Annotated in this window: 43 protein-coding genes and 2 pseudogenes (1 of these 45 only partly in view); 25 read left to right on the forward strand and 20 right to left on the reverse strand. The window is 37.6% G+C overall.

Annotated features, from left to right (window positions below):
• Positions 1 to 224 carry the 5' end (the start) of a GNAT family N-acetyltransferase gene (locus tag F6K40_RS05455; RefSeq protein WP_293132476.1) on the reverse strand. Its footprint begins 328 nt before the window's first position, so only the first 224 of its 552 coding nucleotides appear in the window; it begins with the start codon at positions 222 to 224; its stop codon lies beyond the left edge, outside the window.
• Positions 225 to 297: 73 nt separating this feature from the next.
• On the opposite strand from F6K40_RS05455, the gene F6K40_RS05460 reads away from it, so the two are divergent.
• From F6K40_RS05460 to F6K40_RS05475, 5 genes and pseudogenes are all read left to right on the forward strand, one after another.
• On the forward strand, positions 298 to 1023 hold the full coding sequence (locus F6K40_RS05460) for a hypothetical protein (protein WP_293132478.1): 726 nt from the start codon (positions 298 to 300) through the stop codon (positions 1021 to 1023).
• Between the two features lie 909 nt (positions 1024 to 1932).
• A complete protein-coding gene (locus F6K40_RS05465) occupies positions 1933 to 2781 on the forward strand; it encodes an alpha/beta fold hydrolase (protein WP_293132480.1) in 849 nt (282 codons plus the stop codon).
• Between the two features lie 1126 nt (positions 2782 to 3907).
• A pseudogene (locus F6K40_RS40655) lies at positions 3908 to 4015 on the forward strand (hypothetical protein); the annotation flags it as partial.
• Positions 4016 to 4260: 245 nt separating this feature from the next.
• Positions 4261 to 5037, forward strand: a complete 777-nt coding sequence (locus F6K40_RS05470; protein ID WP_293132483.1) for an RNA-guided endonuclease InsQ/TnpB family protein — start codon at positions 4261 to 4263, stop codon at positions 5035 to 5037.
• Positions 4979 to 5326 carry a zinc ribbon domain-containing protein gene (locus F6K40_RS05475; RefSeq protein ID WP_293132486.1) on the forward strand — a complete coding sequence of 116 codons (348 nt, stop codon included), beginning with the start codon at positions 4979 to 4981 and terminating at the stop codon, positions 5324 to 5326. Before F6K40_RS05470 ends, F6K40_RS05475 begins: the two co-directional genes overlap by 59 nt.
• A gap of 358 nt (positions 5327 to 5684) precedes the next feature.
• On the opposite strand, the gene F6K40_RS05480 is transcribed toward F6K40_RS05475, so the two are convergent.
• Positions 5685 to 6185 (reverse strand): GNAT family N-acetyltransferase, encoded by a 501-nt coding sequence (locus tag F6K40_RS05480; protein ID WP_293132489.1) that lies wholly within the window; start codon positions 6183 to 6185, stop codon positions 5685 to 5687.
• Between the two features lie 284 nt (positions 6186 to 6469).
• Positions 6470 to 7537: a tRNA (adenosine(37)-N6)-threonylcarbamoyltransferase complex transferase subunit TsaD gene (gene tsaD / locus F6K40_RS05485; protein ID WP_293132492.1), complete on the reverse strand. Its 1068-nt coding sequence runs from the start codon at positions 7535 to 7537 to the stop codon at positions 6470 to 6472.
• A gap of 344 nt (positions 7538 to 7881) precedes the next feature.
• Between tsaD and F6K40_RS05490 the strand changes: the two genes are divergently transcribed.
• The 7 genes from F6K40_RS05490 to F6K40_RS05520 all read left to right on the forward strand — a co-directional run bounded on the left by F6K40_RS05490 (position 7882) and on the right by F6K40_RS05520 (position 25027).
• Positions 7882 to 8370 (forward strand): Photosystem I reaction center subunit III, encoded by a 489-nt coding sequence (locus F6K40_RS05490; protein ID WP_293132495.1) that lies wholly within the window; start codon positions 7882 to 7884, stop codon positions 8368 to 8370.
• A gap of 283 nt (positions 8371 to 8653) precedes the next feature.
• Positions 8654 to 8779 carry a photosystem I reaction center subunit IX gene (gene psaJ / locus F6K40_RS05495; RefSeq protein ID WP_293102293.1) on the forward strand — a complete coding sequence of 42 codons (126 nt, stop codon included), beginning with the start codon at positions 8654 to 8656 and terminating at the stop codon, positions 8777 to 8779.
• Between the two features lie 358 nt (positions 8780 to 9137).
• The gene (locus F6K40_RS05500; RefSeq protein WP_293132498.1) at positions 9138 to 9950 is read left to right on the forward strand and encodes a carbon-nitrogen hydrolase family protein; all 813 of its coding nucleotides are present in this window, start codon (positions 9138 to 9140) and stop codon (positions 9948 to 9950) included.
• A 105-nt stretch (positions 9951 to 10055) separates the two neighbouring features.
• Positions 10056 to 10205 (forward strand): hypothetical protein, encoded by a 150-nt coding sequence (locus F6K40_RS05505; RefSeq protein WP_293132500.1) that lies wholly within the window; start codon positions 10056 to 10058, stop codon positions 10203 to 10205.
• 278 nt (positions 10206 to 10483) lie between these two features.
• A complete protein-coding gene (locus F6K40_RS05510) occupies positions 10484 to 11896 on the forward strand; it encodes a cation:proton antiporter (RefSeq protein ID WP_293132503.1) in 1413 nt (470 codons plus the stop codon).
• A 600-nt stretch (positions 11897 to 12496) separates the two neighbouring features.
• Positions 12497 to 14224, forward strand: coding sequence for a two-component system response regulator (locus tag F6K40_RS05515; protein ID WP_293132506.1), 1728 nt, complete (start codon positions 12497 to 12499; stop codon positions 14222 to 14224).
• A gap of 1035 nt (positions 14225 to 15259) precedes the next feature.
• Positions 15260 to 25027, forward strand: a complete 9768-nt coding sequence (locus tag F6K40_RS05520) for a PAS domain S-box protein (protein WP_293132508.1) — start codon at positions 15260 to 15262, stop codon at positions 25025 to 25027.
• A gap of 78 nt (positions 25028 to 25105) precedes the next feature.
• On the opposite strand, the gene F6K40_RS05525 is transcribed toward F6K40_RS05520, so the two are convergent.
• Complete coding sequence (locus tag F6K40_RS05525; protein WP_293132510.1) at positions 25106 to 25300, reverse strand: hypothetical protein; 195 nt, start codon at positions 25298 to 25300, stop codon at positions 25106 to 25108.
• 271 nt (positions 25301 to 25571) lie between these two features.
• Here F6K40_RS05525 and F6K40_RS05530 point away from each other — a divergent pair, with 271 nt between their 5' ends.
• The 3 genes from F6K40_RS05530 to F6K40_RS05540 all read left to right on the forward strand — a co-directional run bounded on the left by F6K40_RS05530 (position 25572) and on the right by F6K40_RS05540 (position 28066).
• Positions 25572 to 26102 carry a phospholipid carrier-dependent glycosyltransferase gene (locus tag F6K40_RS05530; protein ID WP_365670265.1) on the forward strand — a complete coding sequence of 177 codons (531 nt, stop codon included), beginning with the start codon at positions 25572 to 25574 and terminating at the stop codon, positions 26100 to 26102.
• Positions 26103 to 26303: 201 nt separating this feature from the next.
• Positions 26304 to 27218 carry a tRNA pseudouridine(55) synthase TruB gene (truB, locus tag F6K40_RS05535; protein WP_293132512.1) on the forward strand — a complete coding sequence of 305 codons (915 nt, stop codon included), beginning with the start codon at positions 26304 to 26306 and terminating at the stop codon, positions 27216 to 27218.
• Positions 27219 to 27811: 593 nt separating this feature from the next.
• Positions 27812 to 28066 (forward strand): hypothetical protein, encoded by a 255-nt coding sequence (locus F6K40_RS05540; protein WP_293132514.1) that lies wholly within the window; start codon positions 27812 to 27814, stop codon positions 28064 to 28066.
• 781 nt (positions 28067 to 28847) lie between these two features.
• Here the strand turns inward: F6K40_RS05540 and F6K40_RS05545 are convergent.
• Positions 28848 to 30800 (reverse strand): CHRD domain-containing protein, encoded by a 1953-nt coding sequence (locus tag F6K40_RS05545; RefSeq protein ID WP_293132517.1) that lies wholly within the window; start codon positions 30798 to 30800, stop codon positions 28848 to 28850.
• A gap of 883 nt (positions 30801 to 31683) precedes the next feature.
• On the opposite strand from F6K40_RS05545, the gene F6K40_RS05550 reads away from it, so the two are divergent.
• The 6 genes from F6K40_RS05550 to F6K40_RS05575 all read left to right on the forward strand — a co-directional run bounded on the left by F6K40_RS05550 (position 31684) and on the right by F6K40_RS05575 (position 40390).
• Positions 31684 to 33096: a (Fe-S)-binding protein gene (locus F6K40_RS05550; RefSeq protein ID WP_293132520.1), complete on the forward strand. Its 1413-nt coding sequence runs from the start codon at positions 31684 to 31686 to the stop codon at positions 33094 to 33096.
• Between the two features lie 1022 nt (positions 33097 to 34118).
• Positions 34119 to 35177, forward strand: a complete 1059-nt coding sequence (locus F6K40_RS05555; RefSeq protein WP_293132523.1) for a WG repeat-containing protein — start codon at positions 34119 to 34121, stop codon at positions 35175 to 35177.
• A 644-nt stretch (positions 35178 to 35821) separates the two neighbouring features.
• Complete coding sequence (locus tag F6K40_RS05560; protein WP_293132526.1) at positions 35822 to 36799, forward strand: caspase family protein; 978 nt, start codon at positions 35822 to 35824, stop codon at positions 36797 to 36799.
• 122 nt (positions 36800 to 36921) lie between these two features.
• Positions 36922 to 37077, forward strand: a complete 156-nt coding sequence (locus F6K40_RS05565; RefSeq protein WP_293132529.1) for a hypothetical protein — start codon at positions 36922 to 36924, stop codon at positions 37075 to 37077.
• Positions 37078 to 38440: 1363 nt separating this feature from the next.
• A complete protein-coding gene (locus F6K40_RS05570) occupies positions 38441 to 38815 on the forward strand; it encodes a hypothetical protein (RefSeq protein ID WP_293132532.1) in 375 nt (124 codons plus the stop codon).
• A gap of 12 nt (positions 38816 to 38827) precedes the next feature.
• Positions 38828 to 40390, forward strand: coding sequence for a caspase, EACC1-associated type (locus tag F6K40_RS05575; protein WP_293132535.1), 1563 nt, complete (start codon positions 38828 to 38830; stop codon positions 40388 to 40390).
• Between the two features lie 197 nt (positions 40391 to 40587).
• On the opposite strand, the pseudogene F6K40_RS05580 reads toward F6K40_RS05575, so the two are convergent.
• Positions 40588 to 40731, reverse strand: a pseudogene (locus F6K40_RS05580) (type II toxin-antitoxin system HicB family antitoxin); the annotation flags it as partial.
• 571 nt (positions 40732 to 41302) lie between these two features.
• Between F6K40_RS05580 and F6K40_RS05585 the strand changes: the two are divergent.
• Positions 41303 to 41671, forward strand: coding sequence for a DUF2442 domain-containing protein (locus F6K40_RS05585; protein WP_293132538.1), 369 nt, complete (start codon positions 41303 to 41305; stop codon positions 41669 to 41671).
• A 430-nt stretch (positions 41672 to 42101) separates the two neighbouring features.
• Here the strand turns inward: F6K40_RS05585 and fumC are convergent, their stop codons facing one another.
• The 14 genes from fumC to glmS all read right to left on the reverse strand — a co-directional run bounded on the left by fumC (position 42102) and on the right by glmS (position 54543).
• Positions 42102 to 43511 (reverse strand): class II fumarate hydratase, encoded by a 1410-nt coding sequence (fumC, locus tag F6K40_RS05590; protein ID WP_293132541.1) that lies wholly within the window; start codon positions 43509 to 43511, stop codon positions 42102 to 42104.
• A gap of 982 nt (positions 43512 to 44493) precedes the next feature.
• A complete protein-coding gene (locus tag F6K40_RS05595) occupies positions 44494 to 45693 on the reverse strand; it encodes a response regulator (protein ID WP_293132544.1) in 1200 nt (399 codons plus the stop codon).
• Positions 45694 to 46851: 1158 nt separating this feature from the next.
• A complete protein-coding gene (locus tag F6K40_RS05600; protein ID WP_293132546.1) occupies positions 46852 to 48054 on the reverse strand; it encodes a response regulator in 1203 nt (400 codons plus the stop codon).
• Between the two features lie 403 nt (positions 48055 to 48457).
• Entirely contained in the window at positions 48458 to 48739 is a 282-nt protein-coding gene (locus tag F6K40_RS05605) for a type II toxin-antitoxin system Phd/YefM family antitoxin (protein WP_293132549.1), read from the reverse strand.
• Between the two features lie 42 nt (positions 48740 to 48781).
• Positions 48782 to 49186: a putative toxin-antitoxin system toxin component, PIN family gene (locus F6K40_RS05610; protein WP_293132552.1), complete on the reverse strand. Its 405-nt coding sequence runs from the start codon at positions 49184 to 49186 to the stop codon at positions 48782 to 48784.
• Positions 49183 to 49551 carry a hypothetical protein gene (locus tag F6K40_RS05615; RefSeq protein WP_293132555.1) on the reverse strand — a complete coding sequence of 123 codons (369 nt, stop codon included), beginning with the start codon at positions 49549 to 49551 and terminating at the stop codon, positions 49183 to 49185. Before F6K40_RS05615 ends, F6K40_RS05610 begins: the two co-directional genes overlap by 4 nt.
• A gap of 46 nt (positions 49552 to 49597) precedes the next feature.
• Positions 49598 to 49843 (reverse strand): putative toxin-antitoxin system toxin component, PIN family, encoded by a 246-nt coding sequence (locus tag F6K40_RS05620; protein WP_365670305.1) that lies wholly within the window; start codon positions 49841 to 49843, stop codon positions 49598 to 49600.
• Positions 49836 to 49976 carry a PIN domain-containing protein gene (locus F6K40_RS05625; protein ID WP_293132558.1) on the reverse strand — a complete coding sequence of 47 codons (141 nt, stop codon included), beginning with the start codon at positions 49974 to 49976 and terminating at the stop codon, positions 49836 to 49838. Before F6K40_RS05625 ends, F6K40_RS05620 begins: the two co-directional genes overlap by 8 nt.
• A gap of 146 nt (positions 49977 to 50122) precedes the next feature.
• On the reverse strand, positions 50123 to 50341 hold the full coding sequence (locus F6K40_RS05630) for a hypothetical protein (RefSeq protein ID WP_293132561.1): 219 nt from the start codon (positions 50339 to 50341) through the stop codon (positions 50123 to 50125).
• A 125-nt stretch (positions 50342 to 50466) separates the two neighbouring features.
• A complete protein-coding gene (locus F6K40_RS05635) occupies positions 50467 to 50895 on the reverse strand; it encodes an Imm30 family immunity protein (protein ID WP_293132563.1) in 429 nt (142 codons plus the stop codon).
• Complete coding sequence (locus tag F6K40_RS05640; protein ID WP_293132565.1) at positions 50892 to 51236, reverse strand: hypothetical protein; 345 nt, start codon at positions 51234 to 51236, stop codon at positions 50892 to 50894. The genes F6K40_RS05635 and F6K40_RS05640 overlap by 4 nt, the downstream gene beginning before the upstream one ends.
• A 195-nt stretch (positions 51237 to 51431) precedes the next feature.
• On the reverse strand, positions 51432 to 51815 hold the full coding sequence (locus tag F6K40_RS05645) for a DUF5615 family PIN-like protein (RefSeq protein WP_293132568.1): 384 nt from the start codon (positions 51813 to 51815) through the stop codon (positions 51432 to 51434).
• A 434-nt stretch (positions 51816 to 52249) separates the two neighbouring features.
• Positions 52250 to 52513 (reverse strand): DUF433 domain-containing protein, encoded by a 264-nt coding sequence (locus F6K40_RS05650; RefSeq protein ID WP_293132571.1) that lies wholly within the window; start codon positions 52511 to 52513, stop codon positions 52250 to 52252.
• A 128-nt stretch (positions 52514 to 52641) separates the two neighbouring features.
• Positions 52642 to 54543, reverse strand: a complete 1902-nt coding sequence (glmS, locus tag F6K40_RS05655; RefSeq protein ID WP_293132574.1) for a glutamine--fructose-6-phosphate transaminase (isomerizing) — start codon at positions 54541 to 54543, stop codon at positions 52642 to 52644.
• Positions 54544 to 55206: 663 nt separating this feature from the next.
• Between glmS and F6K40_RS05660 the strand changes: the two genes are divergently transcribed.
• The 3 genes from F6K40_RS05660 to F6K40_RS05670 all read left to right on the forward strand — a co-directional run bounded on the left by F6K40_RS05660 (position 55207) and on the right by F6K40_RS05670 (position 57586).
• Positions 55207 to 55461: a hypothetical protein gene (locus F6K40_RS05660; RefSeq protein ID WP_293132577.1), complete on the forward strand. Its 255-nt coding sequence runs from the start codon at positions 55207 to 55209 to the stop codon at positions 55459 to 55461.
• 238 nt (positions 55462 to 55699) lie between these two features.
• Positions 55700 to 56386 carry a 2OG-Fe(II) oxygenase gene (locus tag F6K40_RS05665; RefSeq protein WP_293132580.1) on the forward strand — a complete coding sequence of 229 codons (687 nt, stop codon included), beginning with the start codon at positions 55700 to 55702 and terminating at the stop codon, positions 56384 to 56386.
• A 531-nt stretch (positions 56387 to 56917) separates the two neighbouring features.
• Positions 56918 to 57586 (forward strand): 2OG-Fe(II) oxygenase, encoded by a 669-nt coding sequence (locus F6K40_RS05670; RefSeq protein WP_293132583.1) that lies wholly within the window; start codon positions 56918 to 56920, stop codon positions 57584 to 57586.
• The last annotated feature ends 85 nt before the right edge of the window (positions 57587 to 57671 follow it).

Below are 57671 nucleotides of genomic sequence, written 5' to 3' on the forward strand. Positions count from 1 at the left end.
AATGGACGACGAGACCAACCAACAGCATTGCAAAGATCTTCGAGTTCATAGATATCTATATCTCGATCGGTACTAAAAAAGATACGTCCATTACCTCTATTAGGTGAACTAACAGCTTGAGAAGAAGCATCTTGTCCCCCAATAGTTGTGTATCTTTCATAATCTAAATTTTGAGACTGAGATGTTGGCTCAGAACCGGTAAACAAATTTTTCCAGAAACCCATGCAGGTGTGGTTAAGTTAGTAGAAGTTGGATGACATTATTAGATAGTATATATCCCGTTCCCTCTCTTCGATTATGGCTCCGGGTTTAAAATCATCGACATTAGAACTGCTAAAGCGCTTCAACCGAGCGTTTCCACAGTTTTATGAACAATTTGTCAGTAGTGATATTCAACTGCAAAATTTGAAACTAGCATATCAACTCTATAAAAGCAAACAAGCTGTAATAGAGCTAAAACCAGAAAGCAACAAAAGTGCCCTGCACTTTACCTACCGAAATCAATCGTTCTTACTCAGTGATATTTTTGGAGTATTAGCTGCTTATGGACTAACTATTCATAGTCTTAGTCTTTATGGACAAATTTACCCACCGATGTTGGTCTTTATCAAATTAGTAATATCTCGGGGGGGCAAAGCATTAACAGAGAAAACCTCGGAAAATGTTTGTCGCGCCATCCGTGAATCACTAGCAGGCCACTTCGAGGTGGAAGAAATGTTGGCAGTAGAATTTAATCTAGATAGTGGTTTAGAGGAGGTAGAAACAGAATTTTATGTCGATCCTGTATTTCATCTACCAGCACTATTAATTGAGGCCGATAATCAACCAGGTCTATTCTACAAAGTTATGTATGCTATCTGGCAGGAAGATTTGTTGGTAGTTAATGCCAATTTGTTAGTTTGGCGTGGACGAACTCGCCTCATTCTTTATCTCCTGGGGCCAAATGAAAGTTTGATTCCAGAATACCTAGGCCAGAAAATTGCTGAAGGTGTGCGACAAAGATTGATGGGAGAAAGGTACTAAATTAATTAATAATTAATAATTAATAATTAATAATTAATCCCCAGAGGTTTTTAGCCTCTCCTTATTAATGAGAAAAAAGTGCGAGGAGATTTCCATACTTGATTCAATCCTCTAGGTTTTTACCAAAGGTACTAAATTAATTAATAATTAATAATTAATAATTAATCCCCAGAGGTTTTTAGCCTCTCCTTATTAAGGAGAAAAAAGTGCGAGGAGATTTCCATACTTGATTCAATCCTCTCGGTTTTTACCAAAGGTACTAAATTAATTAATAATTAATAATTAATAATTAATAATTAATCCCCAGAGGTTTTTAGCCTCTCCTTATTAATGAGAAAAAAGTGCGAGGAGATTTCCATACTTGATTCAATCCTCTCGGTTTTTACCAAAGGTACTAAATTAATTAATAATTAATAATTAATAATTAATAATTAATCCCCAGAGGTTTTTAGCCTCTCCTTATTAATGAGAAAAAAGTGCGAGGAGATTTCCATACTTGATTCAATCCTCTCGGTTTTTACCAAAGGTAATTATTACTCTGGTGATTAAATCTAAACATTGACAGATCAAAATTTTAGGCTTTAAGGAGCGAAAAAAAGTGCAACTTTATTCAGCAAAACCTAATTATTCATTAATGAATCTTACCGAATAATTATTAATTATTAATTATTCACCTTTATTATTCTCCCCTGAAAAGCGGAAAATAATAAATTTTTTCCTTCTTGCTCAATCCTCTCCCTTTTAGGGAGAGGTAATTATCAATTATCCACAATTATCCATTAATGAACAAATTCCCATTTCTTCTGTAGGGGCGATTCGCGTTTGCGCAGGATTCCGCAGGAAATCTCCCCTACGACTCCTACCCTCACCCATAAGACTTTTTCAGCAAGTCCTACTTAAAATAAAAATATGCCAACTATAGATATTCGAGGGGTCTCACACGCCTATGAATTGACTAACCCCACTCAATCTCCTCATGTACTTGTATTTATACATGGCTGGCTTTTAAGTCGTCACTACTGGCAACCTTTGATACAAAGACTATCAGTAGATTACCAGTGTTTATCTTACGACTTGCGGGGATTCGGTGATTCTCAAATCTATTCAACCCAACAAAAATCAATCTCTAGCTATAGTCCAACTGATTATGTTGAAGACCTAGCAATACTATTACAGAAACTCAATATATCTAGTGCCTGGCTAATAGGCCATTCTCTGGGAGGGACTATTGCCTTATTCGGAGCTGATAAAATTCCCGACATTATCAAAGCAGTAGTCTGTATTAACTCTGGTGGTGGGGTTTATCTCAAGGAAGAATTTGAGCGATTTAGATATGCAGGGACACAAATAATTAAATTTCGCCCTAGTTGGTTACCTTATTTACCTTTTATTGAACAAATATATACTGGGACTCAAGTGGCTACTCCCCTCTCTCGTAAATGGGGACAACAACTATTATTCGACTTCGTGGCAGCATCTTATGAAGCTGCTCTTGGATCGTTATTATACTCTACTACAGAATCAGAGGTTAATCGACTCCCACAAGTAGTATCAGAATTAAAACAACCTGTTTACTTTATTGCCGGAGCAAAAGATACAATCATGGAGCCTAAATATGTACGACATTTAGCTAGTTTTCACTGGATGTTTCAAGGCGACTGTAAAAATGTCCTAGAAATTCCTGAATGTGGTCATTTATCTATCTTAGAAAAAACCGATATTGTGGCTACCCATATTCAAAGTCTCTTGAATAAATAAATCTTGTATTAGTTAGTGGCATCCTAAATGATTTATCAAAAAAAACTGTAGAGGTTTGGAGAGCAAACTGAAGCGAAAAAGGGATTTGCAAACCAAACCCCTACGATAGAATATTACAAGAAATTTAGGATTGCTATAGCTCTAATTATCTACTTGAAAATCAACTTTAAGTATCAAAACATTGTTAAATATCTATTGCCAGTATGAGAGTCATATATCAGAGCTAGTTAGGACTTTACTGATTAACTCTTAAAGCTTTATAGCAATCAGGAATCAGATGTGAAAATTGAGGTGTTCTTTAAAAGTAGAGAATATATAGTAATCCGCGCTTATGTTGCGGGTAATCAAAAAGTAGAAATAAACTCCTAAACTCTTACCCATTGCCCATTGCCCCCAAAGCTCCATACCAAAAAGTAGCAAGATTTGTGACACGAATATGCGGAGGATTGTTATAGTAGTTATCTTATTGATATATATTTTTTTTCTTCTTCTATGTTCCCTGTTCCCTAAAAATATCCAATATCTCACAACTTAAATCTTATGGCTATATCTGTGAATGATTTAGCTTTTTGAGAGCGAAAAAAGTACGAGCTTTTCAGTCCCTAGAGCTGCAAAAAATTAGCATTTTTAGCAGATAAGGGTGAAAAAAATAAAAGGACGGTAGTCGTGTACAAGTAGTAATTTTTGCATTTTTATCCCTTACTTTGAAAGGATTTTACTCATAAATATCACTACATCTACAAGGCTACCCAAAGGACAATTATTCAATTTACCAAAAAATCAGGTCTAAAGCTTCCCCTTTTAAGGGAAAAAAAATATTTGGTTCATTATTTCAATCCCAATGGTTCACGCTTGAGGTACTGATAACTGATAACTGAAATGACCTCCTATATAATTCCCCTAACCCTTAACTCCTGACTCCTGATTTATCTAATGTTGGCTTTTATACCCGCGCTCTCCCGTAGGGGAACGCCGGGATGAATGCCAACCCATCCTAAAATAAAGTCACTTAATATTAGTAACAGGCCCAAAACATTGAAGTCCAGATACAAGTACCGTATCTATCCAAATCAGATCTAAATAACATTCATTAAATCAACTATTTGGTTGTTGTAGATATGTTTGGAATAGCACATTAGCACATTGTAACCAACTATATTCTAACGGCCAAAAGAAACCAGGCTATGTGGACTTGAACTTTACAATTCATAACTCAAGCATCCGCAAAAATTAGTTTGGTTAAAAGAAGTTGCATCTACTCCATTACAACAGTCTCTCAAAGATTTAGACCGTAGGGGCGAAAGGCCTTTCGCCCCTACAAAAATTTCTTTAATAGTTGCAAGGTTAAAGGTAAAGGAATTAAGGTTAAACCTCCGAAATTCAAATCCAGAAAATCTAGACAATCTGCAAGATTTGTTGGAGGCAATTACAAAATTGCTCAAGATAAAATCTATCTACCAAAGGTAGGCAAAATTAAAATTGTTTGGTAAGCGAGATTTGTCTAGCGAGCCTAGTTCTCTAACAATAATCAAAGATTCAGCCAATCGTTACTTTGCTAGTTTTGTAGTAGAAATAAACCCTGAACCATTGCTTAAAACTAACAGCTCAACAGGAATTGATTTAGGCATTTCGACTTTTGTAACTTTGAGCAATGGAGAGAAAATTAATACTCCAAAACCTCTCAAACAAAACCTGAAAAAGTTAGCTAAATTCCAGCGTCAATTTGGGAAAACAGAGATAGGCAGTAAGCGCCGTGAAAAAGCCAGGAAAAGAATTGCCAAACTACACACAAAAGTGGTGGTGGTGCTGAGGAATGGTAGAGAGAGTGTGGGAGGTGTGGGAGGTGTGGGAAGTCTGGGAAGTTGGTTCGTGTGGGAAGTCTGGGAAGTTGGTTCGTGTGGGAAGTCTGGGAAGTCTGGGAAGTTGGTTCGTGTGGGAAGAAATTACAAAACTTATGTATCTTCGCCATTCCTCAGCAGGACTACCACAAAAGTTAAAGACATTCGCACAGATTTTTTGCACAAGTTATCAACTGATTTAGTCAAAAAATATGACACAATTGTGGTAGAAGATTTTAATATTTCTGGGTTGGTTAAAAACCGGAAATTAGCTAAAGCAATTAGTGATTTAGGATGGAGACAATTTAGAACTTGTACCGACGTTTCGCGAAACGTCGCTTCTGCCAAATGCGAGAAATATGGTAAAGAATTTAGAACTGTTTCTAGATGGGAGCCTACTTCACATCCATTGTTCTAATTGTGGTTTTAAAGGAGGCAAAAAAGAACTAAATGTCAGGGAATGGACTTGTTTGAATTGCGGTACATTCCATGATAGAGATGTTAATGCTGCTGTAAATATTCTGAATGTAATTCAACTAAAAACCAAGGTTGAAATATTTGAAGAAAAAGTAGTAGAAACGCCGGTCCTACTATCACTTTTCAATGAAGTCGCCGTTCGCGTAGCGTCCCGGAGGGAAGGGTCAACGGTCGATTTTTATCGGACACGGAGGAAGCTTGGCTACTGGCAAGCCAGCATTTTTCAGTGATGTGTCAACCCGCCCTGAGTCATTCGAGTAGGGGCGATTCGCTTGCTCGCCCCTACAGTCTGTTCGAGTGATGGATGGGAATCCCGCGCTGTCTCGCAATCGCCGCGTCGGGAGGATGTCAAAACTCTTACTCTCACTCATGCATACTTTTTCAGCAAACCCTAGCCATTTATAAAAGGGCTATTTCGTTTTAGAATAAAGTGACAATTTTACTAGCTTTTAGAGATTGGTTGATATAAACTTCAATCCTTGAAAAGGCTTATGTTCCTGGTTGGCACAAAAAGTCAGAAATTAGAAGGAAATAGCCCTATATAAAACCACTTTAATAAAAGAGGAATTGTTTATTAGTTTCCTTCATTTATTTTTCTTCATTAATATGAAGCCCTACAATTACTAAATCTTGCTTAGTACCATCTAAATCAGCTACTTTTGGTAAATAACCCCAACGTTGAAAACCAAATTTATCAAATAAACTTAAGCTAGGAATATTATGAGCAAAAATAAAGCCGAGCAAAGTCTTAATTCCTAACTGAGGACTACGATCAATTGCCTCTGAAAGTAATTTTTTTCCTATGCCTTGACCTTTATATTCAGGAGCAACATATATACTTATTTCTACAGTAGCTTTGTAGGCTGGCCTACCATAAAAAGACTGAAAACTTAGCCATCCTATAACTTTATTATCTATTTCTACAACTAAAATAGGACGACTATCTCGTGAGTGTTCTTGATACCAAGAAATACGACTATCAACCGATATAAGTTCCAAATCTCCAGTAGCAATACGACTAGGAATTGAAGCATTATAAATTTCTACAATTACAGCTAAGTCTTTGGCTTCGGCATTTCTAATTTTCATTACTAATATAGCAGTCTATAGTAGGGAACAGGGAATAGGGAACAGTTGGAAAAACATTTCCTAATCTGAGATTCATCATCAGTAATTGTCAAGAGCAAATTCTTTCTTGGCTATAGTTTGAAAAAGTTAAGTAAAAGTATGGGTCATTTCAGTTATCAGTTATCAGTTATCAGTTATCAGTTTCTGTAATAGAAGGATTGGTTAAAAGGAATTTTTTTCTCCTTGAAAGGGGAGGCTTTAGACCTGATTTTTTGTAATAGAAATTGATATATTTTTCCCGACTTTTAAACTAAAGGAAATTTGTATAATTCCATCACATCTTGAATACCCATTCGAGAACTAGCTCCTAAGTTAAGAGATGAAATATGGCCTCGACTCAGATGGTCAACTGCTGCACAACCAATCATGGCTGCATTATCTGTACATAATTTGAGTGGCGGAAATAGTACCTGCAAATTATGACTTTCTGCTGCTCTACTTAAGTGCCATCGTAAACCACTATTAGCTGCTACACCTCCACCAATAGCAATTGTATTTAGGCCATAATCTAAGGCACAGGCGATCGCTCTTTTTGTTAGTCCCTTTGCTACGGTTTCTTGAAAGCTGGCTGCAATGTCCCTGGTTACTGAAGATTCAGATAATAATTCACTACCCTCTTTTTCTAATTTCTGAACTAATCTTAATACGGCTGTTTTTAGTCCACTGAAACTAAAATCATAAGGATGATAACCTCCTCCTGGCAAAGAAATTTTCCCTTCAGGAAGAGCAAAGGCTAATTTATTGCCTTCTGCTGCTAATTTATCAATTATTGGACCTCCCGGATAACTAAGCTTTAATAATCTAGCTACTTTATCAAAAGCTTCTCCTGCTGCATCATCTCTTGTTTGGCCTAAAGTTTCATATTCTCCACAGTCTTTGACATAAATCAAACTTGTATGGCCTCCAGAAACCAGTAAGCACAAAAAAGGTGGTTTTAATTCTGGTTGACTCAGATAAGTTGCATAAATATGACCTTCTAAATGATGGACTCCCACAAATGGTTTGTTATGGACAATGGCTAGAGTTTTTGCTGCTGTTAGGCCCACTAATAGAGCGCCAACTAAACCAGGGGCACAAGTAGCTGCTATACCATCAATATTTGGCCAATCTAAATCTGCTTCTATCAAAGCTTGGGCGATCGCCTGATTAATTGTTTCTAAATGTTGTCGTGAAGCTACTTCTGGAACTACACCTCCATAAAAGCTATGGATATTAATTTGTGACTTTACAATATTACTTAAAACTTGACGATTCTTAACAATTGCCACAGATGTTTCATCACAACTTGTTTCTATAGCTAAAACCCTTGTCATTGCTTGATAAATTGATATTAATATTGTTCAGAATATTAGCACTAAATAAATTTAGTGTTGAGATGATTAAATTATTGTAAAATCAGACAAACAAGAAATACCTGCGGTGAAGCACATCGTGGTAAAAATACCTGTGGAGATGATGCAGAGAGGCTTAGACAAATATTGGCCTAACTAGCATTCATTGAAGTAGAAAATCTGGATCGTGAGGTCAAGAATACCAGTTCCAAACTATTGGCTTTGGAGTTGGGAAAATCTTAATCAGAAAATCCTTACTTTTAGCTTAATTTAGCAACAAAAGTATGGATAATTGTCAACACTTTGTAATAAAAGGAAACAATTCTATGAAACGATTATTGGCTTTAGTTTTAGCCATTAGTCTTTGGGTAACTTGTGTACCTACAGCATCAGCATATAATTTAGTACCTTGTTCAGAATCACCTGCTTTTCAGGCACTAGCTGAAAATGCTCGCCCTACTACCGACGATCCCGAATCTGGTAAAAAGCGATTTGAACGTTATTCTCAACAACTTTGTGGAGAAGATGGTCTACCTCATTTAATAGTAGATGGAAGTTGGAATCACGCAGGGGACTTTACTATTCCCGGCCTTTTATTCTTGTATATTACAGGTTGGATTGGTTGGGTAGGTCGGTCCTATCTTCAAGCAATTAAATCCGAGAAAAATACAGAGGAAAAAGAGATTGTTATTGACGTGCCTTTAGCAATCCAAAAAATGCTAGGTGGATTTTTATGGCCTTTAGCGGCATTCGGGGAATATACCTCTGGCAAAATGTTTGCTAAAGACAACGAAATTACTGTTTCCCCTCGCTAGATTGAGTGACCAACGGAGCAGTTAAATAATGGTAATTTTAGTCAGTATAAAAATACTAATTAATAATTACCAGCTGGATCTAAAACAATGTTTTTAAAGAAGCAGTCAGCAATTAGTAATCAGTAATCAGCAGGATTATTTTTTTGAGATAAGCGGATTTTAATCCAGTCAAAGCTGATAGCTGTTTGTGAAGTATTCCGGTACGGAAATGCTAAAAGCTGATAGCTAATTAACATTGGGTAAACAATACCTGATTTAAAAATCAGTTTCAGGAGAAATATTTATGCAAGACTTACTTAAGTATCTGTCCACAGCCCCTGTTTTGGCAGCAATTTGGATGACTGTAACAGCAGGAATTTTAATCGAATTTAATCGCTTTTTCCCAGACCTGCTTTTCCATCCAATGTAAAAGCTAAAAAAGTTAACTTGAAAAGTTAATTAAAGTTTTGATGTGAATTGTCTGAAATATTCAGATTAAATTGGATAGTCTGAAACAAGATTTAGATAGAATTTAGCATCAATAAATACGAAAAATAGTGGTTAATTCAGAAATCAATATTCTCAATAAATACAACATTTGTTTGAAAATTTGATTTCTGAAAAAACCCTAGATAAAGTGGCGATAGTATTAATGAAGTGCAGTGTTTTTTCTATTCCCTATTTATTTGGTAAAATCTAAAAATTGTGTATCTCAGCAAGAGTGAGAAACGCTATACAATAAAAGTAAAATCAAAAAAAACTTCTAAGACCTCTGAAAAACTGAGTTAATGAAATCTTATATCACTGCAGCAATATCAATGACAAGCGTGCCTGACTTGTCAAAAAATTTATCACAGGCAGAAGAATTAATAGATTTAGCTATCCGTCAAGGTGCAGAATTAGTTACCTTGCCCGAAAATTTTCCCTTCCTAGGTGAAGAGGAAGAAAAAATGTCTCAAGCAGAAGCGATCGCTACAGCAAGTGAAAAATTTCTCAAAACAATTGCTCAAAAATACCAAATCACCATTTTAGGAGGTGGGTATCCAGTACCGACAACAGATGGCAAAGTCTACAATGTTGCATCTTTAATTGATCCTACTGGCCTAGAAGTAGTCAGGTATGAAAAAGCGCATTTATTTGACGTTAACATACCCGATGGTAATACCTACCGAGAATCAAAGACAGTGATGGCAGGTACTCAGTTACCATCAGTTTATTCATCCAAAGATTATGGTAATTTAGGTATATCAGTATGCTATGATGTAAGGTTCCCAGAACTATACCGACATCTCTCAAGTAAAGGAGCAGAAGTTTTATTTGTACCAGCAGCTTTCACCGCATTTACAGGAAAAGACCACTGGCAAGTATTACTCCAAGCGCGGGCCATAGAAAATACCTGTTATGTCATCGCTCCAGCTCAAACAGGTAATCACTACGGCAGAAGACAAACTCATGGCCATGCAATGATAGTAGACCCCTGGGGTGTGATTTTGGCAGATACTGGTGATGAACCAGGAGTGGCGATCGCAGAAATTGACCCTATTCACTTGGAACAAGTTCGTAGACAAATGCCATCCCTCCAACATAGAGTCTTTAAATAATTAATAATTAATAATTAATAATTACCTCTTCTTAAAAAGAAGAGGATTGATTAAAAGGAAATTTTTTTCTTTTTTTTTATCCCTGAAACGAAGAGGCTTTATATTTTGTCCCCTGTCTTGTCTCCAGCGATCGTTTCCAAATTAACAGAACAGATACATCAAGCCCACCAATTCCTAGTCAAACCAGGTAAAACCGTTCATAGCAGTGTGACAGCAGAACCATCAACACTGGCGGTATCTCCCAATGTGCCGTGAAGAATATCCCCAAAGCGCTATTTTTTGACTGATTTATGGCCAACTGACATGAGTATTTATGTTGCGCTTTCTTTTTCTTGACTTGGCAACCATTAGGGATGACTCAAAGTCGGGAGCAAGATAACGCGATACTAATCAGTTTTCACTCATTTTTGATTTTGAATCGTAACACTATTTTCAAGAAATTGCCAGGAATTCTCAAATCTAGTAATGCACCACTGCTCAAAGTCCTGTTACATTAAATCAGGATGATTTAGAAAAACTTAATGTTTAGTTCAATGGCAGGGTCCAATTTTTTTAGTGAAATTTTCTTATTTCCTTTATCAGGGAAAATCACACCAATACTAGCTACGGCCACAGAAGGGGGAGCCGAACCAGCAATGGTAGTAGCAGGAGTGCTGCTGAGTTTAGTGGCCATTTATATAGCGAGTAAAGCAGGGGGTGAATTTTTTAACTGGTTAGGTTTTCCACCTGTATTAGGAGAATTGGTGGGGGGTGTAATTATAGGTATTTCTGCCCTAAATTTAGTAATTTTTCCAGAAAGTGGAGTTGATAGTTCTTCGTCAGTAATTATTAACATCTTACAAGCAACAGCAGGTCTAAGTCCTGACGCTGCCGAAGCTACATTTGAAGCACAAAGTGAGGTACTAGAAGTTCTAGCAGAACTGGGTGTCATTATTTTGTTGTTTGAAATTGGTCTAGAATCTAACATTAGAGAATTAAAACAAGTTGGTATTCAGGCCATAGTTGTAGCAACTGTTGGAGTAGTATTGCCATTCGTTGCAGGTACAGCAGGAATGATTACCATATTCCATGTCTCAGCAGTACCAGCAATTTTTGCCGGGGCAGCACTTACAGCGACGAGTATTGGTATTACTTCTAGGGTACTAGCAGAAATTAACCGTCTCAATACAAAAGAAGGTCAAATTATTCTTGGTGCTGCAGTTATAGATGATGTCATGGGTATTATTATCCTGGCAGTGGTAGCAAGTTTAGCTAAAACTGGCGAAATAGATATCGTCAACGTTGTCTATCTAATTGTTAGTGCCACGGTATTTTTGGTGGGCGCAATATTGCTAGGTCGTCAGTTCAATAGCGTTTTCGTTTTCTTTGCTGAAAAATTTAAAACTCGTGGCAGGGCAGTTATTCCAGCTTTGACAATTGCATTATTTATGTCTTACATTGGTGCTGCTATCCATTTGGAAGCAATATTGGGAGCTTTTGCTGCTGGATTAGTTTTAGATAATTTAGATGAAACAGAAGTTGGACGGGAATTGGAAAAACTAATTCTTCCTATTTCTGATGTGATCGTTCCTATTTTCTTTGTGACTGTGGGAACAAAGACTAATTTGGCTGTTCTCAACCCTGCTGTTCCTACTAACCGGGAAGGTTTAGTGATTGCAATCTTTTTAATAGTGGTTGCTATTGTCGGTAAGGTTGCCTGCGGTTTTAGTGTCTTTGGTTTGGGTCCAGTTAACCGTTTAGCTGTTGGTGTTGGTATGGTGCCACGGGGTGAAGTTGGTTTGGTTTTTGCTGCAGTTGGTTCTGCTAGTGGTGCTTTATCTCCTGCTTTGAATGTGGCAATTATTCTGATGGTGATTCTCACAACATTCTTAGCCCCTCCCCTACTGAAAGTAGTGTTTGGAGAAGCAGAAGCAGAAGCAGAAGAAGTGTCGGAAACTTCAGGGTAGTGGACTGATACAGCTAATGGGTGTGCATTAGGTCAGGTGTACTTGATTGTATGTTATCTCATCCGGTTTAATAGTCATAATTACAGCAATTTCGGAGGCGCGTGAGGTACAAAATTTGGTCTAGTAATTTTGGTAACACAGCCTTCTAGACTGTAACAAGCAGGATGCTTGAACTGCAAATTCAACTGTACCCCACCTTCCTCATGCATTGCTGTAAAGCTTGTAGTAGGGCTTTAGTCCGAACATATAGATCGGGACTTACGCACAACCACCATATCTAGTTAAAGGTCGTTAACCCCTAAATATTTTGTATAATTTGATATGCGTGCGCAAGTCCTGTAGATATTGTTCAAACCCTACTACGAACAAAAACTTTTTTATCTCTCATTATTCGGACATCATAATAAAATCTCTAGCTATGCTCTCAACTGGTACAATTTTTGTTTGCGAATTCCGAAGCAAAGGAAAGAAGCTAATATCATGTTCGGATAATCAGTTATAAAAAAATCTTTTTCCTTTGAACCTTTCTTTTCCTTCTGCCATCTGCCTTCTGCTTTTCTGTAAATGTCTAATGACTAACTAAACAATTCTTGTTAATACATGAAAACACCGATTATTCTTGTCGTGGATGATGAGCCAAATAACTTTGATGTGATTGAAGCCCTGTTGGCAGCAAACGATTATGAATTACATTATGCCAAGAGTGGAGAGGCAGGAATTAATTTCCTGAAATCAATTCAACCCGATCTTATTCTCCTAGATGTAGCGATGCCTGGGATGGATGGCATGGAAGTTTGTAAGAAGTTAAAAGCAATGCCCCAGTGGCAATTTATTCCGATCATTATGGTGACAGCTCTGACAGGCAAGGTGTTTCTATCTAGATGTTTAGAAGCTGGCGCAGATGATTTCATTAGTAAGCCAATCAGCCGTTTAGAACTTAACGCTCGCGTGCGTTCAATGTTGCGCATTAGCCAACAACATCAGCAATTATCCACCTTTAATGCCCAGTTGGAAGCAACCGTACAGGAACGAACAGAGCAGTTGCAAACCATTATTGCTCAAGATAGCCTGACGAAACTGCCTAGTCGCACCTATCTCCTGGAGCAATTAACAGACTGTCTAGCTAGAAAAGATTCAGCTTTAGCTGTTCTTATTCTCGACTGCGATCAGTTCCACTTAGTGAATGGTTCTTTTGGTCACTTGTTTGGGGATAAACTTCTGTTTGCGATAGCTAAACGATTACTGCAACTGACTCGCCCTAATGATATCCTGGCACGCCTTGGTGAAGATGCGTTTTGCTTGGTAATCAATCCTATTGCTGAGGGAGATACCACTGCTATTGATTCAGTCATTCAAATGATTAGAAACAGTTTTCATCAGCCTTTTCTAGTGAAAGGGTGTGAAATTTATATGACTGTCAGTATGGGAATTGCCTTTAGTGAGGAAAGCTCTCAAACAGCAGCGGAACTCCTTCATGCTGCTGACACAGCTATGTATCAAGCGAAGCTTAAAGGTAAGGGAAGTGTTCAAATATTCTCCCCACAGATGCATATTCAAATTCACGATCGCTTGACTCTAGAAGCGGATCTCCAACGAGCGTTAAATAATCAGGAATTTACGGCATTTTATCAGCCTATTATTGACCTTGAAACTTTAAAGATAATCGGTTTTGAAGCATTAATTCGTTGGCAACATCCTGATAAAGGTATTATCTCACCAGGTGTCTTTATCCCTTCCATGGAAACCTCGGGTTTGATTGAACCTGTCGGAGTTTTAATCTTTCAAAAAGCCTGTCAGCAGTTACAAGTCTGGCATCAAAAGGGATGGCCAGAGTTAACAATGAGCATCAATGTATCACCTAGGCAATTTAACTCTCCAAGCTTATTAGATGACATTGAGCGAGTGTTGAATGAAACCAAGGTGAATCCAGCATGCCTTAGCCTTGAAATTACCGAAAGTGCTATCATGGGCAGTATTGAGAAAGCGATCGCTATGACGAAAGAGTTACAAGCTCGACAGATTCAACTGAGTATTGACGACTTTGGTACGGGTTATTCATCTTTGAAATATTTAAACAGCTTTTCAGTCAATAATCTTAAAATAGATCGTTCTTTCATCAAAGAGTTTACCTCAGAAGACAATCATTATCCAATTGTGAACACAATTGTAGCGCTTGCTCAAGAATTAGGATTATCGATTGTGGCAGAGGGAATTGAAACACAACAACAGCTTTTATGGCTCCAAAACCTAAAGTGTGACTTTGGACAGGGCTATTTTTTCTCGAAACCGCTCCCAGCAGATGAGATAGAAAGAAAATATTTGAGTTAGTAATATCATATCATGTCCGGTTGAATACTTAGGGTTTGCTGAAAAAGTATACAATAGTAAGGGTAGGAGACAGGAGGAGTAAGGAGTAAGGAGTAAGGAGTAAGGAGTAAGGAGTAAGAAAGGAAATGAAAATGCATAAATTTTTAAATTCGTATTCATGCTTAACATTTGTAAGTTGAGGAAGTAATGAGCGCGATTATTGTATAACCGGACATGATATCATCCCAAATTTGTAAATTCTCAATTCTAAATTCTAATTAGGGCTTGCTAATTAATTATCAAAGTGTTGAAATATAAAGGCTTCAGTCTTTTTTAAGCGAAAAAGGTGCCAGCTTTTCAGTAGAAAAAGCTCAAAAAGCTAGTATTTTGGGATGATTATGGCAGAAAAATTGAGGGACAAGTCTTACTTCTACCTCCTCTATAATTCCCATTTCTCCTGACTCCTGACTCCTGATTCCTGATTCCTATCTAAATTCTAATTAGGGCTTGCTAATTAATTATCAAAGTGTTGAAATATAAAGGCTTCAGTCTTTTTTAAGCGAAAAAGGTGCCAGCTTTTCAGTAGAAAAAGCTCAAAAAGCTAGTATTTTGGGATGATTATGGCAGAAAAATTGAGGGACAAGTCTTACTTCTACCTCCTCTATAATTCCCATTTCTCCTGACTCCTGACTCCTGACTCCTGACTCCTATCTAAATTCTAATTAGGGTTTGCTAATTAATTATCAAAGTATTGAAATATAAAGGCTTCAGTCTTTTTTAAGCGAAAAAGGTGCCAGCTTTTCAGTAGAAAAAGCTCAAAAAGCTAGTATTTTGGAATGATTATGGCAGAAAAATTGAGGGACAAGTCTTACTTCTACCTCCTCTATAATTCCCATTTCTCCTGACTCCTGACTCCTGACTCCTGACTCCTACCCTTACCCTTGTATACTTTTTCAGCAAACCCTAATTATGACTTAGATTATATACACAAACGATGCTACCGAACATGATATCATCCCAAATTTCTGAATTCTAAATTGTAATCAAAGCTCGCCTATGTCAGATTATCTCTTACCATCTATCCCAGGTTACACTCTAACTGCACAACTCTATGCAGGGAGTTCCTCCGCTGTTTATCGGGCTATTAGCGATCGCCATGGAGAATCGGTGGTGATTAAGATATTGATATCGCCCTACCCAAACTTCACAAAGTTAGTCCGCTTTCGCAATCAGTACATCATTGCTAAAAATCTGGATATTCCCAGTCTTGTCAAACCCTTGGCCTTCCTTGCTTGGGACTGTCACTATGCCCTGGTGATGGAAGATGTGGAAGCTATCGATCTACAGCACTATGTAGAGGCCCACGATCGCCTGACTGTAGAGAAAGTTTTGGCCATTGCACTGCAACTGGCGGATAGCCTCCATCACCTGGGTCAGCATCGGGTATTGCACAAGGACATCAAGCCGACTAATATCCTGATTCATCCCAACACCCACCAAATCTGGCTGATTGACTTTAGCCTGGCCTCGCTATTGCCCAAGGAAAGCCTGAAACTGCAGAGTCCCAGTGCTTTAGAAGGCACCCTGGCTTATATTGCCCCAGAGCAAACTGGACGTATGAACCGGGGCATTGACTACCGAGCTGATTTTTATAGTCTTGGAGTCACCTTATACGAATTGCTGACCGGGGAGCGACCCTTCCAGAGCGATGACCCCATGGAGCTAATCCATAGTCACATTGCCAAGATGCCTGTGCCTCCATGGGAGTTCAGCATTTATTCTTCAACTTCCACCCTTACTTACCCTATTCCCAAATCCCTCTCCGATATTGTTCTCAAGCTGATGGCCAAAAATGCTGAGGATCGCTACCAGAGTGCGTTGGGTCTAAAGCATGATTTGCAACGGTGTCTGGAGCTATGGACTGAGAGAGGGACGGTTGTTGAGTTTGAGCTGGGGCAGGAGGATAGGTGCGATCGCTTCCTCATTCCTGACAAGCTTTACGGACGCGAGACAGAGGTTCAAACCTTGTTAGATGCTTTTGAGCGGGTAGCATCTCCCCCAACCCCGAATCCCCCCCCATCCTCAATCCCCCCCAACCCCCCTTTGAAAGGGGGGGGAAGAGCAGAACTGATCTTGGTGGCAGGTTTTTCTGGTGTAGGTAAAACCGCCGTTGTGAATGAAGTTCATAAACCTATTACCAGGCAAAAGGGCTATTTTATCAAAGGTAAATTTGACCAGTTTAACCGCAACATTCCCTTTTCGGCTTTTGTGCAGGCACTCCGTAGCTTAATTAGGCAGCTACTGAGCGAATCGGATGTCGCGTTAGCAAACTGGAAAGTTAAAATCCTGGCAGCGGTTGCTGGGCAAGGTCAAGTCCTGATTGAGGTGATACCAGAGCTAGCATTGATTATTGGCTCCCAACCTGCGGTGTCCGAATTGTCAGGGATAGCTGCTCAGAATCGTTTTAATCTCCTATTTGGTAAGTTTATTCAGATATTTACTACCCAAGACCATCCCTTAGCGATCTTTTTAGATGACCTGCAGTGGGCTGACTCAGCCTCATTGAATCTGCTCAAGCTATTAATAAGTGGGGCAGAGACGGGGCATCTGTTGGTGTTGGGAGCCTATCGAGACAATGAGGTGTCTCCCATTCATCCCTTGATACTAACGCTGGATGAGCTGCGGCAACACTTAACAAAGTTCGATACCCTTACCCTGGCTTCCTTAAAACAGAACGACATCCACCAGTTAGTGGCGGATAGTCTGCACTGCTCGGTGGAGATTGCTACTCCGTTAGCCGAACTGGTGTACCAAAAAACCCAGGGGAACCCATTTTTTGCAACTCAGTTTTTACACAGCCTCCAAGCGGACGGCTGGATTACATTTAATGCTGATGTGGGCTACTGGCAATGCGATTTTAGCCAGATCCGCCTGTTAGCCCTGACGGATGATGTGGTAGAATTTATGGTCAGACGATTGCAGCAATGGCCTGAAACAACCCAGAATGCTTTAGCGATCGCAGCCTGTTTGGGAAATGAGTTTAAGCTTGACACCCTGGGAGTGGTTTGTGAACAATCCTCAGAAGAGCTGGCTTCTGAATTGTGGCCAGCTCTCCAGGCTGGACTTATCGTTCCTGAAAACGAAAACTATAAATTTTTTCAGGGAATAGATGATCTGCCAACAACAACTCAACTAACAACACTCCATGATGTTACCGTTACCTATCGGTTTTTACACGATCGAGTCCAACAAGCAGCCTATACTTTCATTCCGGAACAGCAGAGACAACAAACTCACTATCAAATTGGCAGATTTTTATTAGACCAGATTCCCCAAGAAAAACAGGAAGAGCATATTTTTGACATCGTTAATCAGCTCAATATTGGTCGAGATATCATCTCTAGTGCTGCCGAACAACACCAGTTAAGAGTGCTAAATTGGCGGGCAGGCATCAAGGCTAAGTCAGCAACCGCCTATGCTGCTGCGTTAAAATATTTTGATATTGCCATCGAAACCCTGTCAGAAGCAGGCTGGCAACAATACTATCCCCTGGCGTTAAATATCCACGAAAATGCGGCTGAGGCTGCCTATCTTGCTGGCAACAGTATCCGTATGGAAGCCATAGTCCAAACCGTGACTACACAAGCTCAAACCTGCCTGGATACTGTCAAAACCCTACAGGTCAAAATGCAATTCTGTTTGGGGCAAAATCAACCCCTAGCCAGCATTGAAATTGCCCGCAATCTGCTCAAGGAATTGGGTGTTGTCTTGCCAGAATCTCCCAGCATGGAGGATGTTAAACAGGAGTTAGAAACCTTTAAGCAGTTTTCAGCCCGATTCAGTTTTGATGAGATTGTTGCACTACCTGTACTCACTGACCCAGAAAAATTGGCTATCGTTAGTACCTTGATATTGGTGGTGACACCAATCATGATTGTAGATCCCAATTTATTTTTTCTGGTTGTTCTGATTACAACTCGATTTTCTTTGGAATATGGCAATCCTCCCTCTGCTCCCTATGGATACGCACTTTACGCAATTCTTATCAAGAACTTAGAACAGAATATAGACACAGCCTATGAATGGGGAAGTCTGGCTATAAGGCTACTTCAAACTGCTAATCCTAAGATTTTAGAAAATAGGGCTTACCACGCGATTAGTGCGTTTATCACCCACGAAAAATCGCATATCGAAGAAACTTTGAATGTTTTTCAGCAGGCTTACAACAACGGCCTGGAAAATGGAGATTTTGAATTTGCCAGCTATAGCATCTATATCAGATGTTATAGCCTCTATTTTCTTGGCTGGGAGTTGTCAGCTGTCAAGCAAGCGATCGTCAAAACAACTGAAGCTTTGTCCTCAATTGGGCAAAACCTGCCTATTTCCTGGAGTGAGTGCCTTTATCAAACGGTAATAGAATTATTGGGTACCGAAGATGATTCCCATCAAGTAGCAGGAAATGCCTTTGATGTCGATACCTATGTTCAATCTAAACAAGAACAAGGCGATATATTTGGTCTTTGTTATTTTTATTTGAATCAGGCTACCTTATTGTATGTATTGGGGGATTATCCTCAAGCTTTAGACGCTTCAGAATCAGCAGAACAATATCTGGCAGGACCGGCAGGAATGCTCGTGGAAGTGGTTTTCTACTTCTATGATTCTTTAATTCGTCTAGCTTGCGCTCATGGGCTAGATAATGCAAATTGGCTCGCTAAGGTAAGTAAAAATCAAGAAAAAATGAAGCGTTGGGCTGATAACGCTCCGATGAATTTCCAACATAAATACGATCTGGTTTGTGCGGAGGAGCAACGACTATTGGGCGATCGCTTGGCTGCCATGGACTACTATGATCTCGCTATTGCTGGAGCTAAAGAAAACAAATACCTCCAGGAAGAAGCGTTAGCAAATGAATTGGCAGCCAGGTTCTATCTGGACTGGGGGAAAGAAAAGATTGCTGCTGTCTATCTGCAAGAGGCTTATCTCTGTTATAACCGCTGGGGTGCGAAGGCTAAAACTGATAACATGGAAGCCTGCTACTCAGATTTGCTCCAGCCCATTCTCCAACAGACAAACGCTATCGATCCCGTGGCAACATTGCACAGTATTGCCCCGTTGCATCTGTCTATCCATTCATCTGGCAGTAGCGCCCAAACTTCTACCGGTAGCATAAATACAGCCTTTGATCTGACAACGATCTTTAAATCTGCTCAGGCTCTTTCTGAAAGTATCGATCTGAGTGAATTGCTAGAAAAACTGACTCCAATGATGCTCCAGACATCCGGGGCAGAAAGGTTAGTGCTGCTGTTGCCCGATGCCGACAACACCTGGCAGGTGAGGGTGACGGCAACTGCTGAAACTACAGAGCTAATCTCAGTACCGCTGAAGGAAAATATACACCTGCCAATACAGCTAATTCAGTACGTCCAACGGACTGAAGAAATTTTGGCAATCGATGGGCTAGATCAGTCGCTACCCATTGTCGATCCCTACCTGCAACAAAATCCACACCGCAGTGTGTTGTGTTTGCCTCTAGTGCATCAGACAAAACTTATAGGGTTGCTGTATCTAGAACATCACTCGGTGGCTGGGGTCTTTAGTCACGATCGTATCACCATCCTCAATTTTCTCTGTAACCAAGCTGCGATTTCCCTGGAGAATGCCCTGCTTAATCAAGCTCTAGGGCAGAAATTGGAAATCCAAACCGCAAAACGCCAAGAAAGTGAAGCTCACTTTCGTAACATGGTCAACAATGTTCCAGGTGTTGTTTACCAAGGTCGCTTTAATGCGGATGGAACTTTTTCATTCCTCTACGTCAGTCCTGATTGCTATGACCTTTATGAGATATCGGCAGAGGCTATTATCAGTGGTCAATATAGTTTCCGGGATTTTGAACACAGTGAAGATCGCCCTCTCATTGACCAGATGCTGGCTGAAATTAGTCAAACATTACAGCCGTTCAATTATGAATTTCGGATTTTTACGGCTTCAGGTAAACTAAAGTGGGTTCACGCAATTAGTCACTGCCGTAATCCCATGTCCGATGGATCGATCCTCTGGGATGGGATTGTGATGGATGTGAGCGAGCGCAAAGAAGCAGAAATTGCTCTCCAAGAGGCTCAAGCACGATTCTGCCGGATGACAGAAAATGTCCCAGGGATGATTTATCGTTATATCCTGCATGGGGATGGCAGTGATGAGCTGACCTATGTGAGTTCCCAAGTTCAGGATATATTTGAACTTGAACCTGAAATCGCACTCCAAGACATGGCTCAAGTGTGGGCAAGACTCCACCCCGATGATATCCCCCGGTTAGGAGAAGCAATTCAGGAGTCAGCCCAAACCCTACAATCTTTTACCAGTAACTATCGCCTGATTTTGCCTAATAAGGGCATCCGCTGGGTACAGAATATGACCAGTGTAGATCGCATGGACAACGGCGATGTGGTTTGGAACGGAATTGTTGTTGATATTAGCGAGCGCAAACAAGCAGAAGATCAATTAAAAGTCTTATCACAACGCCTCGAACTGGTTTTGGAAAGTGCAGAAATTGGCATCTGGGAATGGAACAAAACAGACAATCACTTGATTTGGGATAAGCGGATGTTTTGCCTGTATGGCGTCGCCCCCGAAGACTTTTCTGGCAGATACGAAGACTGGGTTCAAAGACTACACCCTGATGATCTTGAGCGGATGCTCCAACAAGAGGCGCAAATGCTCCATGAGCAGGTTTCTCTCACAACAGAGTTTAAAATTATTCGACCCGATAATCAGGTGCGACATATTTATTCCAATGTCATCAGTCAGCGCAATCAACAGGGTGACTTGGTGAAAATGATTGGGCTAAACATAGATCTTACAGATCGTAAAACCGCAGAACTTGCCCTGGAAGGAAGCAAACGACGCTACGCCAGCTTGGCAGCAGCAGCTCCGGTTGTTATTTATCGCTTAGATAAACCACTGCATATTTCCTATATCAACGAGCGCTGGAGTGAGATGACGGGTAGACAACCTGAAGCAGCACTCGGGTATGGTTGGATGGATGCATTGCACCCAGATGATCGTGAACAATTCGTCGCTAATTGGTCGAAAGTATATTCTTTAGAAGGTCTCCCCGATCAATTTTTTATGCACGGATCAGAGGGGCGATATCTCCGCCTAGACGGTAGTGTAAATTGGTTCTATTCTCGATTAGCGCGGGAGTTCGATGATGATGGCAATGTTGTTGGCTATATCGGCACCCTAACTGATATTACTGAACGCAAAAAGGCAGAACTGGCTCTGCAAGATGCTCAAGCGCGATTTCGCCGGATGACAGAAAATGTGCCGGGAATGATTTTTCGCTACATTCGCTATGCCGATGGCCATGATGAGCTGACCTATGTGAGTTCTCAGGTACGGGAGCTTTTTGAAGTAGAACCTGAAATCGCTCTGCAAAATACTCTATGGAATAGAATTCATCCTGATGATGTGCCTATAATGAGTCAGGAAACTCAGGTTGCAGCAGAAACCCTGGAAGCGTCTACAATTCCCTATCGCCTGATTTTGCCTAAAAAAGGAATCCGCTGGGTACAAAATATGAGCAGTGTAGAGCGCCTAGACAACGGGGATGTAGTTTGGGATGGCATTGTTGTTGATATTACCGATCGCAAACAAGCCGAAGAGCAATTAAAAGCTTTATCAACACGCCTCGAACTGGCTTTGAAAAGTGCGGAAATTGGCATCTGGGAATGGAATTTCCAAGACAGTCGTTTGTCCTGGGATGACCGGATGTTTGAAATATATGGCATATCACCCGATATGTTTGAGGGAACTTACCAGGACTGGGAAAAGTATGTTCATCCGGATGACTTAGAACAGGCTAAAATGTGGAAAGAGGATGAAAATCCTGTTTTCAGAGAGTTTAGAGTTATCCGAGCGGATGGCTTGATTCGGTATGTTGCCTCCACAGTCTTAAGGCAATATGACGATCGGGGGCAACCAATACGGGCAGTGGGAACTAATATTGATATCACCCCTCACAAAGCTACAGAACTGGCTTTTGCAGAAAGCGAAAGACGCTATGCTAGTTTAGCTGCTGCTGCTCCAGTTGCCATCTTCCGCATGGATCAACCAATGAACTGCACTTATGTGAACGATCGCTGGGGGGAGATGACAGGGCGACCCCTGGAAGCAGCTATGGGGAGAGGATGGATGGATACGTTACATCCCGACGATCTGGAAAATAGGATTGCCGCATGGACTGAAATCTATCCCAATTTGCCTCCCGGTTCGCCAGTTTTGCCGGGGGCAGAAGGGAGATGTCTCCGTCCCGATGGCACAATCCGCTGGTATTACGTTCAGATCGCCCAGGAGTGGGATTATAATGGCAATGTTGTGGGCTATGTCGGCACCTTGACTGATATTACGGAACGCAAAAAGGCTGAACTTGCCCTACAAGATGCCCAAGCACGATTCCGTCGCATGACGGAAAATGTGCCAGGAATGATTTTTCGCTATGTTATTCATCCTAATGGCAGCGACAAACTGACCTATGTGAGTTCCCAGGTGCGAGATATTTTTGAACTTGAGCCAGAAACTCTTCTTAAAGATACCACTCAATTGTGGGCAAGAATTCATCCGGACGATATTCCCTGGTTACAAGATTCAATCCAGAGTTCGGCAGAGACGCTGCAACCTTTTCAGGTCGAGAATCGCTTGATTTTGCCGGAAAAGGGACTCCGATGGGTGCAAATTATATCTCGCCCAGAACGCCTGGAGAATGGTGACACGCTGTGGGACGGTGTTGTGATTGATATTAGCGATCGCAAAACTGCTGAAAAGTCTTTAAAACTAACCCAGTTTGCAGTAGACAAAACTGGGCTAGGTATTTTTTGGATTCGGGAGGATGGTCTGATTTTGGAAGTCAATGAAGCAGCTTGTTCCGATCTTGGCTACAGCTATGAGGAGTTGAAAGGAAGTCATGTTTGGGATTTTAATCCTGAGTTCACCCCCCAGGAATGGATCATTCATTGGGAAAAAATCCGTCAGAGTTCATTTCTCAGATTTGAAGTGAAACATCAACACAAAGATGGTCATATCTTCCCCGTTGAAATTGTGAGTAATTATATCGAATATGACGGCCAGGGTTTTCTATATGCTCAGGTGCAAGATATTAGCGATCGTAAACAAGCCGAACTTGCTCTAGAACAAGAGGTGCTTCGGCGTAACACGATTTTCAATACCTCATCAGATGGCATCCATATCTTAGACATTGAAGGAAATCTCATTGAAGGCAATGCTAGCTTTTACCGGATGTTAGGTTATACCCAAGAAGAAGCTAGACATCTAAACGTTGGCGACTGGGATGCTAAGTTCCCGCTCAAACAAATCCAAGCGGACTTTAAGAGGCATTTCTTGAATAATACTCAAGTCAGGACGGTAGAAACTCTGCATCGGCGCAAAGATGGATCGGTTTTTCCAGTGCAGATTACTATATGTTCGATGACATGGGATGGGAAAGTTTCCTTCGTCTGCATTGCCCGCGATATTTCGGAATGGAAACAAGCTGAAGCCCAACTCCAACGCACCAATGAAGAACTGGTCCGCGCCACTCGTTTGAAAGATGAGTTTCTGGCTAACATGAGCCACGAACTTCGTACCCCTCTCAATACAATTTTGGGATTATCTGAAGCCTTGCAAGACACAGTTTTTGGTCCATTGACTGAAAAGCAAATCAAATATCTGAAAACAATTCAAAAAAGCGGTACCCATTTGCTAGAACTTATTAATGATATTTTGGATGTCTCCAAAATTGAGTCGGGACAACTAGAGCTAGATTTAAAGGCTACCAATATTAGGAGTTTGTGTGAATCTAGCATGACATTCGTGAAACAACAAGCGCTCAAAAAACAGATTTCCCTCAAGACGAATCTGCCTCCCGATTCACTATCCCTGGTTATTGATGAGCGTCGCATACTTCAGAGCTTGGTGAACTTACTCAATAACGCGGTCAAATTCACCCCAGAAGGTGGATATGTTGCTCTGGAAGTTAGTTGTGATCACCAGGACGAAAATTGGAAAACATTAGACTCCCAAGAGCAATCTGAGGAAGTCGAGAATCCAAATAAATTGGTGTGGCAATCTGGTGCATTAATGGCGAGAAACTACATCAAAATCAGTGTGAGTGATACTGGAATTGGCATTTCTCCAGAACACATCACTAAATTGTTTAAACCCTTTTCCCAAATAGATACTGCTCTTAATCGAAAATATAACGGAACGGGTTTAGGGTTAGTTCTTGTTAAACAAATGACTGAGCTTCATGGGGGAACGGTTAGTTTAACGAGCGAAGTCGGTGTGGGTAGTTGTTTTAGTATCAATATCCCCTATGATTCTGTTTCGCCCCTGGTTGAAGCTGATTCATCATCTGATGATATAAACCAGCCAAGTCTGCCGATCTCTGTTCAAGGAGAAGATTCACGTCTCATCTTGTTAGCGGAAGACAACGAAGATACTGTTAGTGTGATAGTGCCCTACTTAGAGAATTCTGGCTATCGCCTGATTTTGGCTAAAAATGGTCTTGAAGCAATTGCATTAGCACAAACTCACCGTCCAGATTTAATTTTAATGGATATTCAAATGCCGGAGTTAGATGGTCTCGAATCGATGCAGCGGATTCGTCAAGATTCACATCTCAAACACATTCCCATTGTTGTGCTAACAGCCCTTGCTATGTCTGGCGATCGAGAACGTTGTCTAGGCGCTGGTGCTAACCTATATTTCAGCAAACCAGTCAACCTCAGACAGTTAGTCTTGTCTCTCCAAACGTTGTTAGCTCAATGAGGCAGTCATTTCAGTTATCAGTTATCAGTTATCAGTTATCAGTACCTCTATGGAATAGGGAAGCTTGAAATTCAGTTATCAGTTATCAGTACCTCTAATGCTATACTTCAGCCACACTTCAACAATCAAATATTTACCAAGATTTACAGCAGTTTTTATTCCGGTAGACCACAGTAGGGACGTTCCATGGAACGTCCCTACGGGGTTTTGGTTGTGACGATGTGGTTCATCAAGAAAGAAAAGCGCTGTAAAGTCTGGGGCATGACAATTCAAGGTATGTTATATCATATCTAAAAACTTGACATTTTTGACAAAAGAATGTAATATTAACTTTTTTACTTACAGCCCTATTTGTTTGCGATTTAGGGCTGTTTTTTATTGCTTTATACTATAGCAACAGTCAGGGCGATTAGGACATAAACTGATGATGAATCAAAGAACAAGGAAACACTTTTCCAACTGTTCCCTGTTCCCTGTTCCCTGTTCCCTGTTCCCTGCGATAAAATTAAAAGCTTCTGAAACTCAATTATACTCAATTCTATTTATGCAACCAAGATATCATCAATCAAGTAAATGGTTTACGATTGGCATGGCTAGCATATTTCTATTTTCAGCCATCCTCAGATTTTGGCAATTAGGCCGTTTTAATACTCTCGTTTTTGACGAGGTTTATTATGCGAAATTTGCCAATAATTATCTCACTCAAACTGAATTTTTTAATGCCCATCCTCCCCTGAGTCAATATATCATTGCCATTGGTATTTGGATAAGTTCTCATTTACCTTTTTGGCAAGAAATAGTTAATAATGAAACGGGTTCTACTTTAGCACCTTGGAGTTATCGGTGGATCAATGCTTTAACAGGTTCATTTATTCCTCTGGTAGTCGGAGCGATCGCTTATCAATTAACACAGCGCTGGAGTTATGGTTTTATTGCTGCTTTATTCATAGCTTTAGATGGATTATTTCTGGTTGAGTCTCGCTATGCCCTGAATAATATTTATCTAGTAATTTTTGGATTATTAGCTCACTTGTGTTTAATTTTATCTCTACAAAATCGAAATTGTTATCCATAAATTATCAATTGCTTCTCTGTGCTCCCACTTACAGCGCTTTTCAGATTGATGAACCACACCGGCACAAGCAAAACCTTGTAGGGACGTTCCATGGAACGTCCCTACTGTGGTCTACCGTGCAGGAAAACTGCTCTAAGTGTTCCTTGTTCCCTCTTTTCTGGAAAGGTCTATTAATAAAAATGGTATACAATAAACAAAACAATGGAAGGATTTCTCAATCTTAACAAACCATCTGGTATAACTTCCCATGACTGCGTAGCAAAGGTACGAAAGTTGCTACGTCTCAAGCGTGTCGGACATGGAGGAACTCTCGATCCTGCTGCTACTGGAGTTTTACCTATTGCAGTAGGAAAGGCAACTAGGTTATTACAATTTCTTCCCTCAGAAAAAGCTTATCGTGGTACAGTCAGATTTGGTGTGATTACTACTACTGATGACTTAGAGGGAGAAATTGTTCAATCTGCACCAGCACCAGAATTAATGTTGTCGGATATTGAAGCAGTGCTGCCAAATTTTTTAGGTAAAATTGAGCAAGTACCACCTAGTTATAGTGCAATACAAGTACAAGGAAAGCGACTTTATGATTTAGCGCGTCAAGGAAAAACTGTTGAAGTACCTACTCGGATTGTAGAAGTATTTAATATAGAAATTATTGAGTGGCGACATGGAAATTTTCCAGAAGTAGATTTAGCGATCGCTTGTGGTGCTGGTACTTATATTCGAGCGATCGCCCGCGATCTAGGTGCAATTTTAAATACTGGTGGAACTTTAGCTGCTTTAACTAGAACAGAAAGTAGTGGTTTTTCTTATAAAAATAGTCTGACTTTTGCAGAAGTGGAAAATCAGTTACAGGAAAATAAATTTAGTCTTTTATCTATGGACGTAGCATTGGCACATTTACCAGGGATATTTTTGGTTGCTGAAGATGCAAAAAGATGGTGTCAAGGTCAACGTTTACTCTATGAAAAAAGATGGGAAATAGAAACTGAAAAAACTGAGCATCATTTCCGAGTATCCAATATAGAAGGTGAATTTTTAGGTATTGGGCAGTTAATTAAGTCTGAGCAAAATTTATTATTAGCGCCTCAAGTTGTAATATCATGTCCGGTTGAATAGTTATAAATAAAAATGCAGGAGTCAGGAGTCAGGAGGGAAGAGAAGAGAAGAGAGTTTGAATTTATAAGAAGGAGAAAGTTGTTTGGTCCCGTAAGCGGAAGGTCGTTCTATCACGCTATTATCCAGACTTGATATAATTAGTTAACCTCTCTATAAAAGAGGGAATAGGGAATAGGGAATAGGGAGAAAAAATGGATTAAGATGTTTTCTAAACCTTCTACACTTTAGTCATCTGTTTATTGAGACATGGAATAATATTCAACAATTACCCTAATGCTACCTTTTTTGAGATTAAACTCAGGAATATATTTAGTTAATTAGACTTGAAAAAATAGAGGAAAAGTCATTTCATTTCAGTTATCAACTATCAATTACAGCGGTTTTCATTTCAGTAAACCACAGTAGGGACGTTCCATGGAACTAGGTTTGAAATGTGAATATGTGGTTCATCAATCTGAAAAGCGCTGTATAAGTTATACCGAATTATGAGACAAATTACTTTAACCCCCGAACAAGAAAAGTTGTTAGAAAGATTATTGAATACTGGCAAATATAATACAGCTTAAGAGGCGATCGCTAGAGCATTTCAGTTATTGGAAAAAGAGGATAATGATATTAAATTACCTTCTTATGTCAAAGGGACTGAATCTGCGAAAAAGTTATTAAAGGAAAAGATTAAAAAGTATAGAGAGGAAGGAGAAAAAAATCAGAATAAACCTATCGATCCTGAAAGAGCAAAGTTAAGTAAAGAATTGCAAGAATTATTTGATAAAACTCAAGCAATTCCAGGAATTCAAGAGATTACTGAGGAGGAAATCGCTGCCAAAATTGAAGCTTACCGGATTTGAATTCAAAATTCAAAATTCAAAGTTCAAAAATTTCGATTCTAAGTGAATTTCAATAATAGACGTCTCCGAAAATTAAAAATAGAATCAATTCTTATCCAGAAATTATCAATTACTTCTTCCTGTTCCCTGTTCCCTGTTCCCTCTTTTCCAGAGAGGTCTAATAGAAAGTCTCTAAGTTGAAAAATCATATAATCATTGAGCAATGCCGAAATTTATGGCAGAAATAAAGTATAGAAACTCTAAATAAGTTGTAACATTTTATCGTAGGGGTTTGGTCTCCAAACCCAAGCCAAAAGTGGGATAAAAAGACCAAACCCGTACAGTTTTTTTTCACAAATCGTTGAGGATTAGTATAGGTTTTAAACAATTAGGATAAAATTGATTTATGAGACAAATTACTTTAACTGCCGAACAAGAAAAGTTGTTAGAAAAATTACTAAAGATTGGCAAATATAACATAGCTCAACAGGCGATCGCTAGAGAATTTTAGCTATAATAAAAGAGGATAATGATATTAAATTATCCTCTTATGTGACTTATGTGAAAGAAAATGAATCTGAAAAAAAAGTGGCGTTGCTGATTTTGGGTATGATTTGTATTTTTTGGTAGTTGCTAAACTATTGAATCACAAATATTTGAGATTGTTCAATTTTTATTTTCATACCTTGATTCAGCAACGCCAAAAAGTTATTAAAGGAAAAGATTAAAAAGTTATTCAGTTCGTTTTAATTGCTTAACGATCGAACTTTCACTGCAGATTTGCAGATTTGCTGTGCAACTTTTACTTAACTTGAAAATCATTTGTTACTAAATCTGGAGTACCATCTAAGTTGACAAACTCACCCCCAATACCAAAACCATCTTCAGTACCGTTGGTATTGTAATACAACGTTCCACTCACAGAGTCGTAAACAATCTCAGCTTCAGCAGTTGCAGCATCACCTTCACTAGAAACAATTGCAAAATCATCTTCAGATAGACCAATACCAGGAGAACTATCTAGAGCAGTAAAAGTTCTCAAGTCAAGCAAAATTAAATCTTGCCCACTATTAAAATCAGTGATTCGATCTGTGCCTAAATCCTGAGAATCAAACTCTTCATTGGTGTTAAAGATAAATCTGTCTCTACCTGATCCACCAGTCAATTCATCGTCTCCAGATCCACCATTCAAGCGATCGCGACCTTGACCACCGCTGAGAGTATCATTACCGCTACCACCAAGCAATATATCTGACCCTAAACGACCTTGCAAAACATCATTACCATTCTGACCGAATAGACTATCATTTCCCCTAGCACCAATTAGGTTGTCACCACCATCACCACCAATAACTCGGTCATTACCTGCGAGTCCATTTAATCGATCGCCTCCTGCAAAACCTCTTATTATATCGTCAGCAGAACCTCCTTGAATATTGTTATCCCGGTTGTCTCCATTGAAAACTACATCTTCTTGAGGAGTTACGGTATCCAAATTTTCCAACACAACCTGTCCGCGTAACTCACCACTCTGATTATTGTCTGTGTGCAGGTTAATATATACTTCTCCTGACTCTACTGCTTGAAGTTCAGTCTCATTCAGAGTAAAACTACCAGAGAAGAAACCACTGTTATCACCATTGTCAACTATAGTAAAGTTGCGTAAAAGATCGCCATTCTCACCAAGTGCAGCTCCATGAAGGTGAATTGCACTTGCAGCATTTCCTTCTGAGTCCGGTTCAGTTCTAGAACTGAATAAATCGCTCGACAGTTCGGAAAAATCGCCAGATATATTCAGAGTATTGCCAGAGAGAACTGCATAAAAGTCTCCTGTAGCATCAGTATTTACTACTGGATCAACTTCTTGAGCTTCTGATATTGGCAAAAATGTTACTAGAGTATCGTCCGTTGGAGTCTCGTTGAGGAGAACTTGGGTACGCAACTCACCACTTGGATTATTTTGTGTGTGCAGGTTAACATAAAAATTCCCGGACTCCGCAGCTACGACTTCATCATCACTTAAAGTAAACTCTCCAAAAAATCCTCCTGATCCATCACTATTATCAATGACATTTAAGTTGCGCACAATTCCACCATTAGAATTTGCTAATCCCTGATGCAGATGAACGGAACTTTGAGCATTTCCTTCAGAGTCGGGTTCTCCTACAGAAAATAAATTGCTGGATAAATCTGAAAAAGTTCCTTGTATTGTTAGGTTATTACCATCGAGAATCGCATTTACTATTCCTTCAGCAGGAGTGTCTGCTATTGGTGGTACTTCAAAAGCTTCTGACATGGGCAATCCAAGACCAAGTGCTACTTGTACATCATCTGCCAAAATTATCTGTCCCCGCAGTTCTCCACTTTGATTATTTTCTGTGTGGAGGTTTATATACAACCCATCTGTTTCTGCTGCTTCTGTTTCTGCATTTGTGAGAGTAAAAGCACCATTAAATGTACCGGAATTATCATCAATTTCAAGTACATTTAAGTTGCGAACAATGCCTCCATTTTGACCTGCTGGAGCTTGATGAACATGAATAGGACTTTGAGAATTTCCTTCTGAGTCTGGTTCTCCTAAAGGAATTAGAGGACTTGATAGTTGGTCAAAATTTCCTTCTACCAGTAATATATTATTAGGTAAAAAAACATCGAAAGTTCCTGTAGCTGGACCATCTACTATAGGTGGAACTTCCTGTAGTTCTGACATTGGTACAGAAAGTCCCAAAAAGTTTTCAAATGAATAAGTAGCCATGATAAACCTCTGCAGTTTTTGTGTTAGCTCTGTATTAAGCTAGCATAATTGAAATCTAATATAAGCTGAAGTTAGTATTGGTAAGTTATGCAACAAGAGTGTTTCAAGGAACTTTTAAGTTGTCAATTTACTAATTTTATTTTATTGATTAACCCTTTAGTATGACTGCGTGTAGTATTACTTTAGGGATTGAAATTATATCCTACTTCTATTATTGATTTCTTGAGAAATTAATGTATAATATTATCGTAACCATTCAGCTATTAGCATTCAGCTATCAGGTGCATGGAAGAAAGAATCAAGCAATGACCAAGGTTAGCTGAAAGGATTATTTCATTCATAACTTTTAATTATCCTTGGGGTGCATCTCAATGCAAGAAGAATGCCAAAAATTTATTGCTTTTAGGGAGCAGGGAACAAAGTATAGGGAATAGGAAAAAAGGCGTTGGTGATTTTGGCTATGATTTTTCTGAAATGGGGATTGTCTAACTTATAATTAAAAAGAATTTTAGATTTTACGCTCTTTAGATTTCATAGCTTGATTCACCAACGCCGGAAAAAAGTATTTTGGCAAATATGAGATGCACCCTATCCTTGAATACTAATATCATGTCCGGTTGAATAGTTATAAATAAAAATGGAGGAGTAATGAGTTATGAGTTATGAGTAATGAGTTATGAGGGAAGAGGGAAGAGGAGGGAATTTTAAGCTATAAATGAAGAGTGAAGAGAAAGTTTTTTTATCACTAATTATCCGGACATGATATAATTCCTCCTGCCAAGATAATGAGTTAATAACTCATAACTGATAGCTGTTAGCTTACCGCTGAATGCTGACATATTATCTATGAAATTTAGGTTTGAAAAATTTTTCACATAAAAATATGCAAACACAAGACATAAATACTCAAAATAATCCAAAAATTCCAGCTAAAGATAGCAACTTTTTAGAACAAAATCCACATTTAAACTCCTTAGCAAATAACCCTAGTTTCGACTCTCAAAATCCACCTAATCCAGAATTAATTGATGCTTGCGTTCACTGTGGATTTTGTTTATCAACTTGTCCTAGTTATCGGGTAATAGGTAAAGAAATGGATTCTCCCAGGGGCAGGATTTATGCAATGGATGCTATTAACAAAGGAGAAGTAGCTTTAAATCAAACAACTTCTGAACATTTTGATACTTGCTTAGGTTGTCTTGCTTGTGTAACTACTTGCCCATCTGGAGTTAAATATGACAAATTAATTGCTGCAACTCGTCCACAAGTAGAACGAAATATTCCCCGTTCTTTACCTGATAAATTAATTCGTAATCTGATATTTAATTTGTTTCCTTATCCCAAAAGATTACGACCTTTACTAATCCCTTTATTGGTTTATCAAAAATTAGGATTTCCCAAACTTATTCGTGCTACTAAGTTGCTAGAAAAAATCTCCCCTAGATTAGCAGCAATGGAGTCTATTTTACCAAAAATTACTGTTGATGCTTTCCAGGATAATTATCCTACTATTATTCCTGCTCAGGGAGAAAAACGTTATCGAGTTGGTTTAATTTTAGGTTGTGTTCAAAGAATCTTTTTCTCCCCGGTTAATATGGCAACAATTCGAGTTTTAACCGCTAATGGTTGTGAGGTTGTGATTCCTCAAAGTCAAGGTTGTTGTGCTGCATTGCCAGAACATCAAGGGCAAACTAAACAAGCTCATACTATGGCAAAACAAATGATCGATAGTTTTGCAAATACTGGGGTTGATGCAGTGATTATTAATGCTGCTGGTTGTGGTCATACTCTTAAAGAATACGGCAATATTCTTCAAGATGATTCTGAATATTGTGACAAGGCAAAAGAATTTTCTAGTCAAGTTAAAGACGTGCAAGAATTCTTAGCAAATGTGGGATTAATAGCTAAACTTTCTCCTTTAGTTGAGGATGAAGAATTGAATATAGTTTATCAAGATGCTTGCCATTTATTGCACGGTCAAAAAATTAGTTTGGAACCCAGAAAATTATTACAACAAATTCCTGGAGTGAAGTTGCGCGAACCCATAGATGCAGCTTTGTGTTGTGGAAGTGCGGGAATTTATAATATGTTGCAACCGGAAGTAGCTGAGGAATTAGGGCAACAAAAAGTAGAAAATTTATTGAATACAGGTGCCGAATTAATTGCTTCTGCTAATCCTGGGTGTTCTTTGCAAATTAAAAAGCATTTAGAGTTGCAAGGCAAGAAAATTACTTTAATGCACCCAATAGAATTATTAGATTATTCAATTCGGGGAGTGAAATTAGAAAGAAAATAGTCGGGACTTATGTCATGTCCGGTTGAATAATTATAAATAAGGATGGAGGAGTCAGGAGACAGGAGACAGGAGACAGGAGAAAAGAATGTACCAGGAGAAAGAAGTGTTTTTATCAGACTCTGATCCGGACATGGTATAAGTTATGAATAGTATAGCGCCACGTGCAAGTCAAAAGTTAAAGGAAGGCGATCGCTTTCCTTTTTTGTTGGATAAATTTTATTGAGGTTTAATATCAAATTCGGTTGCTTCGGAGTATTATAAGAAACTGGGTTTATCAAACAGGATTGGGTCTAAAACCCCGCCAAGATCGGCGAAATATTTTTGGAGAGTTGCTCAAATCCCCTACTTCTCCTCCTGGGAGGGGTTAGGGGTGGGTTGACTTCTGACTTCTGACTTTGTTAAGGGACTACTGATGTGAGTATAGTAGGGAATTTCAGATCAACCCAGTTTCTCTGCTTTAGTATTTAGTTGTTCGATCTGAATCGCATCAATACAATCAGGACTTACGCAAAGGCACTATATATAGAGTCTTGGTGCGTTACGCTACGCTAACACACCCTACCAATAGCGTTCATGGGTAAGTCCTAACAATATTAGATCAGGACTTACGCATTTTTGAATTCTAAACACTACATATTTATAACGTTATAGTTTTTGAACGCTATATGACGCTATATATAGTGTCTCTGCGTAAGTCCTCTAGATTAAAAAAGTCGTCAATTTGTCATTTAGCAAGAAAATAAAGACTTTTGACTAATAACATCCAACTTTCCTGGAATAGTTGCTTATTGTCTGGCAATAGATATAGAGAAGAATAAATGGCCAAAAGATGAGAATATTTAACCTAGTCGAATTAATAACAGATAACAAGACTCAGGCAATATAACGTATTTCTCTCATTTCCAGGGACAGCGTTTGCCGAGTATTGTGTTAGGAAAGTAATCTCAAGCCAATTTTTGCATTTCTTATAGCTAAGTGCTGAGATAATTTGTTAGTTGGAAACTGGAGGAAAATTTTACAAAATGAAGCGCTCTCTATTTTTATTCATAAGTTTAGCTATTTTAGGTTTAACATCCTGTAGCGCTGTCAAGGAAATTCAGGAATTAATCGAACCACCCCCACCACCGACATCCACGACATCGCCTGTCAAAGAAAAAGAACAAAGAAAATTATTTCCCATTAAGCAAAACGGAAAATATGGGTATATCAATAAGACGGGCAAAATCTTGATTAGACCAAGATTCGATCGCGTCAAAGATTTCTCAGAAGGATTAGCAGCGGTAAAAATTGGAGATAGGTGGGGTTATATTAATGAAAAAGGAGAAATGGCGATCAAAGCAGAATTTGATTCTGTTTTACGTTTTTCCGAGGGATTAGCACCAGTCAAAAAAATTGGTCAAAGATGGGGTTATATTAATGAAAAAGGAGAAATGGTAATTCAACCGCAGTTTGAAGATGCGGTCTATTTTTCCGAAGGGTTAGCACGAGTTACAATTGATGGTAACTGGGGTTATATCGATCAAACTGGCAAAATAGTAATTAAACCAGAATATGCAGGGCAAACTGGGCGGGGTTTTTTTGTTGATGGGTTAGCTGCTGTGAGGGTTGGTACTGCTTATGAATATGGATATATAGACCGGACTGGAGAAGTAGTAATTGAGCCTAAATATGATTTTGCCGGAGATTTTATTAATGGTTTAGCGAGAGTTCAAATTGGCGATCGCTGGGGGTATATTGATAAAACTGGTACAGAGGTGATTAGAGCACAGTTTGAATTTAGTCAAGATTTTTCGGAAGGTTTAGCAGCGGTTAAAATTGATGAGAAGTATGGTTATATTGATGTTTCAGGTAAGAGAGTTATTCAACCGGAGTATGATTTTGCTGGTAACTTTTCCGAAGGTTTTGTAGAAGTTAGGATCGATGAAAAATATGGTTATATTAATGCTGCTAATGAGATGGTTATTGAACCTGAGTTTGATAATGCTTTTGCGTTTTCTAATGGTATTGCAGAAGCGTGGGTGGAGGGCAACAAGGGTTACATAGATAAAATTGGTAGGTTTGTCTGGAATGTAAGTAATTGATGGAGGGGAAAACCTAACCCCCCAACCCCCCCAATGACAAGCTATCCCTGATCAGGAACTCTTGAAACCCTTGTGGGAGGATGGGGAGGATGGGGAGGATGGGGAAGAAGAATCCTGTCTACGTTCATAAAAAAGTGTATTTTTCAATACACTTTTCTCCTGAAAAAGCAGATTCAAAACTTACACATAACTTGTCTATGTTGTCAAGTTTTATGAAAAGAGAAAGATGTTTATAAAGCATAGCTTTGAAAGGGGGGGAGGAGGGAAGGGGGAGAAACTCCTATCTCTTTATGTGATACCACAGTAAGGACGTTGCATGGAACGTTCCTACTGGGTTATCATTTTTTTATGTGGTTCCGCAGTCTGAAAACGACTGTAAATTGTATTAGGACTTACGCATGAACGCTATTGGTAGTGGACTGTTTCATCTTAAATGATGCAATAGACTTTTTTCTCCCTTACCACCTTGTCTTCCTTGTCCTCCTTGTCTTCCTTGTCTTCCCACAACCTAAAATAATCATGCACAGTTTTAGCTGAAACAGTCCAGTAGGGTGTGTTAGCGCGATTAGTAACGCACCAGCACACCTTATGTAGTGCCTTTGCGTAAGTCCTGTGTATTTTCAATCTTGATAGAAAGGAGAATTATGTCTCAAATTTTCAAACAAGGATACGCTGTTGTTGTTGGAGTCGGTGCTGATTTGCCAGTCACGGTTGATGATGCTACTGCTGTTGCGAATCTGTTGGGCGATCCATCTCGTTGCGCTTATCCTAATGAGCAAGTGCGTTTACTAACGGGTGAAAATGCAAACCGTACCAATGTTCTATCTGCTTTGAGTTGGTTAGCTGAGATGACGGGAGAGGATGATACAGCGATCGCTTATTTTTCTGGTCATGGAATTGAAACTCCGGATTATTATTTGATGCCTTACGGTTATGATATGGCAAATTTGGAGGGTACGGCGATTCGTGGCGAAACTTTCACTGAGCATCTGCGAGCTATCAAAGCTAAGAAATTATTGGTACTTTTAGATTGTTGTCATGCTGGTGGACAAGCAGAAGCTAAGGGAATGATTAAATCACCTTTGCCACCATCGGCGATCGCTCAGTTTGGCAGTAGTAGTGGTAGGGTTATAATTGCTTCTTCACGAAAAGATGAAAAGTCTTGGACGGGAAATCCATACAGTGTCTTTACAGTAGCATTGTTGGAAGCTTTAGCTGGTTATGGCGCGTTTGAAAAAGACGGTTATGCTCGTGTGTTGGAGCTTGCTAGTTGGGTATTACACAAAGTCAAAGAACGTACAGGTGATAAACAGCACCCTATCTTTAGTGGTAATGTACAGGATAACTTTGCTTTAGCTTGGTATGCTGGAGGGGAGAAAAGTCTGCGTCCGTTGCCAAAATGGGAAACTAATATTTCATCTATTAAATCAGGGTTGGATGTTAGACAGGTGAATAGCTGGAAGCGGATGTTGGCTAATTATCGTGAAAATTTACTGCTGATTGAAGAACGGATGAGTGAATATGTTGAATTTAACCAAATTCCATTACAGTATGTTAAAAATAAAAATTTGACTGAAGATAAAATTGCCGATTTGGAGCAGAAACTAGGAATCAAAGGTTAAAAAAAAGGTAGTCCTTTGATGATTGTGATTTATTGTGAAGAAAGGGAACACTTAACTCTTAACTGGGAATAGTGAAGTACCTTCAATTCTTAGTTTCAAAGAAATCATATTCCCTTGAAAATTTGTTGTACACCACTACCCTCACTGCAGTGCCCAATGCTATGAATGATGCTGCGAGTGTGGCTATTATCGGGGTTATATATGGAGCAATTACTGGAGCTACCTTGCTTTGGCTACTGCGACAACCAGGCAATTCTGCCATAAACAACAAAAATTGACATACTTCCCGGCGTAAACCCATGGAGATTCTCACTTATATCAAGTCTCATTAAGGTTTCGGACGTCTCAGTTGAGGTATGAAACCTCTCAATAGTTTTGTTGTATGAAAGTAACGATAGAACATCCGTTCCGCTGCGCGACCGAACATCCGTTCCGCGAGAGCGATCGCTAATTTTTCCGAGGTTGATTTTGATTTATCTATTGGACAATAGTTACAGCAGTGTTCGCGAGGATTGATTTTGATTTATCTATTGGACAATAGTTACAGCAGTGTTCGCGAGGATTGATTTTGATTTATCTATTGGACAATAGTTACAGCAGTGTTCGCGAGGATTGATTTTGATTTATCTATTGGACAATAGTTACAGCAGTGTTCGCGAGGATTGATTTTGATTTATCTATTGGACAATAGTTACAACAGTGTTCGCGAGGATTGATTTTGATTTATCTATTGGACAATAGTTACAGCAGTGTTCGCGAGGATTGATTTTGATTTATTTATTGGACAATAGTTACAGCAGTGTTCGCGAGCGCTAATTTTTCCGAGGTTGATTTTTATTTATTGTCCAATAGTTACGACAGTTTTCGTAATCGTTGATTTTTATCGTTTTATTGTCCAATAGTTACAGCAGTGTTCGCGCTCACTGATTTTTCCGAAATTGATTTTTATCGTTTTATTGTCCAATAGTTACAGCAGTTTTCACGAGCGCTGATTTTTCCGAGATTGATTTTTACTTATTTATCGAAATAATTTCAAATTTAATTTGATTGACAAAAATCTTGAGTCTGGGCAGGTTTATCTAAATTATATTTCAATTCTAAAAAGGAATAAATACATAATATAGCAATCCTATTTAAGTTGTAATATTTTGGTGGTAGGGACGAGCAAGCGAATCGCCTGTACAGTATCATATAAATTTGGTTTCTAAATTCCATTTTGGCTTGGGGAAAGGAGACCAAACCCCTACAGTTTACGATTTTTGCTTAAAGAACTAATTTAAGGGTATAATCATTCTGATTATCGGTTTATTGACTCTGCCTACTATACCATTTTCAAAAAATACTGTTACAGTGCTTTATTCTGTTAGTAAGAGTCTTGAGATTAATACTGTAGCAACCTTTTTAGAATTTGGTATTACTGGTCTACAATTTAGTCAAAGCAAAAGTGTAAGGGGGAATGGCCATTCGCCCCTACTGACTACTGACTTCTGTTGTACCTCTTGCAAAAAATTTATATCTTTAAAATTCCGAGATGTTGATTAGTTGCTGGAGTTTAGAGCAAAGGTTGAAAAGTTAATAAATCCTCATTTATTTATCTTTTGAATTATTAATTTTATTCCTGAAAACTAACAATTAAACACTATGTCATTAGAAAATATTCAACTAACAATTACTCTATCTGATCCAAAGTTAAAAGAGGATCGACTTCAAGAAGATACTGAAAATATGTTGTCGGAAATTAAAGAATTTGATGGCGTACAAAAGGCAGATTTAATGCCAATCGAAAAAGCTGAACCTGGTTCTAAAAGTATAGGCGGTTTTTTAATAGGAATTCTCACGGCTGAAATTAATGCTAAAAATATTAAAGCTTTGGTTGGATATTTAGGAAATAATCTCTATGGTAAGACTATTAAAATTAATGCTGAAGGTAATGGTCGAAAGATAGATATTGAAGTTCGTAATCTTGAAGATTTGAATAAAGCTTTGGCAGAAGTAGATAATTTTTTGAAGGCTTAAGGAGATTTTTTCATGGCAAAAATAGCTCTATTAATTGGAGTGAGTGAATACCTCCCAGAATTTCCAGCTTTGCCTAGTACCCTGAAAGATGTTGAGGCAATGAAGGAAGTTTTAGGTAATTCTGAGATGGGAGGTTTTGATGATATTAAGGTGTTGAAAAATTCCAATCGTCAACAGATAGAAGAGGCAATTTATGAATTGTTTGCTAACCGGAACAAAGATGATATTTTATTACTTTATTTTTCTGGTCATGGAGAGAAAAGTCGAGAAGGTAATTTATTTTTAGTTACTCCTCAAACTCGGAAAGAACAACGAGGAATTGTGACGCCGACTGCTGTGGGTGCTAGTTTTCTACAAAGTCAAATGAATGATAGTTCTTCCCAACGTCTTGTTGTGATTCTTGACTGTTGTTATAGTGGCGCATTTACTAAAGGAATGACTGCTAAAGGTGATGAAAATATAGATATTCAAGCGGAATTAGGTGGAGAAGGTAGGGCAATTTTGATGTCTTCTAGTGCTGTTCAAAGTTCTTTTGAGTCGGAAGGTTCGGAATTATCTATCTATACAAAATATCTAGTTGAAGGAATTAAAACTGGAGCAGCGGATACCGATAATAATGGCAAAATTTCGGCGGATGAATTGCATCAATATGTAAGTGAAAAGGTACATGAAGAATCTCCGGCAATGACTCCTAAATTTGAACCTGTAAAGGAAGGTTATCGAATTTATTTAGCAAGTTCTCCCCAAGACGATCCAAAATTGCAATATCGTCGCAAGGTGAAGGAAATATTGCAGAAAAATAATGGCAAAATAGATTTGCTTAATGGTTTTTTATTGGAGGAATTATCCAAGAGATATGGTTTATCCTCTGAGGAGGCAAAGGCAATTGAAACTGAGGAAATAGCACTTTATATTCAGTTTCATAAAAAGTTAAAACGTTATGAGGAAATCTTTAGTCGAGCTGTGGAAAATTCTTATCCTTTTACAGAAAAAGAACAGGAAACTTTGCGGGAAATTCAGTCACTTTTAGGATTGAGAGATGAGGATGTTGCAGATATTGAGAAACGAATTTTACCTCAGCCACCAGAACTAAAATTGAAATTTATTGCCGATGAAATAGAATTACTTTCTGACAAAAATGTAGACTATACAAAACTCCGTGACTTCCTAGCTAATGGTGAGTGGAAAGAAGCAGATGAAGAAACTGCTCTTTGTATGTTGCAAGTTGCAGGAGAATATCTTGGATATCTTTCCGTAGAAGGTGTAGACAATTTTCCTTGTACAGACTTCCGCACAATAGACCAACTTTGGGTAAAATATAGTGATGGTAAATTTGGCTTTTCTGTGCAGAAGAAAATTTATAAGAGTTTGGGTGGAACAAAAAAGTATGAGCGAGAGGTATGGGAAAAGTTTGGAGAGAAAGTAGGATGGAGAAAAGGAGGCAAGTGGGTGAGCTACGATAACTGGGATTGGGGAAGCACACATTACAGTGGGAATCTCCCGGTAGTAGGGAAGGAACCTGAATTCAGAGTATGGTTGGAAGGGTTCTCTCGCGCAGAGACTTGTGGACTCTAATATATAAGTGTAAGTGTTTCAGCTGTTCAGTTATCAGTTATCAGTAAAAAATTTAAACTTTATTGTTACAAATAAAATTAACAGGTAGGTTGGGTTAAGCGACAGCGCAACCCAACAAAAATCTGCATCTAAATCTGTAAATATGTGTTGGGTTTCACTACGTTCTACCCAACCTACGAAATGGTTATTTTTTATTATTAGGAATTATGCAACTCACTATCTGAATTTAACTCTTCCAGATATTCTAAATAAGATTCTATGACATCCTTAGTATTTTCCAATGCCTCAACTTCTGTTTCTCCCTGAGACCAACATCCAGGTAAAGAAGAACACCAAACAGCATATCCTTTATCAGTTTATTTCAGTTTAACTTGGTATCGCATCTGTTTAAATTCTCACCTATTTATTGGTAAATATAGCATTTCTCATAAAGATGAGCTACAGTTACGATCCCCCTAAATCCCCCTTGAAAAGGGGGACTTTGAAGACTCCCCCCTTTTTAAGGGGGGGCAGGGGGGATCTAAAACTGTATCTCACCAATTTGAGAAACGCTATATCATAACATTGATATTGTCATTGCGAGGCGATGATAAACGAGTTAAGCTTTGAAGAAAAATATTAAATTAGCCGAAGCAATCTCTTTCTTGATATTATCAATGACAAAATAGAAGCAATTTATTCCTGGAAATTTTAGCTAGTGAGATTGCTTCGGGGGGATACTTGAGAGACCACTGAAACAACTTTTACCGAAAAATTTTGGTTTAAAGCCTCCCCTTTTAAGGGTATAATAAATAAAAATTGTATGCATGAGTCAATCCTCTTCTTTTCAAGGAGAGGTAATTATTCATTATTAATTATTCATTATTCATTGTTGAACATCCCCCTCGCAATGACAAATAAATAAAGTAAATTATGTTAAAAGACATTATCGAAGTTAATCACCAAAAAAAACATCTACTTTATCTGAAATTTGAAGATGGAAAAGAGGGAATTGTAGATATTAGTCAGCTAATAGAATGTACAGGAATTTTTGCCAAATTACAAGATATCAATTATTTTAAAACCGTCAAACTTAATCTTGAATGGGGAACAATTTATTGGGAAAATGACGCAGACTTAGAGACCTCTCCCCCAACCCCTCTCCTGCTCTTGAGAGGGGAAAAATTCCCCCCTTCCCTACCCCCCCTTTCAAAGGGGAGCAGGGGGGATAGTTGTGGGGTTGGGGGGTTAGGTTCTTCAACTCACATTTTAATCCGTATATCCGTGGCAAAATCCGTGTGAGCAAGGCAACCCACAAATTCTCCTACTGATACGAATTAATCCGTATATCCGTGGCAAAATCCGTGTGAGCAAGGCAACCCACAAATTCTCCTACTGATACGAATTAATCCGTGTATCCGTGGCAAAATCCGTGTGAGCAAGGCAACCCACAAATTCTCCTACCTATACGAATTAATCCGTATATCCGTGGCAAAATCCGTGTGAGCAAGGCAACCCACAAATTCTCCTACCTATACGAATTAATCCGTATATCCGTGGCAAAATCCGTGTGAGCAAGGCAACCCACAAATTCTCCTACTGATACGAATTAATCCGTATATCCGTGGCAAAATCCGTGTGAGCAAGGCAACCCACAAATTCTCCTACTGATACGAATTAATCCGTATATCCGTGGCAAAATCCGTGTGAGCAAGGCAACCTACAAATTTTCCTAACTCCCAGGATGAGTCATATTTTTAGGCACCACAATCTCATCAAATTCCTCCGCCGAAACATAACCCAATTCCAAACAAGCTTCCTTCAAAGTCAACTCTTTCTCATGGGCAAAATGCGCAACTTCCGCAGCCTTATCATACCCAATTTTCGGACTTAAAGCTGTCACCAACATCAAAGATTGTTCCAAATAAAACTCAATTTTTTTCCTATTTACCTTCAAATCAACTAACAGAAAATCCGTAAAATTATTACAACTATCAGCAATCAAATTAATCGACTGAATCAAATTAAAAATCATCATCGGTTTATAAGTATTCAACTCAAAACTACCCTGGGCACCAGCAAAAGCGATCGCTGCATCATACCCCATCACCTGAGTCGCCACCATCGTCATCGCCTCACACTGAGTAGGATTAACTTTTCCTGGCATAATTGAAGACCCCGGTTCATTTGCAGGCAAAATCAACTCCCCAAACCCACATCGAGGTCCGCTTCCCAACCACCGAATATCATTAGCAATTTTCAGCAACGAACCAGCTAAAGTCTTCAAAGCACCACTCGCCATCACTATTGGATCGTGAGCAGCTAAAGCAGCAAACTTATTAGGTGCAGACACAAAAGGCAACCCAGTTATTTCACTAATATATTTCGCAGCAAGTTCGGCAAAACCACTCACCGTATTTAATCCCGTTCCCACTGCAGTGCCACCTATAGCTAATTCGTACAAATCTGGCAATGTATGAGTGATACGTTGCAAATTTGCATCTAGTTGCGCCACATATCCCGAAAATTCCTGCCCAAAAGTCAGCGGTACTGCATCTTGTAGATGAGTGCGCCCGATTTTGACAATTTCCGAAAATTCTGCCGATTTTTCTTGGAGTGCATCCCGCATTTTCTTAACTTTCGGCAACAACTTTTGATGTAATGCTACCGCTGCGGCAATGTGCATAGCAGTTGGGAATGTGTCATTAGATGACTGCGACATATTAACGTGATCGTTAGGATGTATAGGATTTTTGCTTCCCATTTCTCCACCAGCAATTTCGATCGCCCGGTTAGCTATGACTTCGTTAACATTCATATTGCATTGGGTGCCGCTTCCAGTCATCCAGACTCGCAATGGGAAATTTCCATCTAGTTTTCCAGCAATAATTTCTTCTGCTGCTTGAACGATTAATTTGGTTTTATCTTCTGGGAGTTTACCGAGTTCCTGGTTAGTTTGGGCAACTGCCTTTTTCAGGATAGCAAATGCTTTAATAACTTCTGGTGGGATATAGTCTTGCCCAATAGAAAAGTAGATTAGCGATCGCTGAGTTTGAGCGCCCCAATAACGGTTTGCCGGCACCTCAATTTTGCCCATGCTATCGCTTTCGGTGCGCATTTTGGGCGATGTTGATTCTGTCATAATTTTTTTGATACAGTATATTCTTCTATTTACTTACATTATCAGTTTTTATACTACCTAATTTATAGCCATAAGAAATCATTGGTGATCAAAAACTGTAGGGGTTTGGTCTCCAAACCAAAACGCCAAGGGATTTGGAGACCAAACCCCTACGATCAAATCTTACAACCTATTAGAGTATATTCTTCTATTTACTTACATTATTAGCTTTTATACTACCTATTTATAACCATAAGAAATCATTGGTGATCAAAAACTGTAGGGGTTTGGTCTCCAAACCAAAACGCCAAGGGATTTGGAGACCAAACCCCTACGATCAAATCTTACAACCTATTAGAGTATATTCTTCTATTTACTTACATTATTAGCTTTTATACTACCTAATTTATAGCCATAAGAAATCATTGGTGATCAAAAACTGTAGGGGTTTGGTCTCCAAACCAAAAGCTAAGGGATTTGGAGACCAAACCCCTACGATCAAATCTTATAAACTATTAGAGTATATTCTTCTATTTACTTACATTATTAGCTTTTATACTACCTAATTTATAGCCATAAGAAATCATTGGTGATCAAAAACTGTAGGGGTTTGGTCTCCAAACCAAAAGCTAAGGGATTTGGAGACCAAACCCCTACGATCAAATCTTATAAACTATTAGAGTATACTCTTCTATTTACTTACATTATTAGCTTTTATACTACCTATTTATAGCCATAAGAAATCATTGGTGATCAAAAACTGTAGGGGTTTGGTCTCCAAACCAAAAGCTAAGGGATTTGGAGACCAAACCCCTACGATCAAATCTTATAAACTATTTAGGATTGCTATAGTTAAATTTTTATTATTATATCTCTCTGGAAAAAAGGGAACAGATAACAGAGAGAACTAATTAATAATTTATGGATAGTAATTGATTTTATTTTTAATTTTCACGGCTATGTCTATTAGTATTAAATTAAAATTATCTGACTCAGTATTCAATTAACGTGCCAAAGCCAAAGATTTCGATTGAATTAAATTACCTTGACTTTTATATTGCTGTTTTTTTGGCTTTAAGTATTTTTCTACTATCTCTAAAATTTGCTTTGCACTTGCAGGTTTTCTTAAAAAATCTGTCGCACCTGCTAGTTGCGCTCTCACCCGATTCATCCAACTATCTTCTGCAGTATAAATAATAATAGGAGTCTCTTTATAAGCAGGAGCTGTCCGCAAAAAATTACAGAGCGCATAACCATTAACCTCAGCTATAGCTAAATCCATAAATATTAATTCAGGTTGGCTTTTAGCCATTAAACCTACTCCCTCCATTGGGTCAGTAATTTTATCAATTTTATATCCTTTAGGAATCAGAATTTGCTCTAAAAAATTACCTGTTGTTGGTGTTGAATCTATACAAGCTATTGGAATTCTGGGGCGATTGTTAGAACAGTAAACTAAACGTAATTGTTCTAAAGGAGAAGGTAAATCTGGTACTGCTCGAACTTCTATTAAACCTTGTTTAAAAAAATGATATAAACTACGAGTTGTTAAAGCTAAACATTGCTTTTTTTTCACTGCAATATCCCACAAAGTATTGTGACCATTAAATTGATTATTAATCGCCTCTAAAGATGCTGTAGACAGACGAGTTTCTAAGTTTACAGATTTTTTAACTATCGGAGCTTGCTCTGGCCAAATATCACTAATACCCATTTTTTCCCAACGTTTCCAAAGTTTTTGTGCTCTCTCTACAGCTTGTTTTAATTCTGGTGGAGATAATACTAAGTTCGCAAAAATTTCTGAAGTTAATTGTTGATAGGAATGCCAGTTTAAATTTAAAACAGGCTGATTTGCTATAGAAAATAAGATTTCATAGCTACTACTACGAATAATTGCTTTTCCTTCTTTTAAAGTTATTTGCTTTTGGGTAATACTCTGTTTGAGAAGTTGATATTCCCATAATTCATCATTAGATAGTAAACCAGCATTAAATTTTAAATTTTGACAATGTTGATTAACTGCTCGATACCAACGTCTAGTTTGATGTAATCCTCCTGTGGCATATAACATTAAACCTCGACAAAAATAAATCTGCCATTCTTGTTCCCCATTGTCTATAATTAATTTACCTGTTGCTTGCTTCTGGCCTAGTACAGCTAAAGCATTCCATATTTTATTGCACTCTGTATTAATTACTAGCATATATTACTCATTAACTATATTTTTTTTATAGTACAACAAATTTCAAATATATGAGGTATAGGTATGACACCTCCCTTGCTCGGGTAGGGTTTAAATCAAACTATTGTGGAGTGGAAGGCATCTTGCCTGCTCATCATATTGCTTGCCACAGGTGTACCTAACCAATATTAAATCTGCTGTATATAGTTTTCCTAATCATTTAGTGAAACTATACTGTACTTTTTTCTACTATTAAAAACTCTCTTGTTATACCAAGCGTGAAAAAAGAATGTACAAATAATTTAGTCAACTAAAGTAGTTTCAGTCAGATGCCTATTTACTAGAATAGATTGTTTCATAGCAAAAAATGGTAATAAAAGCTACTTCTACTTTACGGGTTATTTCTTAGGTCATGCTCCACAAACGCGAATCACCCCTACTAGAAACAGTCCAAATATTTGTCACAAAAATTTATCAAATTGGTATTACCAAAAAATGAGGGTATGCACCTCCCCTTGGATAGGGGATGAAAAAGCGGTCGTTAGCGGAGCTGTCCGTAGGATGGGATGGCGAGGTTTCCTCGCCATATCCAATCGACCAAGAGAATATTTAATTCAGTATTTCTTGCCTCCGACTTCCGAGTGAAGTTCACTGATAACTGATAACTGATAACTGAAATGACCTCTCACTCTTGCCTGTTGCTATCTCAAGCTTTTCACTCAAGAGTTCAATTTTAGCTTCAGATATCAAGTCTAAATGTTATAGTCATAATATCAACTATTTATAGTCAATAATAATATTACTATTTATACAGCTACCCTTGATTTGATAATAATAATCTTTATGTAATTTAATGATTTAGAGAACGATTTTATTTCATCCTTGTAATTGCTCTTAAATTTATATATTCATTACCTTTTTTCCTTCAATATGCAAGGGTATTAATAATTATTTATTTTAGTTGTGAGATATTGTAAGCTTTAGAAAAATAGCTTAACTAGGAACAGTAAAATTATCACTTTTAATTCCTAATTTATATCCTCTCCACAAAAAATTATAACCTAAACCTAATAAATATAATTCTTTAGTTATTATTAATTTTTTTTTCAATCCAGGAGAATATCAATCTAACTATATGTAATAACTTAATCAGGCATGGAATCAAAATCAACATTAGCCTTACACAGGCAAAAAAGTTAAATTAGATGCTCGTTCAAAAGTTATCATTTGAGAAGTTTGAGAATTTTTTAAATTGACATATTTTGCTACAACTTCCACAACTTTTTCTGGGCTAGAAGATTTACATAAATAATCATTAGCACCTGTTAACTTAGCTCTCGTCCGATCTAGAAAACCATCTTGATTCGATAAAAATACAATTGGTGTATCTTTAAACGTAGTAGTTTTTCGCAAAAAATCACATATTGTATAACCACTAACTTTAGGCATAACTAAATCCAAAAAAATTAAATCAGGTTGATAATTTTCTAAGAGTGATAGCCCTCTAATTGCATCTTGAATATGTACAACTTTATATCCCCATGGCTGGAGAATTTTCTCCAAAAAATTACCCACAAGATGATTATCATCAATACAAACAATTGTAGCTTGATGCCGACGATTTTCTACAGATACTAAACGTAATTTTTCTGGGGGAGCAAGCCAATCTTCTACTTGCTTAAAATCAATTAAACCTTGTTGTTCAAAATAATATAAATTCCGAGCTACTTCCCCTAATGGCATTTTCATTAAAAGTGCAATATCCCAAATTGTTCTGTCGCCATTTAATAACTTATTTACTGTTACAAAAAAGTCTGAATTTTCTGGAATTGGCAAGTTATTTGCATTTCTGACAAATGGGGCACTATCAGGATTAATATACCATAAACCTTCCTTTTGTAAAAATACCCAAACTCTTTTAGCTGAAGTCAGAACTTCTTTAATTTCTCGCCTGGATAACAGTAAACTCAGAGCTGTTTGAGAACTAGAATGTTTCTGCGGATGCCATCTTCTTGTTAAACCTCGTTGACTAATAATAGCAAAAAAAACTTCTTTAGCAATAGTACCCAAAATTGCTTTAGCTTGAGCTAAAGTTATCTGATTTTCACTAATAGCTGTTTGTAAGAATTTATATTCCCAGAGTTGGTTATTACTTAACTGATTAACTTCAAATTTAAAGTTAGGACAATGTTGATTTATAGCTCGATGCCAACGTCTTGTAGAATGTTTTCCCCCACTTGCATATAGGAGATGACCAAATAGGAAATAAAGTTCCCATTCTTGATTGCCATGAGCAACGACTAACTTACCAGTAACTTGCTTTTGGCTAACTATACAAAGAGTATTTGCTAGCTTAATATAGCCTATGGTTGATACTGACATAACTATTTAACCTTTAACATGATAGTGACATTTAATTTTAATGTACTAAAAAACACCGCAGCATAATGTAGATGTCACCCTTACATTATTTAGTATTTCTTTGATTTTGTCATGGTTTGTTATACTGATTTTTTAATATAATCTCATTTATATATCAGAATTTTATCGGAAACTTTTTTATTTATTATTGTTACTTAAGAGACAATATTGATTTCAATTCACACTCTCCACTTATTTAAATCAGCAAAATGGCGGATTTTTGAGTTTTTTTTTGGTGAAGAAGTTTCATAGTTTCAGATTATGGTAGGTGTTGACGTTTTCTAAGTTGATTAAATTTGAGCTTAACTCAGTTGATTTGTGGTCAAAATACTACTATGGATATAATATTTTCCGCTATTGTACATTACAAAATGATTAGTTTGTAGGTGGGTAGCACCCTCCATGTACATCCCCTATCACTAGATATATCGGGTAGAACAGAATCTTCCTCATCAAAATCATCACTAATAGAAATACGATCGCGATCGCTACCAAATAAAGGAGGTTGTTTAGTCTGGGCTTGAGCAGATATTAATTTTACCATTGGTTGGTGATTTTTAGTAATAATAATTTCTTTTCCTTCAGCAGCAATTTCTAACAATTGATTGATTTGCAATACAGCTTGATTAATATCTATAATTTCCATAATGCTCTAGCGATCGCCTCTTAATTCAATATATATCTATTCCTAATTTATAAATAAATCATAGAAAAAAGAAACCGAAACAATAACTGTTTTTGGTAATTCTCTCATCTCACTAAAATCTTTGTCTCCTGTAATCAAAAAATCTGCCTCACTTGCCATTGCTAAAGCGATAAACTTAGCATCTTTAAGGTCTCTTTTAAAGTCAACCATAAGATTAACTTCAATTAATTTAGTAACTGTTTCAATCTTATCAAACCATTCTTGTCTTACCTCATTTGTTAATTTTAATTTACGTCGATTTAACACTTCTTGATATTCTGCTAAAATCTCTTGAGAAACTATCCAATCCATATCATAACGATCGCTAATTAATTGGATAATCTCTCTAGATTTTCTACCTTTTAAAACCGCAGAAATTAAAACATTAGTATCAAGAATAATTCTCATTCACCTCTCCGATAAGCTTCTATTTCGGCAGCAATTTCCTCCTCAGTAATCTCTTTAATTCCCGGAATGGCTTGAGTTTTATCAAATAATTCTCGTAATTCTTGACTTAACCTTGCTCTTTCCGGATCGATCGGTTTATTCTTATTTTGTTCTCGTTCCTCTTGATATTTTTTAATCTTTTCCTTTAATAACTTTTTGGCAGATTCAGTGCCTTGAAAATAAGAAGGTAATTTAATATCATCATCCTCTTCTTCTAACAACTGAAATGCTCTAGCGATCGCCTCTTGAGCTGTATTATATTTGCCAGTATTTAATAATTTTTCTAACAACTTTTCTTGTTCGGAGGTTAAAGTAATTTGTCTCATAACTCAGTCTTCTCCTGGATAAGCAATAATCATTTTCAACATATATCTATTCCTCATTTATAAATAAATCAGAGAACAAAGAAACCGAAACAATAATTGTTTTTGGTAATTCTCTCATCTCACTAAAATCTTTGTCTCCTGTAATCAAAAAATCTGCCTCACTTGCCATTGCTAAGGCGATAAATTTAGCATCTTTAGGATCTCTTTTAAAGTCAACCATAAGATTAACTTCAATTAACTTTGTACTATCTCTAATTAAGTTTAACCATTCTTCGATATAAAACTTAATTATATTCTGCTAAAATTTCCTCTGATACAATCCATTCATAATTAGAATTACTAGTAATAAAATTAATCGCTGTTTCTGGTTTCCCATCAGCAACAGCAGCAGACACTAAAATATTTGTGTCAATAATAACTCTCATTTTCTTTTTCTATAAGCTTGAATTTCCGCAGCAATTTCTTCATCAGTTAAAGGATTATCTGAGTGTAATGCTTGGGTTTATTCACATAATCGCTTAAATTCTGCTGCTAACCTTGCTTTCTCAGGATCTATCGGTTTATTCTTATTTTATTCTCGTTCCTCTTGATATTTTTCAACCTTTTCTTTTAATAACTTTTTGGCAGATTCAGTGCCTTGAAAATAAGAAAGTAATTCAAGATAATCATCCTCTTCTTCTAATAATTGAAATGCTCTAGCGATCGCCTCTTGAGCTGTGTTATATTTGCCAGTATTTAATAATTTTTCTAACAATTTTTCTTGTTCAGAGGTTAAAGTAATTTGTCTCATTGCTCAGTCTTCTCCTAATTATTTAAAACCCACTTTATTTCTACCATAAATTGTCGTAACATTTTATCCTAATTGATAACAGATACTAGAATATCATTGTTAGCTTCTAGAAATCTTACAATAATTTAAGTTAACATGACTTCTGAAGGTGAATTGAGATGATTTTTAACGCTTTCTAATAAAAGTTGATATAAAAAATGAGGTGTTTTTTGATTAGCTAATTCCAGACTATTTTGATAAAGTTTACAAGCAGATTCATCATTAATGATTCGATAGTGAATAATCTTTGTCCATTCAGATGCAGTAATCATTAATTGAGGAATAACTTCAATAAAAACTTGTGTTTGTTTTTGTAGTTCAAAATCTTCTAAAAAATGAACTAAACTAAACATAATTTCTGGATGTTGACAATTATCATCTAAGATAAGATGTAAGTCTTTTAAATTGTAATTATTAGGATGTTGAGCAATTTTTTCTAAAGTTTCCTCAAATATCTTGATTTCTTGAGGTGTTTTCATTAAACGATTTTCTTGTAAGATTTTGATTAAATTCATAAGTTTATAACTCCTTTATCAAAAAAAGTTAACCAAGTTGTTTTATTAAGTTTAATAAGTTCTTGCAGAGCCTTTATAATATCTGTATTATATAATCCTTGAAGAAGATAAATAGAGCGGATATCCCAAACTTCTTGCGCTAAAGTTTGTCGAGGGGAAAGAGTTAAGTCTGGACTTTTACCATAAGATAAAGTTTGACGATGACGACCTCCTTTTCCAGGTGATAAATGTTCCATCATAATAGCAATTCCTTGATTAGTTGTGTAATCTTTGATTTTAGCTTTCATGTAAGCGTTGGATGGTATATGATGAGGCGTTAAATTATCTCCTCGACGACCCAATTTTAACAAGTCGCCGTACGTGCCGACTTTTCCTTCTCCTGGAAGTAGTTTAGATTGAATAATTTTGTCTCCTTAATAGTTCTTTTGGGCGAGCAGTTGATGATAGAGAATTGACCAAAAAGTAAGCTTTTAAGTCTCCCCATTTTCAGGGGAGAAAAAAGAAAATTAAGTCCGACTCAAGAGTATTAATAACAACTATTGAATAGGCAAATTGCGAACTCGGAAAGTATCATCACTTACGGAAATAATTACCCCTGCTAATAATTGATTTTGACATTGATTCAGAACATTTTCTAATTTAGCGTTAACATTATTAGATTTCTGATTTTTTAATCTAAAGATAATAACACTAGGAAAAGCATCCCCACTCCATGCTAGTAAATCTGTGAAATCTAAATCCATTGTCAATACAATTCGTTCCTCAGTTATAGCTTTAGCTAAGATATTTTCATCTGCCAATCTTTGTAACCCTTGTTCTCTTAAATGAACAATATCATAGCCTTGATTTCGGAGCCATTCTACAGTTCTTTGAGAAATACCCATATCTCCTAGAAATTTTATTTTATTTATTTTATTCATTTGAATTTTTACTATACAACTATACAATTGTAATTCAAACCTCTAAAACCTCTAAAACCTCTATCAATCATAGATGAGGGTAATCGCCAGCTTGTAATATAGTCATGTAAAATCTAAGATTTTTGAATAGAAAGTAGATGAGGATAAGTTATATGATGCTCTTAAAGTGGGGTGTACTTTAGAGAGTATAAAATACGTTTTTTCCCAGATAACTCAACCAGCTACCTTACAACAAAAAGGGTTATGTTTATTAGACATTTCTTTAATTTTTACCCAGTAAATCTGGGTAGATAACTTCGATGTATCTCTTCTAAAGCACACATTCTTATATTTTTTCAAGGGGAAGGTTCAGTAATATCATGTTTGGATAATCAGCGATACAAAACCTTTTCCCTTTAAACCAATATTCCCTTCTGCCTTTCTTCCTCCAAAGTTTAACTATTAAACTGGACAGGATATAACTCCTGCTTTTTTTCAATAGGAATAACTCTTTCTTCAGCTAACCAGGCAGCATAAAATAAACATTGTTTAATATCCTCTAATTCTAAATCAGGATATTCCTCTAAAATTTCCTGATTAGGTTCCCCATTAGCAACTAAATTCAGAATTAAAGAAACAGGTATTCTCATTCCTCGAATACAAGCTTTTCCGGTCATGATTTTCGGGTCAAAAGTAATTCTATCTAAATGTTTTAACATGATTCTATTTTCTTTTTTTGCAAATGATAAACCAGTAGAGACGTTGCATACAACGTCCCTACCTTTGTCGTTATTTTAACATGAAAATACTGATAACGGATAACTGATAACTGTTCACTGAAAAAACCCTACTCTACAGTCACCGACTTCGCCAAATTCCGTGGTTGATCCACATCCAAACCACGATGAGCAGCAATATGATACGCCAATAACTGCAAAGGAATAACAGTCAACATCGGTGACAACAACTCATCCACTGCTGGCACCGCTAACACATTATCAAACACATCCGCTTCTGTACTTTCAGGAGTCACCCCAATTAACTGCGCATCCCTCGCTTTAGCTTCCTGAGCATTAGAAAGCACCTTCTCATAAACTAAACCAGGCATGGCGATCGCTACCACAGGCACCTTATCATCCAACAAAGCGATCGGACCATGTTTCATCTCACCTGCGGGATATCCCTCGGCATGAATATAACTAATTTCCTTCAATTTCAAAGCACCTTCTAAGGCAATTGGATAATTAATTCCTCTGCCTATAAAAATAAAATCTTGAGTGTCATTAAAATGGTGAGCAAAATCTTCAATTTGACTATCTTGAGCTTCTAACATCTGTTCCATTTGTGCCGGAATTTTTTGTAAACCATTAATAATTTTTGCGATTCTTTCCCCAGATAAATATTGTCGTTGCCATGCTAAATCTATGGCTAAAAAATAAAACGCCATTACCTGTGCCACAAATGTTTTAGTCGCAGCAACTCCAATTTCAAGACCTGCTCGAATATCAATAATTTGATTAACTAAATTAGCAATAGAACTTTCCGCACGATTAGTAATTCCTAATAATCTTGCGTTAAATTCAGCCGTTTTATCTGAACGACGCTGTTGTTCCATTCCTAAAGCTGCTAAAGTATCAGCCGTTTCTCCAGACTGAGTAACACCAATCAAAAGAGTATTTTTTCTCAGAGGAGAAGGAGCATAACGAGCTTCCGAAGCATAATTTACTCTAGTCGAAATTCCTGCTAATTGTTCTAATAAATACTTGCCAATTAAACTAGCGTGCCAACTCGTACCACAGGCAAAAATTTCCACCTGTTCCAAATTTTCATATAAAGATGGCGACAACTTTAAATTAGTGGGAGAAACCTGATTATTTTTCACATCCCAATCACTATTAATATAAGCTTCCAAACAACCCCTAACAACACCTGGTTGCTCATGTATTTCCTTGAGCATAAAATGTTTGAAAATGTGTTTCTCAACCAAAGTCGGACTCCAGTTAAGAATGCGAGGAAGTTTATTGAGGCGATCGCCATCAAAATTATAAACCTCCACTCCTAGAGGAGTTAAACGCGCCATTTCCCCATTTTCCAAACTGACAACAACTTGAGTATGAGAAACAAGAGCAGGAGTATCAGAAGCACAGAAAAATTCCCCCTGTCCTAAACCAATAGATATAGGTGCCTGCTGTCTAGCAACAATAATTTCATTGGGATAGTCGGCACAAACAACAGCGATCGCAAATGCCCCATCCAATTTCTGCACAGTCTGACGCACTGCCTCCAAAAAAATTTCTCTGTTCCCCGTTCCCGGTTTTCCGTTTTCAGCAAAATTAGACAAAAATTCTGCTATCAAGTGGGGAATAACTTCCGTATCAGTCTCAGAAACAAATTTGTGCCCCCGACTTTGCAATTCTTTGCGTAACTCTCGATAATTTTCGACAATTCCATTTTGCACCACTGCCACTCGCCCGGTATCATCGGTATGGGGATGAGCATTATATTCTTCGGGTTTGCCATGAGTTGCCCAACGAGTATGGCCAATACCAACATTAGCTGGCATTTCCACTTCTACCAATTTTTCCCGTAGGTTGCACAATTTACCCTTAGCACGAACAGACTTAATTTGACCATCACAAATAGTGGCCAATCCCGCCGAATCATAACCCCGATATTCTAGTTTTTCTAGTCCCGACAGTAAAATTTCTGTAGCTGACTGGGTGCCAACATAACCAACAATTCCACACATTTAATTTTTTATTCTCACTAGCTTTGACTATATATAATACTGACTCAAAGTTAGTTATCCCGTAGGAGAATAAGGTTTTTCTTTGTCGTAGCAATTGCAGGTTTTGTTAGGACATTCTCAAATTATCCGATCTGAGTAAAGCTGGAAATTACATAATATCCGCTTGAATACTTAATTATTCTTAACTCATCTAACTGACATTTTACAGCAGTTTTCATTTCGGTAGACCACAGTAGGGACGTTCCATGGAACGTCCCTACGGGGTTTTGCTTGTGATGATGTGGTTCATCAATCTGAAAAGCGCTGTAATGTTATTGAAATTGAAATATAGCATTTCTCAGTAAGCGTGAGGTAGACGGTGCAGGAGATCCCCCCACTACCCCCCTTGACAAAGGGGGGAACCGGAAGTCCCCCTTTTTAAGGGGGATTTAGGGGGATCGTTCATGTACCTCACCAGTGTGAAAACTGCTATATTATCTTGACAAAAAAACAAAATAGAGTAGTATAACCACATAAATGCTCTTTCTAAAATCAGATTGATGAGTAATTCGCCGAAGGTTTTAGTAGAAGCACCAAGTGAACATCAATATGTCACTTTATGACTTTGTGTCGGTTTTTTCAAGTCACAATCTCAAACTCGAATATTCTAGACGGAGTTAAAAAATGGTCACAGTATCAGTCTTGGATAAGCTCACCCCATTCCTAGGGGATGATTTGGAAATTCCCGGTCCCCCAGGCCCACCTGCACCAGTAGAGGGTCATTTGGAAATTCCCGGTCCTCCAGGTCCTCCTGCACCAGTAGAGGGTCATTTGGAAATTCCCGGTCCTCCTGCACCAGTAGAGGGTAATTTGGAAATTTCAGGTCCTCCAGGCCCACCTGCACCAGTAGGAAATTATCAATCTGGTAGCGATCGCTAAAATTTATTGAAGTATTGCTGATTTTAGGGATAAAGTTGCTAGAACTGGTAAATTTAAGCGGGTTGTAAATTATCTCAACGTTGCTTGAAGACCAGCGCTTTAGATATAATTCCCTAATTCAGCAACGGCGGATTTTTGAATTGAAAACATTACATATCTAAGACGTTATAGTTTTAATTTAGTAAATTAGAGTATCTTGGCGTAAAAGCTGGTTGATTAATTTTATAAGAAGTATAGAATGGCTAATATCAATATACAACAGACTCAACCGAATATTAGAACTGACCCTGTACCAACTCCTCAAACAGAAATTTTAGAATCTCACTATTTACTTAAAAAAAATTTCCTCAGCAATTCAGAAAATCAACAATTACTCAATTATGCGCTGCAAAAAAAATCTGATTTTTCACCTACTGTAGTATCAAATTATTCAACTACAAATATGTTGAATACTGATGAAAATCAATATTGCCCTTTAGTATTGCAATTTTTCCCTCAATTCGAGGAATTGATAGTCAAAAAAATTCAAGAAATTTTGCCAGATGTATTTGCAAAATTAAATATTCCAGAATTTTCAATTGGTAAATTTGAAAATCGTTTAACTGCCTATAACGATAGGAACTTTTATCGGGTTCATATTGATAATAAACATCCTGGAATTGATACTAGAACGATTACTTATGTTTACTATTGTTATCAACAACCTAAAGCATTCACAGGTGGAAGCTTAAAAATTTACGATAGTAAAATTCAGGGAAAATATTATTCTAAAGCTGATACATTTAAAACCATAGAACCAGAAAACAATAGTATTATATTTTTCCTTAGTAGTTATCTACACGAAGTTTTGCCAATCAGTTGTCCGTCTCAAGCTTTCCGAGATAGTCGTTTTACTCTTAATGGTTGGATACATTGCACTAATTAGGGTTTGCTTATGGAAGTCTTTTGGTGAGGGGAGGAGTCATTTCAGTTATCAGTTATCAGTTATCAGTTATCAGCAGTACCTCCTGTAATAGGGAGGCTTGAAATGGGAAATTTTCTTTTTTATCCCCTTGAAAGGGGAGGCTTGAGACCTTATTTATTCGGTCAGGATAAATGGGAATTATAGAGGAGATAGTAGGAAGAATCGTCCCTTGATTTTTCTGCCCAACTCTTGACTAAATTCCTAAATTTTTGAACCTCAGCCACTTAAAACCTCGCACTTTTTGATACTTAAAAAGGCTAAAACCTTTATCTGTAAAGACCTTTATATTTAATCAGCAAGCCCTAATGAGTTATGGATAAAAAGTCATTTCAGTTATCAGTTATTAATTAAAAATTAACAGTATCTCCTACTGAAATAGAAGGCTTCAAATACTGAGTTTTCTTTTTTTATTCCCTTAAAAACAGAGGCTTGAGACATAATTTTCTGGTCAAAATTATGAATGCTTTTCACTAATTTCACATGAGTTATAAAATGGCTAACATTGAAATACAACAGACTCAATCAGACCCAGATCCAACTCCTCAAATAGAAATTTTAGAATCTAATTATTTACTCAGAGAAAATTTCCTCAGCCATTCAGAAAATCAACAATTATTGAATTATGTATTGCCAAAAGAATCAGATTTTATCCCGGCAGTAGTATCGAATGAGTCAACCACAAATAAGTTGAAAGGTAACGAAAATCGAAGTGCTTTAGTATTACAATCTTTTGCTCAATTTGAGGAATTAATTGTTAAAAAAATTCAAGAAATTTTGCCAGATGTTTTCACAAAATTAAATATTCCAGAATTTTCAATTGCTAAATTTGAAACTCAGTTAACAGCTCATAACGATCGCAACTTCTATAAGACTCATGTTGATAATCAATATCCTGTTAATACGAGAGTTATTACTTATGTTTACTATTTTTATCAAGAACCCAAAGCATTTACAGGTGGAAATTTAAGAATTTATGACAGTAAAATTCAGGGCAAATATTATTCAAAAGCTAATACATTTAAAACCATAGAACCAAAAAACAATAGTATTGTATTTTTCTTCAGTAGTTATCTACACGAAGTTTTGCCAGTAAGTTGTCCATCTCAAGCTTTTACAGACAGTCGCTTTACTATTAATGGTTGGATAAATCGCACTAATTAGTTTCGGGTGGAGAGTCAAATTTCTGAATGTTTTTCCCTAAAAAGCGATAGATCGCCAATCAAAATTACCGAATAATTAATAATTA

The organism is Okeania sp. SIO3I5, assembly GCF_010672085.1.
In the GTDB taxonomy this organism is placed as follows: domain Bacteria; phylum Cyanobacteriota; class Cyanobacteriia; order Cyanobacteriales; family Microcoleaceae; genus Trichodesmium.

Excerpts from the sequence above, each read along its gene's own strand:
- F6K40_RS05460 (WP_293132478.1), top strand. The coding sequence starts at position 298 with ATGGCTCCGGGTTTAAAATCATCGACATTAGAACTGCTAAAGCGCTTC.
- F6K40_RS05465 (WP_293132480.1), top strand. The coding sequence starts at position 1,933 with ATGCCAACTATAGATATTCGAGGGGTCTCACACGCCTATGAATTGACT.
- F6K40_RS05475 (WP_293132486.1), top strand. The coding sequence starts at position 4,979 with ATGGTAAAGAATTTAGAACTGTTTCTAGATGGGAGCCTACTTCACATC.
- F6K40_RS05480 (WP_293132489.1), bottom strand. The coding sequence starts at position 6,185 with ATGAAAATTAGAAATGCCGAAGCCAAAGACTTAGCTGTAATTGTAGAA.
- tsaD (WP_293132492.1), bottom strand. The coding sequence starts at position 7,537 with ATGACAAGGGTTTTAGCTATAGAAACAAGTTGTGATGAAACATCTGTG.
- F6K40_RS05490 (WP_293132495.1), top strand. The coding sequence starts at position 7,882 with ATGAAACGATTATTGGCTTTAGTTTTAGCCATTAGTCTTTGGGTAACT.
- psaJ (WP_293102293.1), top strand. The coding sequence starts at position 8,654 with ATGCAAGACTTACTTAAGTATCTGTCCACAGCCCCTGTTTTGGCAGCA.
- F6K40_RS05500 (WP_293132498.1), top strand. The coding sequence starts at position 9,138 with ATGAAATCTTATATCACTGCAGCAATATCAATGACAAGCGTGCCTGAC.
- F6K40_RS05510 (WP_293132503.1), top strand. The coding sequence starts at position 10,484 with ATGGCAGGGTCCAATTTTTTTAGTGAAATTTTCTTATTTCCTTTATCA.
- F6K40_RS05515 (WP_293132506.1), top strand. The coding sequence starts at position 12,497 with ATGAAAACACCGATTATTCTTGTCGTGGATGATGAGCCAAATAACTTT.
- F6K40_RS05520 (WP_293132508.1), top strand. The coding sequence starts at position 15,260 with ATGTCAGATTATCTCTTACCATCTATCCCAGGTTACACTCTAACTGCA.
- F6K40_RS05530 (WP_365670265.1), top strand. The coding sequence starts at position 25,572 with ATGCAACCAAGATATCATCAATCAAGTAAATGGTTTACGATTGGCATG.
- truB (WP_293132512.1), top strand. The coding sequence starts at position 26,304 with ATGGAAGGATTTCTCAATCTTAACAAACCATCTGGTATAACTTCCCAT.
- F6K40_RS05545 (WP_293132517.1), bottom strand. The coding sequence starts at position 30,800 with ATGGCTACTTATTCATTTGAAAACTTTTTGGGACTTTCTGTACCAATG.
- F6K40_RS05550 (WP_293132520.1), top strand. The coding sequence starts at position 31,684 with ATGCAAACACAAGACATAAATACTCAAAATAATCCAAAAATTCCAGCT.
- F6K40_RS05555 (WP_293132523.1), top strand. The coding sequence starts at position 34,119 with ATGAAGCGCTCTCTATTTTTATTCATAAGTTTAGCTATTTTAGGTTTA.
- F6K40_RS05560 (WP_293132526.1), top strand. The coding sequence starts at position 35,822 with ATGTCTCAAATTTTCAAACAAGGATACGCTGTTGTTGTTGGAGTCGGT.
- F6K40_RS05570 (WP_293132532.1), top strand. The coding sequence starts at position 38,441 with ATGTCATTAGAAAATATTCAACTAACAATTACTCTATCTGATCCAAAG.
- F6K40_RS05575 (WP_293132535.1), top strand. The coding sequence starts at position 38,828 with ATGGCAAAAATAGCTCTATTAATTGGAGTGAGTGAATACCTCCCAGAA.
- F6K40_RS05585 (WP_293132538.1), top strand. The coding sequence starts at position 41,303 with ATGTTAAAAGACATTATCGAAGTTAATCACCAAAAAAAACATCTACTT.
- fumC (WP_293132541.1), bottom strand. The coding sequence starts at position 43,511 with ATGACAGAATCAACATCGCCCAAAATGCGCACCGAAAGCGATAGCATG.
- F6K40_RS05595 (WP_293132544.1), bottom strand. The coding sequence starts at position 45,693 with ATGCTAGTAATTAATACAGAGTGCAATAAAATATGGAATGCTTTAGCT.
- F6K40_RS05600 (WP_293132546.1), bottom strand. The coding sequence starts at position 48,054 with ATGTCAGTATCAACCATAGGCTATATTAAGCTAGCAAATACTCTTTGT.
- F6K40_RS05605 (WP_293132549.1), bottom strand. The coding sequence starts at position 48,739 with ATGGAAATTATAGATATTAATCAAGCTGTATTGCAAATCAATCAATTG.
- F6K40_RS05610 (WP_293132552.1), bottom strand. The coding sequence starts at position 49,186 with ATGAGAATTATTCTTGATACTAATGTTTTAATTTCTGCGGTTTTAAAA.
- F6K40_RS05615 (WP_293132555.1), bottom strand. The coding sequence starts at position 49,551 with ATGAGACAAATTACTTTAACCTCCGAACAAGAAAAGTTGTTAGAAAAA.
- F6K40_RS05625 (WP_293132558.1), bottom strand. The coding sequence starts at position 49,976 with ATGAGAGTTATTATTGACACAAATATTTTAGTGTCTGCTGCTGTTGCT.
- F6K40_RS05630 (WP_293132561.1), bottom strand. The coding sequence starts at position 50,341 with ATGAGACAAATTACTTTAACCTCTGAACAAGAAAAATTGTTAGAAAAA.
- F6K40_RS05635 (WP_293132563.1), bottom strand. The coding sequence starts at position 50,895 with ATGAATTTAATCAAAATCTTACAAGAAAATCGTTTAATGAAAACACCT.
- F6K40_RS05645 (WP_293132568.1), bottom strand. The coding sequence starts at position 51,815 with ATGAATAAAATAAATAAAATAAAATTTCTAGGAGATATGGGTATTTCT.
- F6K40_RS05650 (WP_293132571.1), bottom strand. The coding sequence starts at position 52,513 with ATGTTAAAACATTTAGATAGAATTACTTTTGACCCGAAAATCATGACC.
- glmS (WP_293132574.1), bottom strand. The coding sequence starts at position 54,543 with ATGTGTGGAATTGTTGGTTATGTTGGCACCCAGTCAGCTACAGAAATT.
- F6K40_RS05660 (WP_293132577.1), top strand. The coding sequence starts at position 55,207 with ATGGTCACAGTATCAGTCTTGGATAAGCTCACCCCATTCCTAGGGGAT.
- F6K40_RS05665 (WP_293132580.1), top strand. The coding sequence starts at position 55,700 with ATGGCTAATATCAATATACAACAGACTCAACCGAATATTAGAACTGAC.
- F6K40_RS05670 (WP_293132583.1), top strand. The coding sequence starts at position 56,918 with ATGGCTAACATTGAAATACAACAGACTCAATCAGACCCAGATCCAACT.